The sequence below is a fragment of the Rhizobium moroccans genome, assembly GCF_057559155.1.
On the sequence record NZ_JBHFJG010000003.1, the window covers coordinates 1 to 57,671 of the forward strand.

At 62.9% G+C, this 57,671-nt stretch carries 49 protein-coding genes; 28 read left to right on the forward strand and 21 right to left on the reverse strand.

Features of this window, described 5'->3' with window-relative positions; genetic code table 11:
• The 5 genes from ACE04I_RS02820 to ACE04I_RS02840 all read left to right on the forward strand — a co-directional run.
• Positions 1–538 (forward strand): hypothetical protein (locus ACE04I_RS02820; protein ID WP_487206555.1); only part of this gene is annotated, 538 nt, incomplete at its 5' end.
• The gene (lhpI, locus tag ACE04I_RS02825) at positions 526–1,479 is read left to right on the forward strand and encodes a bifunctional Delta(1)-pyrroline-2-carboxylate/Delta(1)-piperideine-2-carboxylate reductase (RefSeq protein ID WP_487206556.1); all 954 of its coding nucleotides are present in this window, start codon (positions 526–528) and stop codon (positions 1,477–1,479) included. The genes ACE04I_RS02820 and lhpI, both read left to right, overlap by 13 nt.
• Positions 1,479–3,965: an ATP-dependent helicase HrpB gene (gene hrpB, locus ACE04I_RS02830; RefSeq protein ID WP_487206557.1), complete on the forward strand. Its 2,487-nt coding sequence runs from the start codon at positions 1,479–1,481 to the stop codon at positions 3,963–3,965. Before lhpI ends, hrpB begins: the two co-directional genes overlap by 1 nt.
• Positions 3,966–4,049: 84 nt before the next feature.
• The gene (locus ACE04I_RS02835) at positions 4,050–5,375 is read left to right on the forward strand and encodes an ActS/PrrB/RegB family redox-sensitive histidine kinase (RefSeq protein WP_487206618.1); all 1,326 of its coding nucleotides are present in this window, start codon (positions 4,050–4,052) and stop codon (positions 5,373–5,375) included.
• A gap of 69 nt (positions 5,376–5,444) precedes the next feature.
• Positions 5,445–6,017: an ActR/PrrA/RegA family redox response regulator transcription factor gene (locus ACE04I_RS02840; protein WP_487206558.1), complete on the forward strand. Its 573-nt coding sequence runs from the start codon at positions 5,445–5,447 to the stop codon at positions 6,015–6,017.
• A 9-nt stretch (positions 6,018–6,026) separates the two neighbouring features.
• Here the strand turns inward: ACE04I_RS02840 and ACE04I_RS02845 are convergent, their stop codons facing one another.
• The gene (locus tag ACE04I_RS02845; RefSeq protein WP_487206559.1) at positions 6,027–6,515 is read right to left on the reverse strand and encodes an MmcB family DNA repair protein; all 489 of its coding nucleotides are present in this window, start codon (positions 6,513–6,515) and stop codon (positions 6,027–6,029) included.
• Between the two features lie 180 nt (positions 6,516–6,695).
• On the opposite strand from ACE04I_RS02845, the gene ACE04I_RS02850 reads away from it, so the two are divergent.
• A complete protein-coding gene (locus tag ACE04I_RS02850; protein ID WP_046796661.1) occupies positions 6,696–7,373 on the forward strand; it encodes a L,D-transpeptidase in 678 nt (225 codons plus the stop codon).
• 76 nt (positions 7,374–7,449) lie between these two features.
• Here the strand turns inward: ACE04I_RS02850 and ACE04I_RS02855 are convergent, their stop codons facing one another.
• From ACE04I_RS02855 to hslV, 7 genes are all read right to left on the reverse strand, one after another.
• Positions 7,450–9,621, reverse strand: a complete 2,172-nt coding sequence (locus tag ACE04I_RS02855) for a malate synthase G (RefSeq protein WP_487206560.1) — start codon at positions 9,619–9,621, stop codon at positions 7,450–7,452.
• Between the two features lie 103 nt (positions 9,622–9,724).
• Positions 9,725–11,731 (reverse strand): hydantoinase/oxoprolinase N-terminal domain-containing protein, encoded by a 2,007-nt coding sequence (locus ACE04I_RS02860; RefSeq protein ID WP_487206561.1) that lies wholly within the window; start codon positions 11,729–11,731, stop codon positions 9,725–9,727.
• Positions 11,732–11,794: 63 nt separating this feature from the next.
• Positions 11,795–13,213, reverse strand: a complete 1,419-nt coding sequence (locus tag ACE04I_RS02865; protein WP_487206562.1) for a cytochrome P450 — start codon at positions 13,211–13,213, stop codon at positions 11,795–11,797.
• Positions 13,214–13,257: 44 nt separating this feature from the next.
• Positions 13,258–14,199 carry a DUF1402 family protein gene (locus tag ACE04I_RS02870; protein ID WP_487206563.1) on the reverse strand — a complete coding sequence of 314 codons (942 nt, stop codon included), beginning with the start codon at positions 14,197–14,199 and terminating at the stop codon, positions 13,258–13,260.
• A 221-nt stretch (positions 14,200–14,420) separates the two neighbouring features.
• On the reverse strand, positions 14,421–15,728 hold the full coding sequence (gene hslU, locus ACE04I_RS02875; protein ID WP_137326854.1) for an ATP-dependent protease ATPase subunit HslU: 1,308 nt from the start codon (positions 15,726–15,728) through the stop codon (positions 14,421–14,423).
• Positions 15,725–16,267: a GNAT family N-acetyltransferase gene (locus ACE04I_RS02880; protein WP_487206564.1), complete on the reverse strand. Its 543-nt coding sequence runs from the start codon at positions 16,265–16,267 to the stop codon at positions 15,725–15,727. Before ACE04I_RS02880 ends, hslU begins: the two co-directional genes overlap by 4 nt.
• Positions 16,257–16,781 carry an ATP-dependent protease subunit HslV gene (hslV, locus tag ACE04I_RS02885; RefSeq protein WP_046796668.1) on the reverse strand — a complete coding sequence of 175 codons (525 nt, stop codon included), beginning with the start codon at positions 16,779–16,781 and terminating at the stop codon, positions 16,257–16,259. Before hslV ends, ACE04I_RS02880 begins: the two co-directional genes overlap by 11 nt.
• Positions 16,782–16,990: 209 nt before the next feature.
• Here hslV and hisB point away from each other — a divergent pair, with 209 nt between their 5' ends.
• From hisB to coaA, 7 genes are read left to right on the forward strand one after another with little or no spacing between them, the layout of a single operon-like run.
• Positions 16,991–17,599: an imidazoleglycerol-phosphate dehydratase HisB gene (hisB, locus tag ACE04I_RS02890; RefSeq protein ID WP_487206565.1), complete on the forward strand. Its 609-nt coding sequence runs from the start codon at positions 16,991–16,993 to the stop codon at positions 17,597–17,599.
• 19 nt (positions 17,600–17,618) lie between these two features.
• On the forward strand, positions 17,619–18,101 hold the full coding sequence (locus ACE04I_RS02895) for a DUF2628 domain-containing protein (RefSeq protein ID WP_487206566.1): 483 nt from the start codon (positions 17,619–17,621) through the stop codon (positions 18,099–18,101).
• Entirely contained in the window at positions 18,101–18,751 is a 651-nt protein-coding gene (hisH, locus tag ACE04I_RS02900) for an imidazole glycerol phosphate synthase subunit HisH (RefSeq protein WP_487206567.1), read from the forward strand. The genes ACE04I_RS02895 and hisH overlap by 1 nt, the downstream gene beginning before the upstream one ends.
• 25 nt (positions 18,752–18,776) lie before the next feature.
• Positions 18,777–19,520: a 1-(5-phosphoribosyl)-5-[(5-phosphoribosylamino)methylideneamino]imidazole-4-carboxamide isomerase gene (gene hisA, locus ACE04I_RS02905; RefSeq protein WP_487206568.1), complete on the forward strand. Its 744-nt coding sequence runs from the start codon at positions 18,777–18,779 to the stop codon at positions 19,518–19,520.
• On the forward strand, positions 19,517–20,305 hold the full coding sequence (gene hisF, locus ACE04I_RS02910) for an imidazole glycerol phosphate synthase subunit HisF (protein ID WP_487206569.1): 789 nt from the start codon (positions 19,517–19,519) through the stop codon (positions 20,303–20,305). The genes hisA and hisF overlap by 4 nt, the downstream gene beginning before the upstream one ends.
• A gap of 13 nt (positions 20,306–20,318) precedes the next feature.
• Positions 20,319–20,642, forward strand: coding sequence for a phosphoribosyl-ATP diphosphatase (locus ACE04I_RS02915; RefSeq protein ID WP_487206570.1), 324 nt, complete (start codon positions 20,319–20,321; stop codon positions 20,640–20,642).
• Positions 20,639–21,625, forward strand: a complete 987-nt coding sequence (gene coaA / locus ACE04I_RS02920) for a type I pantothenate kinase (protein WP_046796675.1) — start codon at positions 20,639–20,641, stop codon at positions 21,623–21,625. Before ACE04I_RS02915 ends, coaA begins: the two co-directional genes overlap by 4 nt.
• 21 nt (positions 21,626–21,646) lie before the next feature.
• Here coaA and ACE04I_RS02925 read toward each other — a convergent pair whose 3' ends face one another.
• The 3 genes from ACE04I_RS02925 to ACE04I_RS02935 all read right to left on the reverse strand — a co-directional run bounded on the left by ACE04I_RS02925 (position 21,647) and on the right by ACE04I_RS02935 (position 24,434).
• Positions 21,647–22,258, reverse strand: a complete 612-nt coding sequence (locus ACE04I_RS02925; protein ID WP_487206571.1) for an alpha-ketoglutarate-dependent dioxygenase AlkB family protein — start codon at positions 22,256–22,258, stop codon at positions 21,647–21,649.
• A gap of 14 nt (positions 22,259–22,272) precedes the next feature.
• Positions 22,273–22,707, reverse strand: coding sequence for an alternative ribosome rescue aminoacyl-tRNA hydrolase ArfB (gene arfB, locus ACE04I_RS02930; protein WP_487206572.1), 435 nt, complete (start codon positions 22,705–22,707; stop codon positions 22,273–22,275).
• 116 nt (positions 22,708–22,823) lie between these two features.
• On the reverse strand, positions 22,824–24,434 hold the full coding sequence (locus tag ACE04I_RS02935; RefSeq protein ID WP_487206573.1) for a phosphoenolpyruvate carboxykinase: 1,611 nt from the start codon (positions 24,432–24,434) through the stop codon (positions 22,824–22,826).
• Positions 24,435–24,758: 324 nt separating this feature from the next.
• Here ACE04I_RS02935 and ACE04I_RS02940 point away from each other — a divergent pair, with 324 nt between their 5' ends.
• The 12 genes from ACE04I_RS02940 to trxA all read left to right on the forward strand — a co-directional run bounded on the left by ACE04I_RS02940 (position 24,759) and on the right by trxA (position 42,468).
• The gene (locus ACE04I_RS02940) at positions 24,759–25,484 is read left to right on the forward strand and encodes a response regulator transcription factor (RefSeq protein ID WP_487206619.1); all 726 of its coding nucleotides are present in this window, start codon (positions 24,759–24,761) and stop codon (positions 25,482–25,484) included.
• 184 nt (positions 25,485–25,668) lie between these two features.
• Positions 25,669–27,447, forward strand: coding sequence for a stimulus-sensing domain-containing protein (locus tag ACE04I_RS02945; RefSeq protein ID WP_487206620.1), 1,779 nt, complete (start codon positions 25,669–25,671; stop codon positions 27,445–27,447).
• A complete protein-coding gene (locus ACE04I_RS02950) occupies positions 27,444–27,908 on the forward strand; it encodes an HPr kinase/phosphorylase (RefSeq protein WP_487206574.1) in 465 nt (154 codons plus the stop codon). The genes ACE04I_RS02945 and ACE04I_RS02950 overlap by 4 nt, the downstream gene beginning before the upstream one ends.
• A 124-nt stretch (positions 27,909–28,032) precedes the next feature.
• A complete protein-coding gene (locus tag ACE04I_RS02955) occupies positions 28,033–28,434 on the forward strand; it encodes a PTS sugar transporter subunit IIA (RefSeq protein ID WP_046796681.1) in 402 nt (133 codons plus the stop codon).
• 14 nt (positions 28,435–28,448) lie between these two features.
• Positions 28,449–28,724, forward strand: a complete 276-nt coding sequence (locus ACE04I_RS02960) for an HPr family phosphocarrier protein (RefSeq protein WP_046796682.1) — start codon at positions 28,449–28,451, stop codon at positions 28,722–28,724.
• A gap of 182 nt (positions 28,725–28,906) precedes the next feature.
• Positions 28,907–30,307, forward strand: coding sequence for an adenosylhomocysteinase (gene ahcY / locus ACE04I_RS02965; protein WP_046796683.1), 1,401 nt, complete (start codon positions 28,907–28,909; stop codon positions 30,305–30,307).
• A gap of 195 nt (positions 30,308–30,502) precedes the next feature.
• Positions 30,503–33,082 carry a PAS domain-containing sensor histidine kinase gene (locus tag ACE04I_RS02970; RefSeq protein ID WP_487206575.1) on the forward strand — a complete coding sequence of 860 codons (2,580 nt, stop codon included), beginning with the start codon at positions 30,503–30,505 and terminating at the stop codon, positions 33,080–33,082.
• Positions 33,079–34,602, forward strand: a complete 1,524-nt coding sequence (gene tsaE, locus ACE04I_RS02975; RefSeq protein WP_487206576.1) for a tRNA (adenosine(37)-N6)-threonylcarbamoyltransferase complex ATPase subunit type 1 TsaE — start codon at positions 33,079–33,081, stop codon at positions 34,600–34,602. Before ACE04I_RS02970 ends, tsaE begins: the two co-directional genes overlap by 4 nt.
• Before the next feature lie 13 nt (positions 34,603–34,615).
• A complete protein-coding gene (locus ACE04I_RS02980) occupies positions 34,616–35,347 on the forward strand; it encodes a nucleotidyltransferase family protein (protein ID WP_487206577.1) in 732 nt (243 codons plus the stop codon).
• A 3-nt stretch (positions 35,348–35,350) separates the two neighbouring features.
• Positions 35,351–38,539, forward strand: a complete 3,189-nt coding sequence (addB, locus tag ACE04I_RS02985) for a double-strand break repair protein AddB (RefSeq protein ID WP_487206578.1) — start codon at positions 35,351–35,353, stop codon at positions 38,537–38,539.
• Positions 38,532–42,074 (forward strand): double-strand break repair helicase AddA, encoded by a 3,543-nt coding sequence (gene addA / locus ACE04I_RS02990; RefSeq protein ID WP_487206579.1) that lies wholly within the window; start codon positions 38,532–38,534, stop codon positions 42,072–42,074. Before addB ends, addA begins: the two co-directional genes overlap by 8 nt.
• A gap of 73 nt (positions 42,075–42,147) precedes the next feature.
• Positions 42,148–42,468: a thioredoxin gene (trxA, locus tag ACE04I_RS02995; RefSeq protein WP_046796688.1), complete on the forward strand. Its 321-nt coding sequence runs from the start codon at positions 42,148–42,150 to the stop codon at positions 42,466–42,468.
• 84 nt (positions 42,469–42,552) lie between these two features.
• Here trxA and ACE04I_RS03000 read toward each other — a convergent pair whose 3' ends face one another.
• The 7 genes from ACE04I_RS03000 to ACE04I_RS03030 all read right to left on the reverse strand — a co-directional run bounded on the left by ACE04I_RS03000 (position 42,553) and on the right by ACE04I_RS03030 (position 49,620).
• Positions 42,553–43,905, reverse strand: a complete 1,353-nt coding sequence (locus ACE04I_RS03000; RefSeq protein WP_487206580.1) for a bifunctional folylpolyglutamate synthase/dihydrofolate synthase — start codon at positions 43,903–43,905, stop codon at positions 42,553–42,555.
• A 22-nt stretch (positions 43,906–43,927) separates the two neighbouring features.
• Positions 43,928–44,821 (reverse strand): acetyl-CoA carboxylase, carboxyltransferase subunit beta, encoded by an 894-nt coding sequence (gene accD, locus ACE04I_RS03005; RefSeq protein WP_487206581.1) that lies wholly within the window; start codon positions 44,819–44,821, stop codon positions 43,928–43,930.
• A gap of 39 nt (positions 44,822–44,860) precedes the next feature.
• Positions 44,861–45,700 carry a tryptophan synthase subunit alpha gene (gene trpA, locus ACE04I_RS03010; protein ID WP_487206582.1) on the reverse strand — a complete coding sequence of 280 codons (840 nt, stop codon included), beginning with the start codon at positions 45,698–45,700 and terminating at the stop codon, positions 44,861–44,863.
• A gap of 2 nt (positions 45,701–45,702) precedes the next feature.
• The gene (gene trpB / locus ACE04I_RS03015; RefSeq protein WP_487206583.1) at positions 45,703–46,923 is read right to left on the reverse strand and encodes a tryptophan synthase subunit beta; all 1,221 of its coding nucleotides are present in this window, start codon (positions 46,921–46,923) and stop codon (positions 45,703–45,705) included.
• Positions 46,920–47,591: a phosphoribosylanthranilate isomerase gene (locus tag ACE04I_RS03020; RefSeq protein WP_487206584.1), complete on the reverse strand. Its 672-nt coding sequence runs from the start codon at positions 47,589–47,591 to the stop codon at positions 46,920–46,922. The genes trpB and ACE04I_RS03020 overlap by 4 nt, the downstream gene beginning before the upstream one ends.
• A gap of 740 nt (positions 47,592–48,331) precedes the next feature.
• A complete protein-coding gene (locus tag ACE04I_RS03025; protein WP_487206585.1) occupies positions 48,332–49,093 on the reverse strand; it encodes a M48 family metallopeptidase in 762 nt (253 codons plus the stop codon).
• 104 nt (positions 49,094–49,197) lie between these two features.
• Positions 49,198–49,620, reverse strand: a complete 423-nt coding sequence (locus ACE04I_RS03030; RefSeq protein ID WP_046796696.1) for a DUF2852 domain-containing protein — start codon at positions 49,618–49,620, stop codon at positions 49,198–49,200.
• A 597-nt stretch (positions 49,621–50,217) separates the two neighbouring features.
• Between ACE04I_RS03030 and ACE04I_RS03035 the strand changes: the two genes are divergently transcribed.
• The gene (locus ACE04I_RS03035) at positions 50,218–50,949 is read left to right on the forward strand and encodes a delta-class carbonic anhydrase (protein ID WP_487206586.1); all 732 of its coding nucleotides are present in this window, start codon (positions 50,218–50,220) and stop codon (positions 50,947–50,949) included.
• A 56-nt stretch (positions 50,950–51,005) separates the two neighbouring features.
• Here ACE04I_RS03035 and ACE04I_RS03040 read toward each other — a convergent pair whose 3' ends face one another.
• Positions 51,006–52,286 carry a polyhydroxyalkanoate depolymerase gene (locus tag ACE04I_RS03040; RefSeq protein WP_487206621.1) on the reverse strand — a complete coding sequence of 427 codons (1,281 nt, stop codon included), beginning with the start codon at positions 52,284–52,286 and terminating at the stop codon, positions 51,006–51,008.
• Positions 52,287–52,487: 201 nt separating this feature from the next.
• On the reverse strand, positions 52,488–53,330 hold the full coding sequence (locus ACE04I_RS03045; protein WP_487206587.1) for a fumarylacetoacetate hydrolase family protein: 843 nt from the start codon (positions 53,328–53,330) through the stop codon (positions 52,488–52,490).
• 740 nt (positions 53,331–54,070) lie between these two features.
• On the opposite strand from ACE04I_RS03045, the gene ACE04I_RS03050 reads away from it, so the two are divergent.
• Both ACE04I_RS03050 and ACE04I_RS03055 read left to right on the forward strand, forming a co-directional pair.
• A complete protein-coding gene (locus tag ACE04I_RS03050; RefSeq protein ID WP_487206588.1) occupies positions 54,071–54,250 on the forward strand; it encodes a hypothetical protein in 180 nt (59 codons plus the stop codon).
• A 210-nt stretch (positions 54,251–54,460) separates the two neighbouring features.
• The gene (locus ACE04I_RS03055; protein WP_487206589.1) at positions 54,461–55,063 is read left to right on the forward strand and encodes a nitroreductase family protein; all 603 of its coding nucleotides are present in this window, start codon (positions 54,461–54,463) and stop codon (positions 55,061–55,063) included.
• A 61-nt stretch (positions 55,064–55,124) separates the two neighbouring features.
• Here the strand turns inward: ACE04I_RS03055 and gyrB are convergent, their stop codons facing one another.
• Complete coding sequence (gyrB, locus tag ACE04I_RS03060) at positions 55,125–57,560, reverse strand: DNA topoisomerase (ATP-hydrolyzing) subunit B (RefSeq protein WP_046796699.1); 2,436 nt, start codon at positions 57,558–57,560, stop codon at positions 55,125–55,127.
• Between the last annotated feature and the right edge of the window lie 111 nt (positions 57,561–57,671).

Genomic DNA, 57,671 nt, shown 5'->3' on the forward strand with positions numbered 1-57,671 from the left:
GGTTTCAGCTCCCGTCATTCCGCAAGGAATGGCGAAAGGCAGTGAAACCAAAAGAAACAAGGTGTTCTCTTGTCAAAACGTGACCGTCACTTTGTCTTCAATGAGATCCCATAAAGGACCCCGCGAGACGCCGCCGACCACGTTTCTCTTTCTTCTCATATTCAATTGTCAAATAACAGACATCCAGAAAACCAGACGTCACCAAATCCCTAAGCCGAACTCTAAACCCGGCTCCAATCAGCGTCAGCCAATCTCTAGGATTTCTCTAGAACAAAGGACTTCGTCGCCAGCAGCGCCGCCGCCCTCGTTCAGTGAGCGGCGTTATAAGCGGAGCCATCCGATGGTGTCAACGACCTTTTTAAAAAAATGTCATCTTTCTTCTCCGACCAGCCCGAAACGGCGTTTTGCGCGCCAAAATCGGGCAGGAGTTAACGAAAAGGCAGCGCGGCCTCAGCAAAAACCGCTTTCTCGGCGCTATCCGCCGTTGCTAGGGTTGGAGGCATTTCCAAAGGCTGGAGTCGAAGCATGCTGGTACTGAATGAAGAGGAAACGCGGGCGGCACTTCCATGGGCCGAGTTGATCGATGCGGTGGAAGCGATGTTTCGCAGCGATTGCGTGATGCCGGTGCGCCATCATCACGAGATGGACGTGCCCGGAGAAGTGCCCGCGACCATGCTCCTGATGCCGGCCTGGGTGCCGGGCGGCCATATCGGCGTCAAGATACTCAACCTCTTCCCCGACAATCACCTGCGGGCTCTACCGACCATCATCGGCAGCTATCTTCTTTCCTCGGGAAAAACCGGCGAAATGCTTGCGATCGTGGAGGGGGGCGAGCTCACGGCGCGGCGCACGGCAGCCACCTCGGCGCTCGCCGCGAAATATCTGGCCTGCGCCGACGCGGAAGAGATGCTGATGGTTGGCGCCGGGCGGCTATCGCTCAACCTGATGGAGGCGCATGCCGTGACCCGGCCCTTGAAGCGCTTTGCGGTATGGGCACGCAACCGGCGAAAGGCTGAGGAGATCGCCGCCGCGGCCCACAAGCTGGGTCTCGATGCATCCGCCGCGGACGATCTCGAAACTGCAGCCCGTTCGGCTGACATCATTTCCTGCGCGACGCTTTCGAGCGAGCCGCTGATTCGAGGTGAATGGCTGAAGCCTGGGGCGCATCTCGACCTGGTCGGCGCCTTCAAGCCGAGCATGCGGGAGAGCGACGACGAGGCGATCCGCCGCGCGCAGGTCTATGTCGATACCCGTGCAGGCGCGATGAAGGAGGGCGGCGACATCCATCAGCCGCTCTCAAGCGGGGTGCTGAAGGCCGAGGACATTCGCGCAGAGCTCGCGGAGCTCGCCAGCGGCACCAAGGCCGGCCGGGCAAGCGCAGAGGAGATCACCCTCTTCAAATCCGTCGGCGCCGCGCTGGAAGACCTCGCCGGCGCGATCCTCGCTTACCGGAACGCAAGCGCGAAGGCCGGAGGCTGATGTCCCTGGGAAACTGCCGAGGTGCGATCTTGAAGCGCCTGCCGAAGCTGCCGGTCGGCGAAGTTCTGGGCGAGGTCACCACCGCACTCAAGTCCGGCACGCGCGCCGTGCTTTCGGCGCCGCCCGGTGCGGGCAAGACCACGCTGGTGCCGCTCGTTCTTCTCGACGAGCCCTGGTGCACAGATAAGATCATCCTTCTGGAGCCGCGCCGGCTTGCGGCGCGGGCGGCGGCTTCGCGCATGGCCTCGCTCCTCGGCGAAACGGTCGGCGAACGGGTCGGTTACCGGATGCGGCTGGACAACCGCATTTCGGCTAAAACCCGCATCGAGGTGGTGACCGAAGGTGTGTTCGCCCGGATGATCCTCGACGACCCCGAGCTTGCGGGCGTCTCCGCGGTCATCTTCGACGAATTCCACGAGCGGTCGCTGGATGCGGATTTCGGCCTTGCACTGGCGCTCGACGTGCAATCGGGCCTCAGGGAAGACCTTCGTATCCTGGTGATGTCGGCGACACTCGACGTAGGGCGCGTGGCAAGCCTGCTCGGAGAGCCTCCGGTAATCAAGAGCGAAGGCCGCAGCTTCCCGATCGATATCCTCCACAAGGACCGGGCGTCGAACCTTCGCATCGAGGATGCAATGGCCCGCGCCATCTTAGAGGCCCATGCGGAAGAGACGGGCTCGATCCTTGCCTTTCTTCCCGGCCAGGCGGAGATCGGGCGCACGGCCGAGCGGCTTGAGGGGCGTTTCGGGCCGAATACACTGATCGTGCCGCTCTACGGCAATCTTTCCCAGAAGGAGCAGGATCTCGCGATCCGCCCTGCGCCCGCGGGTCAGCGCAAGATCGTGCTGGCAACCTCGATCGCCGAGACCTCGATCACCATAGACGGCGTCCGGATCGTCATCGACAGCGGGTTGCAGCGCCTGCCCGTGTTCGAGCCTTCGACGGGTATCACGCGGCTGGAGACGGTTCGCGTATCGCGCGCCTCTGCCGATCAGCGTGCTGGCCGCGCTGGGCGAACCGAACCGGGGATTGCCGTGCGGCTCTGGCATCCGGGGCAGACGGCTGCGCTTTCCTCGTTCACGCCGCCGCAGATTCTCGCCAGTGATCTTTCCGGGCTTGCGCTGGATCTCGCCCATTGGGGCGTGCAGGACCCGAGTACCCTTTCCTTTCTCGATCCGCCGCCCGGACCGGCGTTCAACGAGGCAAAGGCGCTACTCGCGCAGCTCGGCGCGCTCGATGCGCAGGGCAGATTGACCGAAAAGGGGCGGCTGATGCGGGAGCTTGCACTTCCGCCCCGGCTTTCCGCCATGACGATTTCAGCGGCCGAGGAAGGCTTCGGCAGGCAGGCCTGCCTGCTTGCCGTGCTTTTGACCGAGCAGGGGCTGGGCGGCAGCGATGTAGACCTCGACGAACGTTTACGCCGTTTCCGCAATGAGCGAGGCGAGCGGGCAGAATCGGCCCGGAAGCTTGCCGAGCGGATCGCCTCCAACCTGTCGAAGACGAAGCAGGCAAACGACATCGCGCCCGCCGGCCGGCTGCTGCTGCATGGCTATCCCGATCGGGCCGCCCTGCAGCGCGGCGGCCGCGGGCGCTTCGTGATGGCAAACGGCCGGGGCGCGGAACTGCCGGAGACGGAGCGGCTGGCGGCCGCTTCGATGCTGGTCATCGCCGATCTCACCGGCCGCGCCGCGCAGGCGCGCATCCTGGCGGCGGCGGAAGTGAGCCGCGCGGATGTCGAAGCGGAGCTTTCCGACGCCATCACCCGCAAGGACGAATGCTTCTTCGATCGCGTGAGCCGTCAGGTGCGGGCACGCAAGGTAGTCCGCCTCGGAGCGATCGTCTTCGATGAAAAACCGCTGCCCCGCCCGAGCGGCGAGCAGGCGGCGCAGGCACTTGCCGAAGGCGTGAGCGAACTCGGCCTTGCCGTGCTCTCCTTTTCCAAGGAGGGACTGCAGCTTCGCGACCGCATCGGTTTCCTTCACCGCACGATCGGAGAACCCTGGCCGGATGTGAGCGATGAAGCGCTGCTTGCCCGGCTCGACGAATGGTTCGTGCCCTTCCAGGGGAATGCCTCCGACCTCGATTCGATCGACCCCGGCGGCCTTTCGGAAGGCCTGCGTTCCCTCGTTCCCCATGATGCGGCCAGGGAGCTCAACAGGCTGGCACCAACCCATTTCGAGGCGCCGACCGGCCAGCGCCATCCCATCCGTTACGATGGAGAGGAGCCGGTTCTCGCGATCCGCGTGCAGGAACTCTTCGGGCTCAAGACCCACCCGGCAATCGCCGGGGGCAAGCTGCCGCTGCTGCTCGAACTGACCTCGCCCGCGCATCGGCCGATCCAGACCACCCGCGATCTTCCCGGCTTCTGGGCCGGCTCCTGGAAGGACGTGCGGGCGGAGATGCGCGGCCGCTATCCGCGGCATTCCTGGCCGGAGGATCCGGCGGAGGCCGCCGCCACCACCCGTGCCAAGCCGCGCGGGACGTGACAGAATGCCGCCTGCGACCTGAAGGCGAGCCGGTCTATTGAGGTTTGTCAAAGCACCGCGGAGATTAATATGGTCGGATCGGAGATGACAAACGGCGGCTCGAAAAATCCCGCGGTGAAATATGCGCAATTCGGGCCGTCCAGCCGGCGCATCCGGCTGCAGACCCTCGTGCGCCTGCGCTGGCTGGCCGTGGCCGGCCAGACTTTGACGGTCATGATCGTCGCTTTCGTGTTGCAGTTTGCGTTTCCGCTGGTGGAAGCGGCGGTCCTGATCGCGGCACTGGCCTTCGCCAATCTCGCGCTTTCGGCCTGGTTCCCCCCGACGCACCGTCTCGGGCCGAAATCGGCTCTGGCGCTGCTCGGGTTCGATCTCCTCCAGATGGCGGCTCTCCTTTATATTACCGGCGGGCTTGCCAATCCCTTCGCGCCGCTGATCTGCGTGCCCGTCATCATCTCGTTCGCCTCGCAGCCGCTCCGTCATTCCGTTGCGCTGATCGTCTTTGCGCTCGTCTGCACTACGGTGCTCGCCCTCTCGCCCCACGACCTTCCCTGGTACGAAGGCGAGAGCCTGCGCATCCAGCCCGTCCTGCAGGTGGCCGTGTGGTGCTCGATCGCCTCCATGATGCTGTTCGCCGCGTTCTATGCCTATCGAGTCTCCCATGAGGCGACCCTGCTTTCCGATGCGCTTGCCGCCACCGAACTCGTGCTCGAGCGGGAAAAGCATCTTTCGCAGCTCGACGGCCTTGCCGCCGCGGCCGCCCATGAACTCGGCACGCCGCTCGCCACCATCAGCGTCGTCGCCAAGGAAATGGAACGCGAGCTTATCGACGACGAACGTTTCCGGGAGGACGTGCAGCTTCTTCGCAGCCAGAGCGAACGGTGCCGGGACATCCTGCGCCGGCTCACCTCGCTTTCGGCGGACAGCGAGGAACATATGCGCCGGCTGCCGCTCTCCTCCATGATCGAGGAGGTGCTCGCGCCGCACCGGCAGTTCGGCATCCGGATAGACGTTGTGGAACGGAACGATCGCGCGACCGAACCCGTCGGCAACCGCAATGCCGGCATTCTCTATGGCCTCGGCAATCTCATCGAAAACGCCGTCGACTATGCCCGAAGCAGGGTCATCGTCACGGTAGAGCACGATGCCCAGCGCGTCGCGATCACCATCGAGGATGACGGGCAGGGTTATTCGCCGGATATTCTCTCGCGCATCGGCGAACCCTATATGACGAAGAGATCGAAGGAGGTCGAACGCGCCGGCGGTCTCGGGCTCGGGCTTTTCATCGCAAAGACGCTCCTCGAACGGTCGGGCGCGACGCTTCGATTCGAGAATCGCGGCGCTTCCGGACCGGGAGCGCGCATCCACATAGAATGGCCTCGCTCCGTGATGGAAGAGCCCCGGCCCAAATGACTTGGCCAATCGGCCGGAAAGAACGATAATCCCGTGGAATGGCGGGACCAAAGCCCGCGGAGAAGAAGAATGGAAACTCAATTGGAAAAAGCCGCAGCGCAGGATATGGACCTCGGTCCCGACGCGTCGCTGCTCATCGTGGATGACGACGGCCCATTTCTCCGCCGATTGGCGCGCGCGATGGAGAGCCGCGGCTTCTCGGTCGATACGGCGGAGTCGGTTGCCGAAGGCGTCGCCAAATCGAAGGCGCGTCCGCCCAAATATGCGGTCGTCGACCTGAGGCTTGGCGATGGCAACGGCCTCGACGTGATCGAGGCGATCCGCCAGGCGCGCGAGGACACCAAGGTGATCGTGCTGACAGGCTACGGCAATATCGCGACAGCCGTGACCGCCGTAAAGCTCGGAGCGCTCGACTATCTCGCCAAGCCCGCCGACGCCGACGACGTCTTCAACGCGCTGACGCAGCGTCCGGGGGAAAAGGCGGATGTGCCGGAGAACCCCATGTCTGCGGATCGGGTGCGCTGGGAGCATATTCAGCGCGTCTACGAGATGTGCGAGCGCAATGTTTCGGAGACCGCCCGCCGGCTCAACATGCACCGGCGCACGCTGCAGCGGATTCTCGCCAAGCGCGCTCCGAAATAATAGCCGGCGCTACATCTCGTCGAAGCTCTTGCCGCTTGCCCATTCGGCCAGCATGAGCCGCTGGGCGGCGGCACGGGAAAAATTCAGCGTGACGGACTTGCGGGTGGCCGGCGGCAACTTGTGCTCGGGCGCATCGCGCAGCAGGTGTCCACCATAGCCGTCCGAAAGGAAGAGGCCGCAATCCTCCGGAAAAATGTCGAGCGGCACATCCTTATGCGTCGCGAAGAAAAGCCGATCGCAATAGGCGCGGTATTCCGGCCACTTGCGATCGACGCGGAAATCCTCGATCGAGGTCTTGATCTCGATGATCCAGATCTCGCCCTTTTCAGTAATCGTCATCAGATCGGCCCGCCGACCGCTCGACAGAACAAGTTCGGGCAGAATGGCGTGGCGCATGTCGTGCAGCAGGATCTGCACGCCGCGGCGCACCATCATGGCACGCGCCGATTGGCGTCCGTCGATCAGCGGGTTATTGCCGGCTATATTAAGAATCACCATGGATTTTCAGGGGGCCAAGTCAACAAAATGTTGCAAAAAGGCCATGTTGTTTTCATTTCTGCGGCGAATGGCCTTCGACGCTGCGCAGCGCCTTGCCAAGCTAAATCTAATCGAAAATAACCCGTCTTCAAAGATGGTCTCCACCTCTTTAAATCGATTCGTCATTCCCAAGAGATTTCCATGCGCATCCGCTCCAGCATGATCGCATTCGGCCTGGCGGCTCTCGCCCTGGCCGGCTGCTCCACCACGTCCGAAACCAAGACCTCAGCGGTAAAGGCGGAGGCTCCGGTCCGCATCGAGACCGCCAAGATCTCCACCGACTACGGCCCGATGACCGATGCCGGCTATGCGCTGCCGGCCGTTCCGATCAATCGGGTCGACAAGAAATATCATCGTCAGGTCGTAGACTATTCCAGCAAGGAAAAGCCGGGCACGGTCATCGTCAACACGCGCGAACGCTTCCTCTACTACATCCTGCCGAACGGCAAGGCGGTGCGCTACGGCATCGGCGTCGGCAAGCAGGGCTTCTCCTGGTCGGGCGAGGCCTATGTCGCCTGGAAGCAGGCTTGGCCGACCTGGCATCCTCCGAAGGAGATGGCTGTGCGCCGCCCGGAACTCACCCGCTATGTCGAGGAAGGGATGGGTCCCGGCCTCAACAATCCGCTCGGCGCGCGCGCCATGTATCTCTTCAACGAGAAGGGCCAGGATACGCTGTTCCGCCTGCATGGCACGCCGGAATGGGCTTCCATCGGCACGGCTGCTTCCTCCGGCTGCATCCGCCTGATGAACCAGGATGTGATCGATCTCTACAACCGCGTTCGCCCCGGCCGCGGCACAAAGGTCGTCGTCATCCAGTAAGCTCCGGCTTCAGAACAAACGAAAGGCCGCCTGGATCGCTCCGGCGGCCTTTTCTGTTTCCGAAACTAAACTGAACTCAGCTCGCAAGCTTGGCCTTGAGCTCCAGGCGGCGGCGATGCAGGACCGGCTCGGTATAGCCGCTCGGCTGCTCGCGGCCTTTCAGCACCAGGTCGCACGCCGCCTGGAATGCGATGGAGCCCTCGAAATCCTTGGCCATCGGCGTGTAGAGCGGATCGCCGGCATTCTGGCCGTCAACGACCGCCGCCATTCGCTTCATGGTCTCGACGACCTGCTCCTCGCTCACCAGCTTGTGGTGCAGCCAGTTGGCCATGTGCTGGGCGGAGATGCGAAGCGTTGCGCGATCCTCCATCAGCCCGATATCGTTGATATCCGGCACCTTGGAGCAGCCGACGCCCTGATCGATCCAGCGCACCACATAGCCGAGAATGCCTTGGGCATTGTTGTCGAGCTCGCGCTGGATTTCCTCCGCGGTCCAGTTGGGCCGCGGCGCGACGGGCACGGAGAGAATGTCCGAAAGCTTTGCGCGGGCACGGCTCTTGAGGCTCGCCTGAACGGCCGCGACATCCACCTTGTGATAATGCGTGGCGTGCAGCGTCGCCGCCGTGGGGGACGGCACCCAGGCGGTATTGGCGCCGGCCTTCGGATGGGCGATCTTCTGCTCCAGCATCGCCGCCATCAGATCCGGCATGGCCCACATGCCCTTGCCGATCTGCGCATGGCCGGAAAGGCCGCATTCAAGCCCGATATCGACGTTCCAGTTTTCATAAGCCGCGATCCAGGCGGCCTGCTTCATGTCGCCCTTGCGGATCATCGGACCCGCTTCCATCGAGGTGTGGATCTCGTCGCCCGTGCGGTCGAGGAAGCCGGTATTGATGAAGACCACCCGCTCCCGCGCCTGACGGATGCATTCCTTGAGGTTGACCGTCGTGCGGCGCTCCTCGTCCATGATGCCCATCTTGATGGTATTTGTAGGAAGCCCCAGCGCCTCCTCAACGCGCGTGAAGATTTCGCAGGCGAAGGCGACCTCCTCCGGCCCATGCATCTTAGGTTTCACCACATACATGGAGCCTGAACGGGAGTTCTTGCGGCGGCCGTTCGGGCCGATATCGTAAAGTGCAATCAGCGCCGTCACCATGGCGTCCATGATGCCTTCCGGCACTTCCGCGCCGTCCTGGTCGAGGATCGCTGGATTTGTCATCAGGTGGCCGACATTGCGCACCAGCATCAGGGAGCGGCATTTCACCTCGAAGGTGAAGCCATCCGGGGCCTTGTACTCGAGGTCCGGATTGAGCTTGCGGATGAAGCTCTTGCCGCCCTTGGTCACCTCTTCCTGAAGATCGCCCTTCATGAGGCCGAGCCAGTTGCGATAGACCAGAACCTTGTCCTCCGCATCGACGGCCGCGACTGAATCCTCACAGTCCATGATGGTGGTGATGGCCGATTCCAGCCGGACATCGGAAATGCCGGCGGGATCGCCCTTGCCGATTTCGGTCGTCCGATCAATCAGGATTTCGACATGCAGGCCGTTCTTCTTCAGGAGGATTTGGCTCGGCTCGGAGGGCTCGCCGAGATAGCCGGCGAACTGAGTCGGATCGGTCAGACCAATTGCCCGTCCATCCTGGAGGGCCGCGGCCAGCTTGCCGGCGGAGACCGTAAGGGAGGCGACATCCGTCCAGCTTGCGCCGACAAGCGGCACGGACTGATCCAGGAAATCTCGCGCCCAGGCGATGACCCTGGCGCCCCGGACAGGATTGTAGGCCTTGCTCTTCTCGGCACCATCCGTCTCCGGAACGGCGTCCGTGCCGTAGAGCGCATCATAAAGCGAACCCCAGCGGGCATTGGCGGCATTCAGCGCGTAACGGGCATTCATCACCGGCACGACGAGCTGGGGTCCGGCAATCTCGGCGATCTCCGGATCGACATTCGAGGTCGAAACGGTGAAATCGGGCCCTTCGGGCAGGAGATAGCCTATCTCCCGCAGGAAGGCCTCATAGGCCGCCATGTCGGTCGGAGCACCATTCTTGCGGTACCAGCCGTCGAGCTTTTCCTGCAGGTCGTCGCGCTTGGCCAGCAGCGCCCGGTTCTTCGGAGCGAGGTCGTGAACGATACGGGCGAACTCCGAAAAGAAACGCTCGGCATCCACGCCGGTGCCGGGCAGCGCCTCCTGCACCAGGAAATCATAAAGCTTTCCGTCGATCGCCAGTCCGCTCTTCTGAATACGACCCATTATTGAACTCCCAACTCAGTCCTGAAATTAAACGCCGCCACTTTGCCCGCGTCGGACCGGCTGTCAATGCGACAAAGGCCGGAAAACGTTTCAACAGCCCTCTTCAGCCGATGGCCGCCATGCGGGGCCGCCCGGTAGCAATGGCGGTCACGCGCGCTTCCACCAGCCGGCGCGAACCCTCGACCTGCGGCGCGTCGATCTCTTCCGCGATCGTGACGACCGCATCCTGCGCGCCCTCTATCCCGGCTCGCTCCAGGGCCGCCGCCGAAGCGCGATCGCGCGCCGCCGACAGCGCCTCCGCCTCCCCCGCGATGCGCAGGCTTTCTCCGCCGCCGGAAAGCACGAAGCAGCCCTCTTCCGGCGAGGTGACGACCACGGTCACGCTTGCCCGCACCTGCCCCACCACGGCGCCGAGCGCATTGGCCACATCCGCATGTTCGGGGATCACCGGCTCGGCTCCCAGCATCTTGGCAACCGCAGGATAATAGACGGACGCGGACGCGCCGAGGCCAACCAGCGGCCGGTCGAGCGAGATGGAGAAGCGGGTGATGCCGGGCGTTCTTCTTAGCGCCCTATCCACCGCCATGGATACAGCCGGATCGATCGCTTCCGCGCCGTCCTCCGCCAGGCAGGCGGCGAGCACGGCTTCGCAGGACTGGCGCGACAGCCGGCTCACGATCTTTTGCGCCAGCTCTTCCGCCGAGCCCGCGATCGGTTTTCCCGCGCCATCCCTGCGGCGGGCGGCAAGTTCGAGACCGAGTCTAGCGGCATCCGCTTTCCACTGGTTCTGCCGGCCAAGCACATGCAAGGCGTCGGAAGGTGTGATGCCGACCAGATGAACGAGGCCCCGCGCCACAAGACGATCCAGCACCGCCTTCTGCGAGGCGGCGGTCAACAGCTCGTTGAGCGGCACCGACTCGCCGCCGATACGGGCATAGAGCGCCTGCTCCTGCGGCTGCAGGCCCTGTGCCATGGCGTCCGGCAAGCCTGTGCGCAGCGCCAACCGCCCGTCATGCCGGCCAGCGTGGCTGGCGCGAAGCTGCTTCTCAAGCGCCGTCAGTACGCCCGCGCCATGGCGCATGGCGGCAAGACTCAGGGGCAGAATACGGCGCGGACCCAGCGTGAAACGGGCATTGAGGCCGCGATCGTCGATATGCACTTCCGAATCGCCGCCGAGACCATAGGTGCGCAGCGCCACCGCCTCCACCATGGTGCGGTGGCCGCCCACGACCGCGCCCTCTTCCGCAAGCCGGGGCTGCCCGCCCTCGAGCACCGCCACATCCGTCGTCGTGCCGCCGATATCGGAAACGACCGCCCGGTCGAGCCCGGTCAGATAACGGGCGCCGACAAGGCTTGCCGCCGGCCCCGACAGAATGGTCTCGATGGGGCGAAGCCGCGCCTCTGCAGACGAAATCAGCGCACCGTCTCCGCGAACCACCATCATCGGCGCGGCGATACCTCGTCTTCCCAGGAAATCCTCGCAGGATCCGATCAACCGATCGATGATCGAAACCAATCGGGCGTTCAGAAGCGTCGTCAGGGCACGGCGCGGCCCACCAAGCTTCGAGGAAAGCTCATGGCTGCATGTAACCGGCAGATGGGTCGCCGCCCGGATGCGATCGCGCACGCGGACCTCGTGAGCCGGATTCCGCACGGCGAAATAGCCGGCGACGGCGAAGGAGGACACCGAACCCGCAAGCGTCGGCAGCACTTCTTCCAAAGCCGCAAGATCGAGCGGTGTTTCGTTGCCGTGCACGTCATGGCCGCCGGGTAGGAAGATGACCGGGTCATTGCCGAGCGCGCCGGCAAGCCCGTCTCGGGCGAGGTCCTGCGGGCCGAAGCCGATCATCACCAGCGCCGCGCGGCCGCCCTGTCCTTCCACCAGCGCATTGGTGGCAAGCGTGGTGGATAACGAGACGAGCCCGATCTCCGAAACCGCTATGCCACTCCTGGCCAGCACGGCGTCCGCCGCACCGGCGATGCCTTCGGACAGGTCGTGCCGGGTAGTCAGCGATTTGGCCTTGGCGCAGACACCTTCTCCTTCGCGGAAAAGCACGGCATCCGTATAGGTGCCGCCGGTATCGATGCCGAGGAGATAGGGAGAGTTCACGCAAGGCGCCCTTGGGACAGAAGAGAAGATTTCCTGCGATCAATACCCCAAGGCCGGCAAAGATCAATTCGGCCCGATCGACGTTCCGTGTCGCAGGCTGACCCGCATCGGCATTCCGTCGCGCGGCTGAGTCGTCAATTTCTGCACCGGCCAGATTTTCGTGCCGGGCGTCGCATCGAAGCGATAGCGCTTCATGAGCACCGCAAGCGCGATCACCGCCTCCTGCATGGCGAAGGTGGCCCCGATGCAGATGCGCGGCCCCGCGCCGAACGGCAGATACTGGAAGCGGCCAATCTTGGCCCGGTTCTCCGGCAGGAAGCGTTCCGGCATGAAGGCGCGCGGCTTTTCCCAATGAAGCTCGTGCCGATGCAAGGTCCACGGCATGATGAGAACCGTCACCCCGGCGGCGATCCTCACCGTCTCACCCGCGGGACTGGTCCAGCGATCGTCGGCGATCGCAGCCCGGTTGATCGAAGGCGCCGGCGGATAGAGGCGCATCGCCTCCTCGAAGGCCGCCCGTACCCAGGGCATGAGGTCCAGCCATTCGACCGGGTCCGCGCCGCTTGCGAGAACCTGGTCGATCTCGGCTTCCATGTTTTGCCGGACATGTGGGGAATGCGCCACGCAGTAAAGCGTCCAGGCGAGCGCGCGCGCCGTCGTCTCATGCCCGGCGCCGATGAAGGTGAGGATATTGTCCTCGATCTCGTCCATCGTGAGCCCATCCGGCCTTGCCAGGTCGAGAAGCAGAGTGAGGAAATCCTCCGGCGTATCCGCCCGGTTCTCCCGCATCCGCTTCCGGCGCAGCGCCATGGTATCGGCGACCACGCCGCGGAACTTGTCGAGCACGCGCTGGCCGCCGATCCGTGTCAGGCGCGGGACCCAGGAAGGGGCGCGCAGAAGGTCCATAGGATCGACGCGCCCCATGCGGTGCAGAAGCCGGTCGACATCGTCGGAAAAATTCTCGCTCTTCGTGACGATCTCCCCGGAAAAGAGGGTTTCCGAGAGGATCGCGAAGGTAAGCTCGGTCATATCGTTGGAAATGTCGAAGACCTTTCCCTCCGATCCGACGCCTGCATATTTTTCCGCATATTCCTCGGATTTGCGCAGCATCTGCCCGGCAAAGCCCCTGGCATGTTTCGGCGTGAAGACGGGCGCCATGGCTTTGCGCGACCGTTTCCAGATATCGCCCTCGGCGGTCAGAAGGCCGTCGCGCAGGATCGGTCGAAGGATGAGCTGGCGGATTTCCGACATCTCGTAATTCGCCGCGTTATCCACCAGCACATGACGGATGAGGCCGGGATCGTTGACGATGAGCGTTCGTTCCCGGAAGAATTTCGTCTCGATCCAGGGAAGCGTGTAGGAGGGCTTCCCCCAGAGCTCCAGGGGGTTGCGAAGCACCGTGCGAATGATCTCGAGCCGCGATGGGGGAACCGTGCGGGGTTCCGGTGCCGGCGGAACGAAAGGTTCGGGGCGCATCTCCATGGACAGCCCTCCTGATTATTCCTGTCGGTGAGGAGTATCGGCTCTCAGAGGAGCGATTTCAACTCGGCGAGTCTGTCGTTGACCAGCCAGCCGTAGTAATTCTCCTCCGGCAGGGCGCCGCCTCCTCGGGCTGCCAGCGCCGCGGCGCGGTTCGCCGAGCCGCCGGTATTGTAGAGGGTCGCCGTGATGCCCGGATTGCGGGAGATATCGACGCCGGCGATCGTCTTGTAGTCATCGATCGAGCGCCGGATGCCGGCCGCGATATAGGCAAGCGACTTGTCCGGGTCCATGATCGCCTCATAGACTCCCGCCGCATCACTCTCGTCGAGCCTCGGATAGCCGGAGGTCTTCGCCACCGTATCCGACAGCATAAGCGCAGTCAGCGGATTGAGCTGGCCGAGCCCGAAGGTCTGGCCGGCGAAGAAAGGCTGGAAGAAGACGGCGCTGAACCGGTTGTTCGGGAAGGCCGTGCCGCCGACCTTGCGGCCGCGGAAACTTTCTTCCCAGACATTTTCCCGACAGGTCCACAGCCGATAGGAATCGGAGAGCCGCTCGCATTTTGCGAATTCAGGCCGGGTCAGAAACTCACTGATCGTCTCGCTGTCGAAGCCGAAACGAAACCTGTTGCCGGCATAGGCGGCGGCCTTGATGTAGTAGGACTGTAGCCGGTCATAGGCATCGACGTTATAGGTATGCTCGCCGACGATCGCACCGACGATATGGATCGGATCGATGCCGTAATCACCGGCCGTCGACTTGATCTTGGCGATCAACGCCCTGTCATTGGCAAGGAGATCACGGATCTTCTCGTATTTGTCGTCGAAGGTGGTCCGGCCGGCACGCGTCCGGCGCACCGAGGCGCCCGGCACCTTCGGCTGTTCCGCATGGCGGTTGCCTTCCGGCACCAGCAGAAGGCCCCCCGCCTCGGCACCCGAAGGTACCGTCCAGGCGGCCACAAGAAGCAATGCCAGCAGAAAACGTCTCAATATCCGTGTCCCAGGATTTTGTTCGGAAGCCCGCATTTCGCGGACACGCACGAAAGAACGGGCCTGTCTCAAATCCGATGCGCAGCCAAATGCAGCCAAATCATGAAAACGCGCCTCCCTTTACGTGAAAGAGAGGCGCGATGTCGAGATTGCCACGGTCAAAATCCCGTCAGCGGGAGCCAAGTCGCAGCCGGACGTTGCCCGGCTGCCACGTTTCGCGCTTAGAGAATGTATCTCGAAAGATCGGTATCGGCCGCCAGATCGCCCACATGCTTGCGCACATATTCGGAATCGATGGTGATCTCGTTGCCGGGCCGGTCCGGCGCGTTGAACGAGATCTCGTCCAGAACGCGTTCCATCACCGTCTGAAGACGCCGCGCGCCGATATTCTCGACCGAGGCGTTGAGGTGCACCGCCACATCGGCGAGCGCATCGATGGCATCCTCGGTAAAGTCGAGTGTAAAGGTTTCCGTCGCCATCAGCGCCTTGTACTGGCGGATGAGGCTTGCCTCGGTCTCCGTCAGAATGCGGCGGAAATCCTCCTTGGTCAGCGCCTTCAACTCGACGCGGATCGGCAGGCGGCCCTGAAGCTCCGGCAGCAGGTCGGAGGGCTTGGCCACATGGAAGGCGCCCGAAGCGATGAAGAGGATGTGATCCGTCTTCACGGGACCGTATTTGGTCGAAACCGTCGTGCCCTCCACCAGCGGCAGGAGGTCGCGCTGCACGCCCTCGCGGGACACGCCCGCACCGAGTCCGCCGTCACGGGCAGCGATCTTGTCGATCTCATCCAGGAAGACGATGCCGTCGTTTTCGACCGCACGCACCGCTTCGCGCTGGATGACCTCGCTGTCGATCAGCTTGTCGGATTCGTCGCGGACCAGTTCGCCATAGGATTTTTCGACCGTGGTGCGGACCTTCTTGGTGCGGCCGCCCATGGCCTTGCCGAACATTTCGGAAAGATTGAGGACGCCGATATTGGCGCCCGGCATTCCGGGAATCTCGAAGCCGGGCATGCCGGAGCCGGTGTCCGCCACCTCGATTTCGATCTCCTTGTCGTCGAGCTCGCCGCTCCTGAGCTTCTTGCGGAAAGTCTCGCGGGTTGCGGGCGAGGCGGTCGAACCGACCAGAGCGTCCAGCACCCGCTCTTCCGCGCTCATATGGGCCTTCGCCTGCACTTCGGCGCGCTTCTTCTCGCGCACAAGGCCGATGCCGACTTCCACGAGATCGCGGATGATCTGCTCCACGTCGCGGCCGACATAGCCGACCTCGGTGAACTTGGTCGCCTCGACCTTGATGAAGGGGGCGCCGGCGAGCTTGGCGAGACGGCGGGAAATCTCCGTCTTGCCGACGCCGGTCGGGCCGATCATCAGGATATTCTTCGGCATGACCTCGTCGCGCAGGCTCTCGTCGAGCTGCTGACGGCGCCAGCGGTTCCTGAGCGCGATCGCGACCGCGCGCTTGGCGTCGTGCTGGCCGATGATATGGCGGTCCAGTTCGGACACGATTTCTCGGGGGGAAAAGTTGGTCATGATATCTCGTTCGCTTTCGGGTCGTATTGCATGATCAGCACGTCATTGCCGGTTCGGCCTTCCAGCGCCGGAACCGGCCGAAAGCCGGCCTTGGAATAAGCGCGGACCGCCCGGACATTGGCGGGATCGGGGTCTATGATGATGGTCTCGTGGCCAAGCCTGCGCAGCATGCCGACAAAGGCGGTCAAGGCCGCGGAGCCAATCCCTAGGGAGAGCTTGCCGGGCTCGCCGATCGAAAGATCGACGCCGACTGCCCCGGACGGCAGTTCGAGCAGCCACGGATGGTCCTTCGTCCACTCCTCGTTCTGGTGATGGCCAAGAAACCAGTATTGTATATAGCCGATCGGCTCCGCATCGAGGGTCAGGATGAATGGACGCGTCGTGTCCCTTCCTTCCACCATGTCTCTGATGAAGCCAAGCTCCTCGTCCGGATTGCCCCACCATTCCAGCACATGCGGCTCGTTCAACCACTGACGAAGCAGCGGGTAGTGAGCCGGATCCGCCGGCAGGAAGCCAATTCGGGCGGGATCAATCAGCATCCAGCGTTTCCACCACGAGATTGTGGTTGGTGTAGACGCAGATATCGGCGGCGATATCGAGCGCGGTTCGGGCGATCTCCTCGGCCGACTTGTCGCTGTCGACCAGCGCACGGGCCGCCGCGAGCGCGAAATTGCCGCCGGAGCCGATCGCCATCACACCGTGTTCGGGCTCCAGCACGTCGCCGTTGCCGGTCACAGCCAGCGTGATCGACTTGTCGGCCACCAGCATCATCGCTTCGAGATTGCGCAGGTATTTGTCCGTGCGCCAGTCCTTGGCGAGTTCGACGGCAGCGCGCATCAACTGGCCCGGATATTGTTCGAGCTTCTTCTCGAGCCGGTCGAGCAGCGTGAAGGCGTCGGCCGTGGCGCCGGCGAAACCGGCGATGACCTCGCCCTTGCCGATGCGGCGCACCTTGCGCGCATTGCCTTTCATAACGGTCTGGCCGAGGCTCACCTGGCCATCGCCGGCAATGATGACCTTTCCAGCCTTCCGGACTGTGATAATCGTTGTCATGAAGCACCCTGTTGGCCCAAGTCGGGCATTGACCGGGGGCACGGAGCGGCCCCGTTGAGCTCTATGTAAGCGGTGCCGGCGCGATTGCAATCTTGGCCATGGCGACGTGTCCCCGCGCTGCAGCAAGCGAGGCTGATCCAAGGGTGCTTTTGCTGGATATTTGTCATCTCGCCTGATAAGGAGCGCAGATCGATCGCATGGAGTGACCAATGGGCGAGACCGCAACCGGACGCGTGGGCGCCGTTTCCCGCAAGACCAACGAAACTTCCGTCTCCGTCTCCGTCAATCTCGACGGCACCGGGACCTCGAAGATTTCCACGGGCGTCGGCTTCTTCGACCATATGCTGGACCAGCTTTCCCGCCATTCGCTGATCGATATGGAGATTGACGTGAAGGGCGACCTGCACATCGATGATCACCACACGGTGGAGGATACCGGCATCGCGCTCGGCCAGGCGGTCGCCAAGGCCCTCGGCGACCGGCGCGGCATCACCCGCTATGCCTCGATCGATCTTGCCATGGACGAAACCATGACGAAAGCGGCCGTCGATCTTTCCGGCCGGCCCTTCCTCGTCTGGAACGTCGCCTTCAGCGCGACGAAGATCGGCACTTTCGATACGGAGCTGGTGCGCGAATTCTTCCAGGCCTTCGCGCAGAACGCCGGGATCACCCTGCATGTGCTGAACCATTACGGCGCCAACAACCACCATATCGCGGAAACCTGCTTCAAGGCCGTGGCGCGCGCACTCCGCACCGCCACCGAAATCGATCCGCGCCAGGCAAACCGCGTTCCCTCGACGAAGGGAACGCTGGTCTGACCGGCCGAAGGAGGTCGTCTTGACAAGCTATCTCGTTCTGACCCCGCCTGGAGGCCCGGAGAGGGACCACCGCTCGACCATCGTGCTTCCCGACCGGTTCTCCTGGCTGGCGCTTCTCTTTCCGTGGATCTGGCTTCTCGCCAAGCGCCTCTGGCTTGCGGCCGTTGCGATCTTCGTCCTTCAACTGGGCACGGGATGGCTGATGCAGTTTCCGGGCCTCGAGACCGCCGGCTGGCTCGCAGGTCTGGCAATCAACCTGCTGGTCGCATTCGAAGGAAGGCATTATTATTCGGAACACCTGATCCGCCGCGGCTGGAGCCTCGACGCGGTGATCTCGGCCGACAGCCGGGCCGGCGCCGAAGACATCTATTTCACCACGCTGAGGCGGGCGGAGGATAAGTCGCTGCCGCCCTCGGCTGAATGGGCGGTGCAAGCCCCCACCGCGGCGCCCACCGGCTGGCGTCCGGCCCTCGGGCTCTTCGATCATGAAGGAGGACGCTGATGCGCGTCGCGATCATCGATTACGGATCGGGCAATCTGCGCTCGGCCACCAAGGCTTTCGAACGCGCCGCCGAGGAAGCCGGCATCGAGGCCAAGATCGACCTTACCGACAAGGCGGAAGCCGTCGCGACCGCCGACCGCATCGTGCTGCCGGGCGTCGGCGCCTATGCCGATTGCCGCGCAGGGCTCGATGCCGTTCCCGGCATGCGGGACGCGATCATCGACGTGGTGGAGCATAAGGGCCGCCCCTTCCTGGGCATCTGCGTCGGCATGCAGCTCATGTCCTCCCGAGGCCTCGAGAAGACGACCACGGAGGGTTTCGGCTGGATTGAGGGCGATGTCGTGGAGATGACGCCCAACGACCCGAACCTGAAGATCCCCCAGATTGGCTGGAACACGCTAGACATTCACCACGAGCACCCGCTCTTCGAAGGCATTCCGACTGGGCCGGACGGCCTGCACGCCTATTTCGTGCATTCCTATCATCTTGCGGCGAAACACCGGCACGACGTGATCGCGACAGCCGATTATGGCGGTGCGGTCACCGCCTTCGTGGCGCGCGACAACATCGCGGGCTCGCAGTTCCATCCGGAAAAGAGCCAGGCGCTCGGCCTTGCCCTCATTGCCAATTTCCTGCGCTGGAAGCCTTGAGGCTCGCGCAGCAGAAGGAAGAAACATGATCCTTTTCCCCGCTATCGACCTCAAGGACGGCCAATGCGTTCGCCTGAAGCTCGGCGACATGGAGCAGGCGACCGTCTACAATCCCGATCCTGCCGCGCAGGCCAAGGCCTTCGAAGATCAAGGTTTCGAGTGGCTGCATGTGGTGGACCTCAACGGCGCCTTCGCGGGAACGAGCGTCAACGGGGCGGCCGTCGACGCCATCCTGAAGGCTACCAAAAACCCGGTGCAGCTCGGCGGCGGCATTCGCACGCTCGATCATATCGAAGCCTGGCTTTCGCGTGGGCTTGCCCGCGTCATCCTCGGCACGGTGGCAGTGCGCGATCCGGCGCTGGTCATCGAAGCGTGCAATCGTTTCCCCGGCCAGGTCGCCGTCGGCATCGACGCCAAGGGCGGCAAGGTCGCCGTCGAAGGCTGGGCGGAAGCCTCCGAACTCGGCGTCATCGAACTTGCGAAGAAATTCGAGGGGGCCGGCGTCGCTGCGATCATCTACACCGATATCGACCGGGACGGCATTCTGGCCGGCATCAACTGGGCTTCCACGCTGGAACTCGCGAACGCCGTCTCCATCCCGGTGATCGCGTCGGGCGGGCTTGCCTCGCTCGACGACATCCGCCGCATGCTGGAGCCGGACGCAGCCAAGCTCGAAGGTGCGATTTCCGGCCGCGCGCTCTATGATGGCCGCATCGACCCCGCCGAAGCGCTCTCCCTTATCCGCTCCTCACAAGGACGTGCCGCATGACCCTGAAGGCTCGCGTAATCCCCTGCCTCGATGTCAAGGATGGCCGCGTCGTCAAAGGCGTCAACTTCGTCGACCTCGTTGATGCCGGCGATCCGGTGGAGGCTGCCAAGGCCTATGACGCCGCGGGCGCCGACGAACTCTGCTTCCTCGACATCACCGCCTCGTCCGACAACCGCGAGACGATCTTCGATGTCGTGGCGCGCACGGCCGATCACTGCTTCATGCCGCTGACCGTCGGCGGCGGCGTGCGTTCAATCGCCGACATCCGCAAGCTGCTGCTTGCCGGGGCCGACAAGGTTTCCATCAATTCGGCAGCCGTCAACAACCCGGATTTCGTCGCGGAAGCAGCCGACAAGTTCGGCAACCAGTGCATCGTCGTCTCGATCGATGCAAAGCGCCGGCTGACGCAATCGGTCGGCGGCGACAATCGCAGCGAATGGGAGATCTATACGCATGGCGGCCGTAACGCGACCGGCATCGATGCCGTGGAATTCGCCGAGAGAATGGTCGAACGCGGCGCCGGCGAATTGCTCGTGACTTCCATGGATCGAGACGGCACGAAGATCGGCTACGATCTTGAGCTGACGCGCGCGATCGCCGACAGCGTGCGGGCGCCGGTGATTGCGTCGGGCGGCGTCGGCTCGCTGGACGATCTGGTGGCCGGCGTGAAGCAAGGCCATGCCACGGCGGTGCTCGCCGCTTCGATCTTCCACTTCGGCACCTATTCCGTCGGCGAGGCCAAGCACTATATGGCCCAAAACGGCATCGCGATGCGGCTCGATTGAGAAAGGCCCGGTCATGAGCGGATTTTCCCTCAAGGATCTCGAAAGGATCGTCGGCGAACGCGCGAAAGCCTCGCCACAGGAATCCTGGACGGCGAAGCTCGTTGCCGCGGGGCAGCCGAAGGCCGCCAAGAAGCTCGGCGAGGAGGCGGTGGAGACGGTCATCGCCGCGGTCGCCCAGGGGCGCGAGGAGCTGACCGCCGAAAGCGCCGATCTCCTCTATCATCTTTTAGTCGTCTTGCGCATCGCCGGCATCCCGTTGCAGGATGTCCTCGACGAGCTGGAAAAAAGGACCGGACAGTCCGGCCTTCAGGAAAAGGCTAACCGGCAGACATCATGACGACCGCCACAAAAACTGCCGAGATGCCGGACCCCTCCCCGTCTGCGACCTATTCGCCCTATCATCAGTTCACTTCGGAAGAATGGGCGAAGTTCAGGGCGGATACTCCGCTGACGCTGAAGGCCGACGAGGTCGCCAGGCTTCGCTCGCTCGACGATCCGATCGATCTCGACGAGGTCCGCCGCATCTACCTTTCGCTGTCGCGCCTGCTTTCCTCGCATGTGGAAGCATCGCAACTGCTTTTCCGGCAGCGGAACCGGTTCTTGAGCCTCTCGGATGTCGCCAAGACGCCCTTCATCATCGGTATCGCCGGATCGGTCGCGGTCGGCAAATCCACCACGGCGCGTATCCTGAAGGAACTGCTGGCCCGCTGGCCGTCGAGCCCGAAGGTCGACCTCATCACCACCGACGGTTTCCTCTATCCGAACGCGGTTCTCCAGCGCGAGAACCTGATGGACAGGAAGGGTTTCCCGGAAAGCTACGACATCGGCTCCGTCCTGCGCTTCCTTTCCGCCATCAAGGCCGGCGAGCCGAACGTGAAGGCGCCGCGCTATTCGCACCTCACCTATGACGTGCTGCCGAGCGAGTTCACCCTGGTCGACCGGCCGGATATCCTGATCTTCGAGGGCATCAACGTGCTGCAGGCGCGCGCCTTGCCGGCGGACGGCAAGATCGTGCCGATCGTTTCCGATTTCTTCGATTTCTCGATCTATATCGATGCCGACGAGGCGCTGATCCACAACTGGTATGTCGCCCGCTTCATGAAGCTTCGCGAGACCGCCTTCCGCGATCCCAGTTCCTATTTCAACCGCTATGCGACGATCGACGAGGATGCCGCCCGCGCCGTGGCCGAGGGCCTTTGGGAAAACATCAACCTGAAGAACCTGCGCCAGAACATTCTGCCGACCAGGCCGCGCGCCGATCTCATCCTTCGCAAGGGCAAGAACCACCTGATCGAGACCGTGGCGCTGCGCAAGCTGTAGCCAATCGATAACCAGCTATTTTCAGGGGTTCACGCGTCGCAGCGTGAGATTGATGCGTCCGCCGTTCTTCAGCAGCGTGGAAGTGCCCGGATAGATGCGGTCCACACCGTGGAAGGCGAGCCGCCCTTCGCCGCCGAGAACCACGACATCGCCGCTCGAAAGCCGGAAGGAGCCGGTCGGATCTTTCCGGGAAAGGCCGCCGACCCGGAAGAGGCAGGTATTGCCGAGCGAGACCGAAACCACCGGCGCTTCCAGATCGGTTTCGTCCTTGTCCTGGTGCAGCCCCATTTTCGCGTCGTCGGAATAGAAATTGACGAGGCAGGCCTCCGGCGGCTTCGAATAGCCCGACAGCTCCTCCCACAAATCCAGCAGTTCTCCCGGAATGGGCGGCCAGGGATTTCCGGTGCCCGGATGCGTGGACTGGTAGCGATAGCCTCGCTCCTTGTCGGTCACCCAGCCGAGCGAGCCGCAATTGGTCATCCTGACCGACATGGGCTTGCCGGTGCCGGGCATTTCCGGAACGTAAAGCGGGGCCTCGGCCACCACCCCTCGGACGAGTTCCACCAGATGCTCCTGCGCGGCGCGATCGAGATATCCCGGCAGATGGCGTATGCCGTTCGCAAAGCTTGCCATGGCTCGCTTTCCTTTCAGTCCCTCACAGGCCGGCCACGCATTTTCTTGATCTCGGAACGTCCGGACTTTTCCTTCAGCCGCCGCTCCACCGAGCCCTTCGTCGGCTTGGTTGCCTTGCGTGGCGGCGGAGGCGGCTTTGCCGCTTCGAGGATCAGCTCCTTCAGCCGCTCACGCGCCTCCTCGCGATTGCGTTCCTGACTGCGGGACCGGCTCGCCTCTATCATCAGAACGCCCTCTTTCGACACCCGTTTTCCGGCGAGCTTGATGGCGTTCTGCTTCACCCGGTCCGGCAGCGAAGGCGAATTGGTAATGTCGAAGAAGAGCTGGACGGCGGTCGAGACCTTGTTGACGTTTTGGCCGCCCGGCCCGCCGGCAAGCACGAACTGCTCGGTGAGCTCCCATCCGGCGATGGTGATGCGGCTATTGATGATAAGAGGATTGCTGGCCATTGTTCTATCTCCGGGCGCATCCTTTCCATAAACGGCGGCAAAAGAAAACCGCCGGCCTCTATGGAGACCGGCGGTCGAATGTTCCACGTGAATCCAGTCGCTTATAAGCTATTTACTTATTGGGCGGCCGCGAGCAGCCCCGGGGCGGCGTCCCTTACCTTGCTGTCCACATGATCCTCGAACTTCTCGAAGTTCTTGATGAACATGGAGACGAGCTTTGCCGCCTGCGCGTCATAGGCCGGGCCATCGGACCAGGTCGAGCGCGGGTCGAGAATAGAGACATCCACGCCTTCCACAGAAACCGGAACGGCAAAGCCGAAATTCGGATCGGTGCGGAATTCCGCGTTCTTGAGGCTGCCGGTGAGTGCCGCCGTCAGAAGCGTGCGGGTCGCCTTGATCGGCATGCGGTGGCCGGTGCCGTAGGCGCCGCCCGTCCAGCCGGTGTTGACCAGCCAGCAATCCACGCCATGCCGATCGATGAGATCGCGCAGCAGGTTGCCGTATTCCGCCGGATGGCGCGGCATGAAGGGCGCGCCGAAGCAGGTCGAGAAGGTCGCTTCCGGCTCGGTCACGCCCTTTTCCGTGCCCGCCACCTTGGCGGTGTAACCGGAGAGGAAGTGATACATGGCCTGTTCCGGCGTCAGCCTGGCGATCGGGGGCATCACGCCGAAGGCATCCGCCGTCAGCATGATGATCGTCTTCGGATGTGGCGCCAGGCCCGTTTCCGAAGCATTCGGAATGAAATGCAGCGGATAGGCGCTGCGGGTGTTCTCCGTCAGCGAATTGTCGTTGAAATCCGGCACGCGGTTTTCGTCGAGCACCACGTTTTCCAGCACGGTGCCGAAACGCCGGGTTGCCGCATAGATTTCCGGCTCGGCTTCGGCGGAAAGCTTGATGGCCTTGGCGTAGCAGCCGCCTTCGAAGTTGAAGATGCCGTTTTCGCCCCAGCCGTGCTCGTCGTCGCCGATCAGCGTGCGGGCCGGATCGGCCGAAAGCGTCGTCTTGCCGGTGCCGGACAGGCCGAAGAAGACGGCCGAATCGCCGGCCGGGCCGACATTGGCCGAGCAATGCATGGGCATAACGCCCTTGGCCGGCAGGAGGTAGTTCAGCACCGTGAAGACGGATTTCTTGTTCTCGCCGGCATAGGAGGTGCCGCCGATCAGCACGAGGCCATTCGCCAGGTCGCAGGCGATCACGGTCTCCGAACGGCAGCCGTGACGGGCGGGATCGGCCCGGAAGCTCGGCAGATTGATGATCGTCAGCTTCTGCTGGAAACCCGACAAGGTCTCCCGCTTCGGCCGGATCAGCAGATTGCGGATGAAAAGCGCGTGCCAGGCATATTCCGTGACGACGCGGGTCGGCAGGGCATATTCGGCATCGGCGCCGCCGATCAGGTCCTGGACGAACAGCGTCTTGCCTGCCGCGTGCGCCAGCATGTCCCGGCGCAGCACTTCGAAATGCTCCGGCGAGATGGGCTTGTTGTTGTCCCACCAGATCTGGTTTTCCGTGCTGGAATCGCGGACGACGAACTTGTCCTTCGGCGAGCGGCCGGTGTGTTGGCCGGTCACGGCTCGCAGCGCTCCATCGATAGTGAGTTCGGCTTCGCCGCGGCGCAGAGCCTCTTCATAGAGTTCGACCTCGGAAAAATTGTAATTGACGCGGGATGCGTCGCCGAGACCGAGTGCCGCCAGACCGTTTGACGGGTTGTGAAGTCCTAACTCCTCCATACGCGCCTTCCTTTATTTTGCCGTTGGATAACGGGGAAAGTAGTGGGAGTTTAAAGAAAGGGCAAGAGTCCATTCAAAATAATGCAATGATATCAAATAATTAATCGATTTAAAAAATTTTATTTCCATTTAAATCGGTTTAAGCGATATTTTGGTTTTGCTGCTGAAAACTTGTCGGACAGCCTGAAAAGCCTGCGACCGTAAGCCGCCCCTTTATCTTTGCCACAATTTGTTCCACCTTTATACTCACAAGGCGCATCGGCGGGTTGCCACCGGCGGGGGTGATTCAGGAGACGCGCAATAATGGTGACGGAGACGGAGAGCATGCAGACAATCGCGCTCGTTGACGACGACCGCAACATTCTAACCTCGGTGTCGATCGCGCTCGAGGCAGAAGGTTACAAGGTCGAAACTTACACGGACGGCGCTTCCGCGCTCGATGGCCTGATCGCCCGTCCACCGCAATTGGCGATATTCGACATCAAGATGCCGCGCATGGACGGCATGGAGCTTCTGCGGCGACTTCGCCAGAAGTCCGACGTTCCGGTGATCTTCCTCACCTCCAAGGATGAGGAGATTGACGAGCTGTTCGGGCTGAAGATGGGTGCCGACGACTTCATCACCAAACCTTTCTCCCAGCGCCTGCTGGTCGAACGGGTGAAGGCGATCCTGAGGCGCGCCAGCAATCGCGAAGCCCTGGTTGGCTCCGGCGCAAAGCCGGCGGCCGACCAGCAGCAGCAGTCGCGCACGCTCGAGCGCGGCCAGCTCCTCATGGACCAGGAGCGCCATACATGCACCTGGAAGGGCGAGCCGGTAACGCTTACGGTCACCGAATTCCTCATCCTGCATTCGCTTGCCCAGCGTCCCGGCGTGGTGAAAAGCCGTGACGCGCTGATGGATGCTGCCTATGATGAGCAGGTCTACGTCGACGACCGCACCATCGACAGCCACATCAAGCGGCTGCGCAAGAAATTCAAGATGGTCGACGGCGACTTCGACATGATCGAGACGCTCTATGGCGTGGGTTACCGCTTCCGCGAGGCCGCCTGAGATCAGGCACCTTGCGAAAGCTTAACTTGAGGCCGCGCCCGGATCGGCATAGAGCGTTCCCTCGACCGGATGGAACGGTCCGATCGGCTAGGCCTGCGGGCGGGCCGATCATCCGACCGGACCATTCTGTTCGGCCTTGAACCGCCCCAGGGGCTCGGCGGAAGGACTGCAGGTGGCAGATCAGCTGCTCGACAGAGACATCGTGGGAACGACCGAAACCGAGACGCGGCGCGTGCCGCGGCGGCTTTGGTCGCATCCTTTCACGCTGATACGCCGGGTTTTCGGCCACGCGGTGTTCTCGAGCCTCACCCGCCGCATCCTGTTCTTCAACATCGCCGCCACCGTCGTCCTGGTGGGCGGCATCCTCTACCTCAACCAGTTCCGCGAGGGCCTGATCGATGCACGGGTCGAGAGCCTGCTGACCCAAGGCGAAATCATCGCCGGCGCGATCTCGGCATCGGCATCGGTTGATACGAACTCGATCACCATCGATCCGGAAAAACTGCTCGAACTGCAGGCAGGCCAGAGCATCACCCCGGTGCCGAACGACGAGGATCTCGACTTCCCGATCGATCCGGAACGCGTGGCCCCGGTGCTGCGCCGCCTGATCTCGCCGACAAGGACCCGCGCGCGCCTCTTCGATGCCGATGCCAATCTGCTGCTCGATTCCCGGCATCTCTATTCGCGCGGCCAAGTGCTCCGCTTTGATCTGCCGCCGGTGGAGAACGAATCCACGAGCTGGAGCGACTGGTTCGCGAGCCTCTTCAACAGGCTGCTGCAGCCCGGCAATCTGCCCTCCTACAAGGAGGCGCCGGGCGGCGACGGCTCGATCTATCCGGAAGTGATGAACGCGCTGACCGGCGTGCGCGGCGCGGTCGTGCGCGTCACCGACCGCGGCGAGCTGATCGTCTCGGTCGCCGTTCCCGTCCAGCGATTCAGGGCGGTCCTCGGCGTCCTCCTGCTCTCCACCCAGGCGGGCGACATCGACAAGATCGTGCATGCCGAACGTCTTGCCATCATGCGCGTCTTCGGGGTGGCCACTCTCGTCAACATCCTGCTTTCGCTCCTGCTTTCGTCGACGATCGCCAATCCGCTGCGCCGTCTTTCGGCTGCCGCCATCCGCGTCCGCCGTGGCGCCAAGCAGCGCGAGGAAATCCCCGACTTCGCCTATCGCCAGGATGAGATCGGCAATCTTTCCATCGCGCTTCGCGAAATGACGACGGCGCTCTACGACCGCATCGATGCGATCGAGAGCTTCGCCGCCGATGTCAGCCATGAGCTTAAGAACCCGCTGACTTCGCTCCGCAGCGCGGTCGAGACGCTGCCGCTTGCCAAGACAGAGGAATCCAAGCAACGGCTCACCGAGATCATCTTCCACGACGTACGCCGTCTCGACCGCCTCATCAGCGACATTTCCGACGCCTCCCGGCTCGATGCGGAGCTCGCCCGTTCTGATTCCACCCCGGTCGACATGGAAAGCCTGCTCAACAACCTGGTTGACATTTCGCGGCAGATCCGCACCGACCGGAAACCGGTCGAGATCGACCTGTCGATCGACAGCAAGGCCGGCAACAAAGCCGCCTTCGTCGTCAACGGACACGATCTGAGGCTGGGCCAGATCACAACCAATCTCATCGAGAACGCCCGCTCCTTCGTACCGGAAAAGGGCGGCCGGATCACAATCCGCCTTTCCCATGGCAAGGGCAAGGTGACCGTCACCATGGAGGACAACGGTCCCGGCATCCAGGCCGAGGATATCGACCGCATCTTCGAGCGCTTCTATACCGACCGTCCGGAAGGAGAAAGTTTCGGGCAGAATTCCGGCCTCGGCCTCTCCATCAGCCGGCAGATCGCCGAGGCACATGGCGGCACGCTGAGGGCCGAGAACATTCAGGACCCCAAGACGGGAGCAACGGTCGGCGCCCGCTTCATCCTGTCGCTGCCGGCCGGCGAGCCCTCATGACGCCCACGCCGGTCAATATTCATGCGACCGCTATCGTGATCGGCGAAAGCGGTATCGTCTTCGCCGGCCCATCGGGCAGCGGCAAATCCCTGACCGCCCTCACCTGCATGGCGGCCGCCCGCAGGCAGGGCCTCTTTTCCGCGCTGGTGGCCGATGACCGCGTTCTCGTTTCGCGCGAGGGCGACCGGCTGATCGCCTCCTGCCCCGCCTCGATCGCCGGTCTCATCGAGATACGCGGCAGCGGCATCACGCGCATCGAAAGCGTCCCCTCGGCTACGCTTCATCTTGCCGTCTCGCTCGTCTCTCTGCCGGAAGCAGAACGCCTGCCGCCGGAAAACGAGGTTTTTTCCATCCCCGGCGCGGGCACGCTGCCGCTCCTCAGAATCTGGTGGAACGCACCGGATCCACTTGCCGTTCTGGCCGCCTTCGCTCCCCGTTTCGGCCTGGAAATACCTTTTTGAGCTTTCCACCCGCAGATTTTTGACTTGCACTTCATTTCTACTTGGCGAAGATGCCTTCCCACCGCTGGACGGCCTTGTTGCGATGCGATATGGGCCGCGAGTTCTGTAGCAGGGGGCAGTTTTCATGATCGGACTTGTGCTTGTCACACATGGCAAGCTGGCTGAGGAGTTTCGTCATGCGGTGGAGCATGTCGTAGGTCCACAGAAGTTTATCGAGACAGTATCGATCGGCCCTGAAGACGACATGGACCAGCGGCGTCAGGACATCGTGGATGCGGTCGCCCGCGCCGATGACGGTCACGGCGTGATCATCCTCACCGACATGTTCGGCGGAACCCCGTCCAATCTTTCCATTTCCGTCATGGACAGCGGCAAGACGGAAGTGATCGCCGGCGTCAACCTTCCCATGCTGATCAAGCTCGCCGGCGTGCGCAGCGACAACAACATGGAAAGAGCGCTGGTCGAGGCCTCCGATGCGGGCCGCAAATACATCAACGTCGCCAGCCGCGTGCTCAGCGGGAAATGAGAACAGCCACCTCCATGCCGCCCCTTTCCCGCGAACTCCTGATCGTCAACAAACGCGGGCTGCATGCGCGCGCTTCCGCGAAATTCGTGCAGATGGTCGAGAGCTTCGACGCCGAGATAACCGTCTCGAAAGACGGCACCACCGTCGGCGGGACCTCCATCATGGGCCTGATGATGCTGGCGGCCAGCCCCGGCTGCAGCGTAGAGGTGAGCGCCAGCGGCCGCCAGGCCGAAGAAGCGCTCGACGCGCTCGAGCGGCTGGTTGCCGACAAGTTCGGCGAGGAAGCCTGACCTTCCCGAATAGCTCCACTCTCGGGACATAAAGACATAAAGACTTCTTTATGTCCCGTTGCCTCCAGCGACGAAGCCTGATACATCCCGATGCCAGCACCCGCCCTCTCCCGAGGCGGGCGAAGTCCTGTCGCGTGCCGCGACTTTCGCCGGCGCGTGGCCAATCTGAGCTGGAGAGCTTCATGAGCACTGACAAGGATTACATCGTCGCCGATATCGGTCTTGCCGCTTTCGGCCGCAAGGAACTCGATATTGCCGAAACGGAAATGCCGGGCCTGATGTCCTGCCGCGCCGAATTCGGTGAACAGAAGCCGCTGAAGGGCGCCCGCATTTCCGGCTCGCTGCACATGACGATCCAGACCGGCGTGCTGATCGAGACGCTGACGGCGCTCGGCGCCGAGGTCCGCTGGGCCTCCTGCAACATCTTCTCCACCCAGGATCATGCCGCAGCCGCGATCGCCGCCGCCGGCATTCCGGTCTTCGCCGTCAAGGGCGAGTCGCTCGAGGAATACTGGCAGTACACCGACAAGATCTTCCAGTGGACCGATGGCGGCCTCTCCAACATGATCCTCGACGACGGCGGTGACGCCACCATGTACATCCTGCTCGGCGCCCGCGCCGAAGCGGGCGAGGACGTGCTTTCCAATCCGGGCTCGGAAGAAGAGGAAATCCTCTTCGCGCAGATCAAGAAGCGCCTCCAGGCATCGCCGGGCTGGTTCACCAAACAGCGCGATGCCATCAAGGGCGTCACGGAAGAAACCACCACGGGCGTTCACCGCCTCTATGAGCTCTCCAAGAAGGGCCTGCTGCCTTTCCCGGCGATCAACGTCAACGACTCGGTCACCAAGTCCAAGTTCGACAACAAGTACGGCTGCAAGGAATCGCTGGTCGACGGCATCCGCCGCGGCACGGACGTGATGATGGCCGGCAAGGTCGCGGTCGTCTGCGGCTATGGCGACGTCGGCAAGGGTTCCGCCGCATCGCTCGCCGGCGCCGGCGCACGCGTCAAGATCACCGAAGCCGATCCGATCTGCGCGCTGCAGGCCGCCATGGATGGCTTCGAAGTCGTCCTGCTCGAGGACGTCGTCTCGACCGCCGATATCTTCATCACCACCACCGGCAACAAGGACGTCATCCGCATCGACCACATGCGCGCCATGAAGGACATGGCGATCGTCGGCAACATCGGCCACTTCGACAACGAGATCCAGGTCGCCGCTCTCCGGAACCTCAAGTGGACCAACGTCAAGCCGCAGGTCGATATGATCGAGTTCCCGAAGGGCAACCGCATCATCCTGCTTTCGGAAGGCCGGCTGCTCAACCTCGGCAACGCCACCGGCCACCCTTCCTTCGTCATGTCGGCCTCGTTCACCAACCAGACGCTGGCGCAGATCGAGCTCTTCACAAAGCAGGGCCAGTACAAGAACGAGGTCTATATCCTGCCCAAACAGCTCGATGAGAAGGTCGCCCGGCTGCATCTCGACAAGCTCGGCGTGAAGCTGACGGAACTCTCCGAGGAACAGGCCGCCTATATCGGCGTCTCGCCCAAGGGCCCGTTCAAGCCGGAACACTACAGGTACTGATACCTACCCATCCAATCCACAAGATATGGTAGCCGCGGCCCTTGACAAAAGCCGCGGCTTCTTTTTTGAGGCTGTCCCTTCCCGGCGATTCCCCAAGAAGGTATTGTTTTAACGATTGATTCGCACCGGCTCGAGGCAAGGTGCGGAATGGTATGTCTTGTCGATGAGCGGCAACTAGACGGAGACAGACCGGGTATGTCGGTAAAGGAAGAGTGCCTGTCCAGGCAGGCCGATCGTCATGACGTCGGCGCAAGAACGCCAGGCGTATGGCGCTGCCGCGGATTTTTCCGCGGCGATCTGGTCAGCAGGAAACTGGGCAAGCTGGCGCGCTTCTGCAGCGTGCTGCTCGGCGGTGCGTCGCTATCGGTGCTCGCCGGAACGGCCGCCGCTCAAGAAGCCGGTGCCGCGGGCTCACGGCTTTTCTCCTCGATGGAAGTCATCGTCTCCTCCGTGGCGCTCGGCGCGCTCGGTGCCGTTCTTCTCTCGGCCGTCTGGCTGGTCCGCCAGCGCGGCAATATGGAAGCCGAAAGCCAGGAGATGCGCAGCGCCCTTTCGGACGCGCAGCAGCGGATCTCGAAATATGAGGCGCTGATCGCCGACAAGAACCGGCGCATCGTGGTGTGGGACGGCCCCGGCTCCCGCCCGGAATTCCTGGGCCAGCTTCCGGCCGAAACCGGCGCGCCCGCGCAGGATCCGGATTTTCTCGCCTTCGGACGCTGGCTTCGCGCCACGTCGGCGGGCGAGCTCGAAAAGGCGATCGACCAGCTTCGCAGCGGCGCCCGCAGCTTCGACATGGTGGTGGAGACCCAGCGGGACGAAATTCTCGAGGTGCAGGGCCGGGTTTCCGGAAGCAAGGCCTTCGTTCGGTTCATCGCGCTCAACAATCTGCGCGCCGAACTCGCCGAGTTGAAGATCGAGCGGGAGAGGCTCACCGGTTCCATCGCGCTCTTCCAGTCCCTGCTCGATGCGATCGAGCAGCCGGTCTGGCGCCGCGATGTCGAGGGTCGGATCACCTGGGTGAACCAGGCCTATGGAGAGGCGGTCGAAGCCGGCAGCCCGGCCCAGGCAGTCGAAGAGACGCGGGAACTGCTCGGCACCATCACCCGCGAAAAGATCCGCGCGACGGCCACCGTCACGTCTCCCTTCCACGAGCGGCTTTCGACGGTCGTGCACGGCAACCGCAGCGTTTTCGAGGTCGTCGACGTGGTGGCGCCCACCGGGTCGGCCGGCATGGCGATCGACGTCTCCGAGGCGGAAGCCGTGCGGGAAGAGCTGAAACGGACACTGCGCAGCCATGCCGAAACGCTTGATCATCTGGCGACGCCCGTTGCCATCTTCGATCGCGACAGGCGGCTGCAATTCTATAACCAGGCCTTCGCGCAGCTCTGGGGCCTGAGCCTGCCCTTCCTCGAATCCCGCCCGGACAACAGCGAGCTCCTCGACAAGCTGCGCAGCGACAGCAAGCTGCCGGAGCAGTTGAGCTGGCGGAGCTGGAAGGAGTCGGCGCTCTCCGTCTACCAGTCCACCGAAACGCAAACCAATCTGTGGCACCTGCCGAACGGCCAGACGCTGCGCGTGATCGCCACGGCCCATCCGCAGGGCGGAGCCACCTGGGTTTTCGAGAACCTGACGGAGCAGGTCGATCTGGAGACCCGCTACAACACGCTCGTGAAGGTCCAGGGCGAGACGATCGACCACCTTGCCGAAGCGGTCGCGGTATTCGGGCCGGACGGACGCATGCGGCTTTCCAATCCCGCCTTCCGGGCGCTATGGGGCATCACCGCGGAAGAAGCCAAACCCGGCACGCATATCCGCGACATCGACGCAGCCTGCGCCGCCTCCTATGACAAGCCGGACGGCTGGCGCCGGTTCGGCCAGATGCTGACCAATTTCGACGACGAACGTCCCTCGCTGCAGGGAACGCTGGAGCTCTATTCCGGCCTGATCCTCGATTATGCGGTGACGCCGCTGCCGAACGCACAGACCATGTTCACGTTCGTCGACATGACGGCGAGCGCGCGGGCCGAACGGGCGCTCAAGGAGAAGAACGAGGCGCTGCGCAGGGCCGACGAGATCAAGAACGATTTCGTCCAGCACGTTTCCTACGAGCTGCGTTCGCCGCTCACCAACATCATCGGCTTCACCGATCTCTTGAAGACGCCGGGCCTCGGGCCGCTCAACGAGCGGCAGGCCGAATATGTCGACCATATCTCGACCTCGTCCTCCGTGCTGCTGACGATCGTCAACGACATCCTGGATCTCGCCACCCTCGATGCCGGCATCATGCAGCTGCATTACTCGGAAGCGAGCATAGACGATCTGCTGGACGACGTGGCCATGCAGATCGCCGACCGCCTGCAGGAAAACAGCGTGACGCTGGCGATCACCGCGCCGGCCGGTCTCGGGACCGTCGTCGCCGACCAGCAGCGGCTGAAGCAGATTCTTCTCAAGCTTCTGACCAATGCCGCCAATTTCGCGCCCGAGGGCTCCGAGATAGCGCTTACCTGCTGGAAAGAGAGCGGCGACGTATACTTCTCCGTCTCCGATCGGGGACCGGGCATTCCGCAGGATATGCTGAAGACGGTCTTCGACCGCTTCTCCTCCAGCGCGAAGGGCGGCAAGCGCAGCGGCGCGGGCCTCGGCCTTTCCATCGTCGAGAGCTTCGTCACCCTGCACAAGGGCGAAGTCTCGATCGACAGCCGTCCCGGCCAGGGCACGACCGTGACCTGCCGGATACCGAGCGGCACCACATTCCATTCCGTCGCCGCCGAATGAACGGCCGGACCGTCATCACCCTGGATCTTCCCGGCGAAGCCGAAACCATGCGGCTCGGCGAGGACCTGGCCCTTGCCCTGAAGGTCGGGGATTGTCTCGCGCTTTCCGGCGATCTCGGCGCCGGCAAATCGACACTTGCGAGAGCGCTGCTGCGAGCCCTTGCCGATGATGACGATCTGGAAGTGCCGAGCCCGACCTTCACGCTGGTCCAGAGTTACGACCTGAGAATTCCCGTCGCGCATTTCGATCTCTACCGGCTTGGGGACGCTTCCGAGCTCGACGAACTCGGCTTCGACGAGGCGCTTTCGAACGGCATCTGCATCGTCGAATGGCCGGAGATCGCCGAAGACCTGTTGCCCGACAGCCGCATCACGCTGAAACTGGAGCACCGCGGCTCCGGCCGTGTCGCCACCATCACCGCGCCGGAAGAGCGGATGAAGCGCATCCGCCGCGTGCTGACGATCCGCGACGCGCTCAACGGCTGGGGCTATGCCGGCGCCCGTCGCCGGTATCTCACCGGCGACGCTTCCGTACGCGCCTACGAGACGCTGAGGACGGCAGACGGCAGAGACTTCATCCTGATGGATTGGCCTCGCCAGCCGGAAGGTCCTCCCGTGCTCGACGGAAAGCCCTATCCCAAGGTGGCGCACATCGCCGAGGATGCCTACCCCTTCGTGGCGATCGCCGGCTATCTGCGGGAAATCGGGCTTGCGGCACCGCAGGTTTTCAACGCCGACTATGAGCAGGGCATTCTCGTCATCGAGGATCTCGGCCGCGAGGGCGTCCTCCACGAGACCGGCCGGCCGATCTCGGATCGCTACCGCGAAAGCGTCGCCTGCCTCGCTTTTCTGCATGGTCATCAGGTGAGCCAGGACATTCCGGTCACCGATACCCATGTTCACCACATCCCGGATTTCGATCCGACGGCGATGAAGATGGAGGCCCGGCTTCTCCTCGACTGGCATCTGCCCTGGAAGCGCGGCGCACAGCCGAGCGAGGAGGAGCGGCAGGATTATCTTGCGATCTGGGACGGGCTGATCCACGAACTGGAAGGCTCGGAAAGAAACCTTCTTCTTCGCGATTTCCATTCCCCGAACATCATCTGGCGCCCGCACGAATCCGGCGTGCGCCGAATCGGCATCATCGATTTCCAGGATGCGATGATCGGTCCGACGGCCTATGACCTCGCCGCGATCGTGCAGGATGCGCGGGTCGATATCCCGGAACCTCTCGCCGAGCAGATGATGGTGGACTATGTGACGCTGCGCCGCTCGCTTAGCTCTCCCTCGAGCCCCTTCGACGAACCGGCCTTCCTGAAGGCATTTTCGATCATGGCGGCACAGCGCAATTGCAAGCTTGCCGGCCTGTGGGTAAGGCTGAAGGAGCGTGACGGCAAGCCCGGCTACATGAAGCATATGCCGCGCACGCTTCGCTATCTTGCGGCCGCGCTCCGGCACGAAGCGCTCGCCCCCTTGCGCGATTGGTGCCATAAGGCTGGAATAGACCTGCCCGAATCATAGAATACGGTTCCACATGACCATCACACAGGCCATGGTGCTCGCCGCGGGGCTCGGCACCCGCATGCGCCCGATCACCGATACGATGCCGAAGCCGCTGGTGCCGGTCGCCGGCAGGCCGATGATCGACTACGCGCTGGATGTGCTGGCCGATGCGGGCGTCACCCGCGCCGCAGTCAATGTGCATCACTTCGCCGAGCGGATGGAGGCGCATCTCAGGGCCTATCCCCGCATGGATATCCTGGTCTCTGACGAGCGCGGCCGTCTCATGAATTCCGGCGGCGGGCTTGCAAAGGGCCTGCGGCTGCTGGAGCCGGGCCTGCTTTATGTGATGAATGCCGATCTCTTCTGGGTCGGTGAAATACCGGGCAGGAAGACCAATCTGCAGCGGCTTGCGGAATTCTTCGACCCGGCAACCATGGACATGGCGCTTCTCTGCGTACCGCTCGAACGCACCACCGGCCATAACGGCAAGAAGGATTTCCAGCTCGATCCGGACGGCAGACTTTCCCGTTACCGGGAAGGCGGCGACAATCCGGTCGTCTATGCAGGCGCGATTGTGATGCATTCCTCGCTTTTCGACGATGCGCCGGAGGATGCCTTCAATCTCAACATCTATTTCGACCGCGCGATCGTGAACGGCCGGCTCCACGGCCTCGTCATGGAAGGGCACTGGATTACCGTCGGCACCCCCGAGGCGCTCCCGCAAGCGGAGGCGGTGATCGCCCGGCTGCCGGTGGAGGTTTAAGCCTTGGGCGCGGCCCGACAGAAGCGGGTTCTGACCATCCCGCCGGCTGCGCCCTTTCTCAAGACGGTGGCCGCCGCGCTGCTTGCCGGGCGCCTCACGGATGGTTTCCGCTACGATCCGGGCGATCCGCTTTCGCTGGCGGGCATTACCATATTCGTGCCGACCCGCCGCGCAGCCCGCGTGCTACGCTCCGAATTCGTCGATCTCCTCGGCGGCCGCTCCGCGATCCTGCCGATCATCCGGCCGCTCGGCGAAACGGATGACGACAGCGGCTTTTTCGATCTCGTCGCGCCGGAGGAGATGGACCTCGCATTGCCGATTGGCGGCACGGCGCGGCTTCTCGAGCTCGGCCGGCTGATCCTTGCCTGGCGAAACCAGCTCCCGAAAGCCGTGGTCGACGTGCATCAGCAATCGCCGCTGATCGCACCGGCAAGCCCGGCGGACGCCATCTGGCTTGCCCGCGCGCTTGCCGAGCTCATCGATTCCATCGAGACCGAGGAGCGCGACTGGGCGGACCTCAAGAAACTCGACACGGGCGAACACGCCCTCTGGTGGCAGCTGACCGCCGAGTTCCTGTCGATCGCCAGCGCCTTCTGGCCGATGCGGTTGGAGGAGCTGCGCCGTTCCTCTCCCGCAAGGCATCGAGCGGCGCTCTTGAAGGGCGAGACCAGGCGCATCTCGGAGCGTGGCCCCGAGGGCCCGGTGATCGTCGCCGGCTCGACCGGATCGGTTCCGGCGGCGGCCGAACTGATTTCCGCGATCGCCGCGCTGCCGAACGGTGCCGTGATCCTGCCCGGCCTCGACCTTGCCATGTCCGACGAGGAATGGTCGATGATCGGCGAGGACCGGAGCGACGGCAGGGCCGATCCCACGGGCCGCAGCCATCCGCAATTCGGGCTTTCGCGCCTGCTCAAGAAGATGCAGGTGGAGCGCGGCGAGGTCGAGACGCTGGGCGAGGTTTCCGCCGCGCTCGATTTCCGGGCCGCCGCACTTTCGCGGGCAATGGCGCCGGCAAAAGCGACCGATCGGTGGAGCGAGTGGCGGAACGAGGCCGATCCCGGCCTGCTCGAACGTGCTTTCGCGGAGGTTTCGCTGATCGAAGCGGCCAACGAGCGCGAGGAAGCCGTCGCAATCGCGATCGCGCTGAGGCTGGCGCTCGAACAGCCGGGCAGGAACGGCGACTTCTCCCAAGCCTCCCTCATCACGCCGGACCGGGCGCTTGCCCGCCGCGTCACCGCCGAGCTTTCCCGGTTCGGCATCATCGCCGACGATTCGGCCGGCACCCCGCTTTCCGGCACGCCGCAGGGCACGCTGACCCAGCTCGTGCTGGAAGCAGCGCTCAGACCCGGCGACCCGGTGGCGATCGCCGCCCTCCTCAAGCATCCGCTGCTCAGGCTCGGCCTCGATGCCCGCCTCGTTCGGGAAGCCGCCGAAGCGCTGGAGCTTCTGGGCCTGCGCGGCGGCACCGGAGAGCTCGACATCTCGGCGCTGGAACCGGTCCTCGAAGAACAATTGGCGCGTCAGGCCGAGGACGGCCGTACCCCGCGCTGGCGGCTGTCGCTGCCGGAAGGATCGGCGGACAGGGCGCGGGATCTCGCCAAACGCCTTTCGACTGCCGTCGAGCCGCTCGCCTCGGCCTTTGCCCGGCGCTGGCCGGATGGGCTCGGCCTCACCAACAGGCTCGCGCTTGCCGATTGGGCGGCAAGAACCGGCCGCGTGCTGGAAGCACTTGCGGTGGACGAGCGCGGCGACCTCTCTCCCCTCTGGTCGGGAGAAGCGGGGGAGCGGCTCTCCGCGCTGTTTGCGGAGGTCATCGAGACCGAGGGCCAGATGGAGGCGGACGGTCCGCAATGGATCGATATCGTCATGGCGTTGACGACCGGCGAGGCGGTCAAGCCCCGTTCGCTCGCCCATCCGCGCGTTTTCATCTTCGGCACGCTGGAAGCACGGCTGCAAAGCGTCGATACAATGATCCTCGGCGGGCTGAACGAAGGTTCCTGGCCCGGCCAGACGATCAACAATCCCTTCCTCTCCCGCACCATGAAGACGGAAATGGGTCTCGAGCCGCCGGAACGGCGGATCGGCCAGCTCGCCCATGATTTCGCGATGGCGAGCGGTACAAGGCATCTCATCTATTCCCGCTCGCTCAGGCAGGGCTCGACGCCGACCGTTGCTTCACGCTGGCTGCAGAGGCTTCTGGCGCTCGGTGGCGAAGAGTTCGCCAGGGCGCTGAAGGCGCGCGGCGACCTTTACCGGGAATGGGCAACGGCGATCGATGCCGGCGAGAACCAGCCTCCTGCGAGGCGTCCGGCGCCACGGCCGCCGGCCGGGCTGCAGCCGAAGAAATACTCCTTCAGCGAAGTAGGCCGGCTCAGGCGCGATCCCTATTCCATCTATGCCAGGCGCATCCTGAAGCTCGACCCGCTCGACCCCTTCAATCGCGATCCCGGTGCATCCGAGCGCGGCACGCTCTATCACGCGATCATCGACCGCTATACGCGGGAAGGTCACGTTCCCGGTTCGCCAGCCTCGCGGGAGGCGATGGCGAGGATCATCGCGGAACTCTTCGACGCAGAGCAGCTTGCGCCGCATATCGACCGTGTCTGGCGGCCGCGCTTTGCCGCCGTCGCGGAGGAATTCCTCCGCTGGGAGGCTGGGCGCGCGCCGGATATCCGCCGGACCTACACGGAGGTGGCGGCCGGCTGGGAAATCGAAGCGGCCGGCATACGGCTCACCGGCATCGCGGACCGGATCGACATCAAGGGTTCCGGACTTGCCGACATCGTCGACTACAAGACCGGCTCCAGCCCCTCGGCTCCCCAAGCTCGTTCGCTCCTCGATCCGCAGCTCGCGCTGGAGGCCGCGGCCCTGATGGCCGGCGGCTTCCGGGAACTCGGCGCCCAGCGGCCCGACGACCTGCTTTACGTCCGGCTCAAGCCGGGAGATCGCTTTAAGCTCGACAAGGTGAACAACGAGGGAGCCAAGACGAATCCCAAATCCGCAATGGAACTTGCCCAGGAATCCGTCGATCAGCTCACCCGCTTCGTCACCACGCTTCAAACCGGAGAGAAGGGCTTCGCCTCCCGCCTTATCCCGGTGAAGCAGGGCGATTTCGGCGGCGAATACGATCATCTCGCCCGCGTGGCGGAATGGTCCACCGCCGACGATGAGGAGGCCGAAGCGGATGAATAACATGCATCCGGAAGACGACGATCCCGGCAAATGGATCGACTGGACGACGGTGCAGCAATCGCTCGCCTCCGATCCGGTGAGCTCCGCCTGGGTTTCGGCCAATGCGGGTTCCGGCAAGACGCATGTGCTCACGCAACGAGTCATCCGGCTTCTGCTGTCCGGCTGCCGTCCTTCCTCCATCCTCTGCCTCACCTACACGAAGGCCGCGGCCTCGGAAATGTCGAACCGCGTGTTCCAACGGCTTGCCGAATGGGCAGTTCTTTCCGATGAGGAGCTGCGCCGAAGGATCGCCGCCATCGAAGGTCATGAGCCGGATTCGCTGAAACTTGCGGAAGCGCGCCGCCTGTTCGCCAAGGCGCTGGAAACGCCGGGCGGACTGAAGATCCAGACCATCCACGCCTTCTGCGAGGCGCTGCTGCACCAGTTTCCGTTGGAGGCTAATGTCGCGGGCCACTTTTCCGTACTCGACGACCGGGCGGCATCCGCCCTGCTCGCCGAAGCCCGGCGGTCTCTGTTGACCGCCACTTCGGCGGAGGATGACCCCGATCTCGCCGAAGCCTTCGCGCATGTGCTCGATCTCGGCGACGAGTTCGGCCTGGAGACCCTGCTCAGCGATATCATCTCCAACCGGAGCGCCATCCAGCGGTTCATAGCCTATGCGGAGCGGCATGGCGGCGTGGAGGCTGAACTCCGGCGCGCCTTCGGGCTCGCAGCCGGCGAGACGGAGGAGACGATCGCAGCCGGTTACTGGCCGCTCCCCAGCCTCTTCGGAGCCACGCTCGACCTCTATCTCGTGCTTGCCGACCAGAATGGCGGGCAGAGGGTCACCGAGGTCGCCTACGGCTTGCGGATGGTCGCGAGGGAGGCGGATGCCTTCAAGCGGGCGCAATATCTGGAACAGATATTCCTGACCAGGGAGGGCAAGCCGAAGGCGGATTCCATGCTGATCGCCAAGGCGATCACGAATGCCGCGCCCGATCTTGCCGAAGCGGTAGCCGCCGCCCGCGCGCATGTTGCCGCCTCCCGCGAGCGGCTTCGCCTGCTGCGGATGTTTTCCGCCACCAGGGCGGCGCTGGTCCTGGCGGAGCGGCTGAACGGCGATTACGAGGATCTCAAGAAGCAGCGCAGCCTGCTCGATTTCGAGGACCTGATCGCCCGAACCGCCGAACTCCTGACTCGCGAAGGGGTCGGCGCCTGGGTGCATTACAAGCTCGACCAGGGTATCGACCATATCCTCGTCGACGAGGCTCAGGATACGAGCCCGGTACAGTGGACGGTCATCAAATCGCTCGCCGAGGATTTCTATTCGGGCAACAGTTCCCGCGAGGCGCGCCGCACCATCTTCGCCGTCGGCGACGAGAAGCAGTCGATCTATTCCTTTCAGGGCGCGCGGCCGGAGCGTTTCGCCGAAGAGCGCAGCGAAACGGAAAAGCGGGTGCGCGCCAGCGGCCAAAGCTTCAATCCGGTGCGGCTGCCGCTTTCCTTCCGGTCCACCGCCAACGTGCTCGCAGCCGTCGATCAGGTGTTTTCTCTTGCCGAGAACGCAAGGGGCTTGAGCGCTACCGGAGAACCGGTGCAGCATCGCTCGAACCGCATCGGCCATCCCGGTACCGTCGATCTTTGGAACATGGTGGCTCCGGAAGTTTCCGAAACGGACGAGGACTGGACCGCTCCCTTCGATGCGACGCCCGACAAGGCGCCCTCCGCGATCCTGGCCGCCCGCATCGCCCATGCGATCGGCGAAATGATCGGCAAGGAAACCATCATCGAAAAGGGCGCCGAACGGCCGATCGAGCCGGGCGACATTCTCGTTCTGGTGCGTAAGCGCGACGCCTTCGTCAACGCACTCACCCGAGCACTGAAGCGCCGCGACAATATCCCCGTTGCCGGCGCCGACCGCCTGCGGCTGACCAGCCATATCGCTGTGCAGGACCTGCTCGCCCTCGGACGTTTCCTGGTGCTGCCGCAGGACGACCTTTCGCTCGCCGCCCTTTTGAAGAGCCCGCTCTTCAACCTTTCGGAAGAAGACGTCTTTGAAGTCGCGGCACTTCGGCCGGAAAGTTCGAGCGCCTGGAACCAGCTCCTCGCCCTTTCCGAGGAACAGCCGCTGCGCTTCCGGGATGCCGCGGAACGGCTGAGCCATCTTTTCGACCTGTCGCGGCAGCTCAGTCCGCATGATCTCTTTGCCCGGATTCTGGGGCCCCTCGGAGGCCGCCGAAAGTTCCTCGGCCGGCTCGGGACCGAGGCCGGCGACATTCTCGACGAGTTTCTGACCTTCGCGCTCGACCATGAGACCAAGGGCCTGCCCGGCCTGCAAAGCTTCGTGGCTACACTCGAAATCGAGTCACCGGAAATCAAGCGCGAGCAGGATAGCGGCCGCAACGAGGTGCGGATCATGACCGTTCATGCCTCCAAGGGTCTGGAAGCGCCGGTGGTGTTCCTGGTCGATGGCGGGTCCAAGGCCTTCATCTCCTCGCATGTGCCGAAATTCCGCCTGCTCAGGATCGACGGCGAGGAAGTGCCTGCCTGGGTTCCGGGAAAGATGCTTTCCAATCCCTTCACGGTGGCGGATGACGAGCGGATCAGGACCGCCACGGAAGAAGAATATCGCCGGCTGCTCTATGTCGGCATGACGCGGGCGGCCGACCGGCTGATCGTCTGCGGCTATCGCGGCGCCCGCGAAAATCCCGATACCTGGCATTCGATGATCGCTTCGGCGCTGGCCGCCCATGAGAGCCATTGCTCCCCCGCCACCTTCACCGGGCCGGATGGTGAATGGGAGGGTCTGCGCTGGCGATTGCCGGCCGTTGCCGGCCGTATCGCGCAGGGAAGAGCGAAAGGCGGAGCGCATTCGGAAAAATTGCCGCTGCCTGAAGCTCTCCGGCGACCGCTTCCGCCGCAGAAAATCCTGCCGCGGCCGCTCAGCCCGTCCGGCGCCGGCACGATGGTGGAGGACGAGACGGACGATCTCATCGTCACCTCCCCGCTCTTCGGCGAAAAGCACCTGCCCGGCATTGCCTTGCAGAAGGGCCGCCTCGTTCATCGCATGTTGCAGACGCTGCCGGACTTCCCCGAGGCCGAGCGGGAAGCCGCCGCGCGACGCTATGCCGAACGGGCTGCTCGTTACTGGCCTTCCGAGGAACGCGAAGGGCTCGTCCGCCGCGTGCTCGCCGTGCTTTCGCATCCCGTGCTCGAAACTGTCTTCTCCGCCCATGCTCGAGCAGAAGTCTCCGTCATGGGGACGCTGACGCTGGAGGGCAAGGATCATGCGATCTCCGGCCGTATCGACCGGTTGGCGGTCACCGACGCCAGGGTCACCATTCTCGACTACAAGACGAACCGCGTGCCACCGGATGGGCCGCAGGAAGTTCCTCTCGCCTATAGGGCGCAGCTTGCCATCTATCGCGAGATTCTGAAGCCGCTTTATCCCAGCCGAATCTTCGACTGCGTGCTCGTCTATACCGAAAACGCCAGCGTCATTCCGCTGCCCGACGAGCTGCTTTCACGCTCGCTTGCGGAGATCAAGACAAAGTGAGATAGCCACCATTGAAACTTGCCTTTTTCGGCATCACATTTGTTTCAACATAAAGACCCGGAAGGAGTGCCTCATGGCCACCGTGAAAGTCGACAACAGCAATTTCCAGACCGAAGTCCTGGACTCCGCCGAGCCGGTAGTCGTGGACTTCTGGGCCGAATGGTGCGGCCCGTGCAAGATGATCGCCCCGAGCCTCGAGGAAATCTCCACCGAGCTTGCCGGCAAGGTGAAGGTCGCCAAGCTGAACATCGATGAAAACCCGGAACTTGCTGCCCAGTTCGGCGTGCGCTCGATCCCGACGCTCGCCATCTTCAAGGGCGGTGAAGTGGCCGACATCAAGGTCGGCGCTGCTCCGAAGACCGCCCTTTCCTCCTGGATTTCCGGCGCCGCATAACCTCTCCAGCATGCCAGAATGAAAAGCCCGGCCTATTCCCTGCGGCCGGGCTTTTTCTTTGCCTATCGTCGATGTGTTTTAGAGCTACTTCGGCGGCGTGCCGTTGTCCGCCAGCACATTGCCGGCGAAATAGAGCGAGCCGCCGATCAGGATGCGCGGCGCGGGCCGGCCCGGCACCTGCCGGCGGGCGATCTCTTGCAGAGCCTCCGCCACGGAGCCGGCAGGCTCAGCCACCAGCCCCGCATCGAAGGCGGATTGCGCAAGCGCCACCGGATCGAGGCCCGATTCGCTATCGCGGATTCCAACCGTGAAGACATGCTCGGCGATATCGGCAAAGGCCCGGAAATAACCGACCGGGTCCTTGGTGTTGATCATGCCGGCTATGATGTAGAGCGGGCGCGGCTGGCGCTCCTCGAAGGCCGCCATGGCCTCGGCGATCACCTCGCCGGCACCGGGATTGTGCCCGCCATCCAGCCAGATCTCGGAACCTTCCGGAGCATATTGCAGGAGCTTGCCTTCGGTCAGCGCCTGGAGCCGTGCCGGCCACTCGACGCTTGCCATGGCCTTTTCCATCATCGTTTCCGTGACGGCGAAACCCGCTGCCTTGACGGCCCGAATGGCAGCGGCGGCATTGGCCTGCTGATGCCGGCCCGGCAGGCGCGGCAGCGGCAGATCGGCAAGGCCGAATTCGTCCTGATAGATCAGCCGGCCGAACTCTTCATGGCCTGAAAAATCCTGCCCATAGACCGCCAGCGGGCAGCCGAGCCGTTCGGCTGTGGCGACCAGAACCTCGCGCGCCGCATCGAATTCCTGCTCACCGACCACCACCGGGCGACCGCGCTTCATGATGCCGGCCTTTTCCGCCGCGATCAGTTCCACCCGATCGCCGAGATAGGCCTGATGATCGAGCGAGATCGGCATGATAACCGAAACGGCCGGATCGGCGATGACATTGGTGGCGTCGAAACGCCCCCCTAAGCCGACCTCGAGGATCACCGCATCGGCGGGCTGTTCGGAGAAGAGCAGGAAAGTCACCGCGGTCAGGATTTCGAAGACCGTGATCGTCTGGCCATCATTGGCGGCGGCGACGCGGCGCAAGGCATCGGCAAGCAAGGCATCGTCGACCAGCTTGCCGCGACCGCCCTTGACGCCGATCCGATAGCGCTCATGCCAATTGACGAGGTGGGGCGAGATATGGACGTGGACCGCATAGCCGCCCGCCTCGAGAAGCGCGCGGCAGAAGGCCGTCGCCGAACCCTTGCCGTTGGTGCCGGCGATATGAATGACCGGCGGCAGCTTGAGATGCGGATTGCCGAGCACTTCCAGGAGCCGGGAAATGCGCTCGAGCGAGAGGTCGAAGCCCTTCGGATGAAGGGCCATCAGTTTCTCGATCTCGCGTTCGGCCTCGCTCACGACGGACTGGTCCATGGCGTTCATCCCGCCGCTTCGGCTTTAAGGTTCAGGCGCTGGCGGCCAGAGGCGCAGCGATCATTCCCGTTTCGGCCGGCTGTTTCATCAACATTCTCAGAACCCTCGCCAGCGTGGTGGGGATATCGTGGCGCTTCACCACCATATCGACCATGCCGTGCTCCAGCAGGTATTCCGAAGTCTGGAAACCCTCGGGAAGCTTTTCGCGGAGCGTCTGCTCGATGACGCGCTTGCCGGCGAAGCCGATTTCGGCACCGGGCTCGGCGATATGGACATCGCCCAGCATGGCATAGGAGGCCGTCACGCCGCCGGTGGTCGGATTGGTCAGCACGACGATATAGGGAAGCCCCGCTTCCTTCACCATGTCGACCGCGACCGTTGTGCGCGGAAGCTGCATCAAGGACAGGATGCCCTCCTGCATGCGCGCGCCGCCTGAAGCCGGGAAGATGATCAGCGGGCACTTTTCCGCAACCGCCCTTTCGGCCGCCTTCACGATCGCCTCGCCGGCCGCCAGGCCCAGCGAGCCGCCGATGAAGTTGAACTCGTGCACGACGGCGACCAGCTTGACGCCCTGCACCTTGCCGAGGCCGGCGAGGATCGTATCCTCCTGCTCGGTCTTGGTGCGGCTGTCCTTCAAGCGATCCACGTATTTCTTGGAATCGCGGAACTTCAGCGGATCCTGCGCGACCTTCGGCTGCGGCAGCGATTCATAGACGCCGCCGTCGAAGAGATCGGTAAGTCTCGCCTTGGCCGGCATCTTCATGTGGAAGCCGGAGGCCGGAATGACCCACTTGTTCTCTTCCAGGTCCTTGTGGAAGACCATCTCGCCCGTTTCCGGGCATTTGATCCAAAGATTTTCAGGGACTTCCCTGCGGCCGAGCATGGAATTGATCCGCGGCCGAACGTAATTGGTGATCCAGTTCAAAGGCGTGGCTCCTTCCTGACTGCAATCAATGTGGGGAATTTATTCGGCGGCAACAAGGCGGGCCGAACGCACGCCCGAGGCAAGGCCCCGGACGAGGGTCGCGACGGAGGCGACGGTATCGGGCCCAGCCTGGCCGTCCTTGGTGAGACTGCCGGCAATCTGTGCAACGATCGCGGTACCGACGACGACACCATCGGCCGCCGCGCCGATCGCGCGGGCATGGTCGGCGGTCTTGACGCCGAAGCCGACGCAGACCGGCAGTTCCGTGTGGCCCTTGATGCGCTCAACAGCGCTCGAGATCAACGAAGGATCGGGCAGAGCCGAACCGGTAATGCCGTTCATGGATACGTAGTAGACGAAGCCGGATGTGTTCTTCAACACGGTCGGCAGGCGCTTGTCATCGGTGGTGGGGGTCGCCAGCCGGATGAAGTTTATGCCTTTTTCCAGCGCCGGGGTGCAGAGTTCGTCATCCATTTCCGGCGGCAGGTCGACGATGATTAGCCCATCGATGCCGGCTTCCAGCGCATCGTCCAGAAATTTTTCGACGCCGTAGATATAGATGGGGTTGTAGTAACCCATCATGACGATCGGCGTGTCATTGTCGCCCTCGCGGAAGCGGCGGGCGAGCTCCAGGGTCTTGGCGAGCGTCTGGCCGCCCTTCAAGGCGCGCTGGCCGGCTAACTGGATCGCCGGGCCATCGGCCATCGGATCGGAGAACGGCATGCCGAGTTCGATAATATCGGCGCCGGCGCCGGGAAGCGCCTTCATGATGCCGAGCGAGGTTTCGAAATCGGGATCGCCGCCCATGAAATAGGTGATGAGCGCGGGGCGCCCTTCCGTCTTCAGGCTTGCGAAACGTTTGTCCATGCGAGCGGTCATGATCACATCCCCATCCCGAGAATCTTGCCGACGGTGAAGATGTCCTTGTCGCCGCGGCCCGAGAGGTTCATCAGGATGATCTCGTCCTTGCCCATCTTCGGCGCCCGCTTGATGACCTCTGCCAGCGCGTGGCTGGGCTCCAGAGCCGGAATGATGCCTTCGAGGCGGGTGAGCATCTGGAAGGCTTCCAGCGCCTCGTGGTCCATGATCGGAACGTATTCGGCACGGCCGATATCGTTGAGCCAGCTATGTTCCGGGCCGATGCCGGGATAATCGAGGCCGGCCGAAATCGAATGGCCTTCCTTGATCTGACCGTCGCCATCCTGCAGCAGGTAGGTGCGGTTGCCATGCAGAACGCCCGGCGAGCCGGCAGTAATCGAGGCGCAGTGCTCATCGCCCTGAAGGCCCTTGCCGCCCGCCTCGACGCCGACGATCTTCACCCCGTCGTCATCCAGGAACGGGTGGAAGATGCCGATCGCGTTGGAACCTCCGCCGACGGCGGCAATCACCATATCCGGCAGGCGGCCTTCGGCGGCGAGCATCTGCTCGCGGGCTTCCGCGCCGATCACGGCCTGAAAATCGCGGACCATTTCCGGATAGGGGTGCGGGCCGGCGGCCGTGCCGATCAGGTAATAGGTGCTGTCGACATTGGTGACCCAGTCGCGCAGCGCCTCGTTCATGGCGTCCTTCAGCGTGCCGTGGCCTGCGGTGACCGGAATGACTTCGGCGCCGAGGAGCTTCATGCGGAAGACGTTCGGCGCCTGGCGCTCGACATCGGTGGCGCCCATGTAGACGACGCAGGGAAGGCCGAAGCGGGCGGCAACCGTTGCCGAGGCGACACCGTGCTGGCCGGCGCCGGTTTCGGCGATGATGCGGGTCTTGCCCATACGCTTGGCGAGCAGGATCTGGCCGATGCAGTTGTTGATCTTGTGGGAGCCGGTGTGGTTCAACTCCTCGCGCTTGAAGTAGATCTTCGCGCCGCCGAGTTCGGCCGTCAGCCGCTCGGCGAAATAGAGCGGGCTCGGCCGGCCGATGTAATGGGCGCCGAGATGCTTGAGTTCCGCCTGGAAAGCCGGATCGTTCTTCGCCTTTTCCCACTCGCCCTGCAGGTCGAGGATCAGCGGCATCAGGGTTTCGGCGACAAAGCGCCCGCCATAGATGCCGAAACGGCCATCCTCATCGGGGCCGGCGCGAAACGAATTGGGTCTTGGCGTCTGGTTCACTCTTTGCTCCCTGCAGCCTTTCGCGGCTCGGCTCCGGCGATCGCCTCGAAAAAGGCGTCGATCATCCCGAGATCCTTCACGCCCGGCGCGCTTTCCACTCCGGAAGAAACATCTACGCCGCCGGCCCGCGTGGTGGCGAGCGCGAGACCGACATTCTCTTTGTTCAGCCCCCCGGAAAGCATGTAATCGATGCCTTCGTCAAGGGAAGCCATAAGGCTCCAATCGAAGGAAACGCCGTTGCCGCCCGGAAGTTCTGATCCCGCCGGCGCCTTGGCGTCGAACATGAAGCGGTCCGCCACGCCGATATAGGAATCGATGCGGTCGAGATCGGCGGCTTCGCGGACGGAAAAGACCTTCATGACCGGGAGGCCGTAAAGCGCCTTCAGATGCAGGATGCGCTCCGGACTTTCATGGCCGTGAAGCTGCAGGATATCCGGCTTTACGAGGTGGACGATATCGTCCATCGTCTCGTCATCCGCATCCACCGTCACGGCCACGATCTTGACGCGGCCGCGCGCGCGGTCGGCAAGCTCGGCTGCTGCATCCGGCTCCATGTTGCGCGGGCTTTTCGGAAAAAAGATAAAGCCGATATGGGTCGCTCCGCGTGCGATCGCCCGATCGACCGCTTCCGCCGTCTTCAGCCCGCAGATCTTGATATCCGGTTTCATGGGGGCGGAGTGACATGAAATGCGCCAAGAGTCGAGTTAAATCCTCGGGTCTCACTGCGTTCGCCCGAGGATGACGAGGGTCCTCGGGTCAAGCCCGAGGATGACGACTCACGTTGTGAGATTGCTTCCTCGAAGCAGGTGGGAGCTCGAGGAAGACGAGTAGGCAGACTCATCCCTTGGTGCCTGTGGCTGTTCATTTTCGGCCGGGACACGTCGAGTGCCTCGTATTTGTATTTTATGGTGACACGCGACGTGTCCCGTTCGGTGTGTTTTTCCGCGCAACTCCGGTCCCTCTGCGGCGGCCCATATGTTGTTGATTATTAGCCGGGCCGGGTTGTGTGCGACACACGCACGCCCCGCCGTTTCTCAGGCGAGAGGGGGACCATTTTCTGCGCAGCCCCTCACAACCCGCCTGCATCAACGGCGGATCGAAAGGGCACCGGCCCCATCTCGCCGGCGATGCTGGACCGGTGCAGCCGAAACAGGACCGGGAGATTATGGAGTGGATTTGGAGAGCGGGGATGGAGAAATGGGTAAGTTATTGAGATCGTTCAGGAGATGCTTTGAATCGTCCCCATCTGACGGAGATGACGGCTTGTTTGTGCGGTAGATCCTCGGGACATCCTCGGGTTTAACCCGAGGATGGGGACAGGAATGACGGGAGTGTGCGTTACCTTTCCTCGCCAAGCGAAGCATAGGCAAAGTGAAGAGCCACTTCTGTTCAAATCAGGATGCGAATATCACTCAAAATCAATGGCATGGAGCTGCGATCCATGCTGCTTCAGCCACTTGCGCGCCTCTTCCATGCGGGGGCAGAGCTCACGGCAGAGCGTCCAGAATTGCGGGCCGTGGTTCATTTCCCGAAGATGGGCGACCTCGTGGGCGGCGAGATAGTCGATCACCAGCGGCGGCGCCATGACGATGCGCCAGGAAAAGCTCAGGTTTCCATCCCACGAGCAAGAGCCCCAGCGGCTGCGGGTATCCTTCATGGTGATCGATTTCACCGGCTTGCGGATCGCTGCCGCATGAACGGCGACGAGAGCCTCCAGATCGCGACACGCCTCTTTCTTGAGAAAGGCGGAAATCCGCCGGCCCATATGATCTTCGAGCCCGCTGACCTTCAGCACCGGCTTGCCCTCGACGATCAGAGCTTCGGTCACCCCGCGAAGACTGCCGGTGTGCTCGATACCGTGCGGCACTCCCCGCAGCGACAGTTTTCCACCATGCCGAATGGGGTTTTCGAGCGTGAACTTGGCGAGCTTCGTCAGCAGCCAGCCCTGGTGCCGATCGAGGAAATCATCGATTTCGCTTTTCCTCAAGCCGAGCGGCACCGTGAGGTTGAGCGCCCGGCCGCCCGGTTCGATGCGCAGCGTGATGCGGGTGGCCCGGTTGTTCTCGCGGATCGTCAGCGGCATCGCCCGGTTGCCGACCTCGAGCGTACGCCTGACCATTTCCGGCGCCTTGCGCGGCGTTCTGACAGGCTTTTTGAGAAGGGCGAACATGAAGGTCCTTTTAGCCGATTCGCAAGGCCGGCTCATACAAAAAAGCCGGCGCCGCAAGGCGCCGACCCATCAAACGTTTCACGTGAATCCATCCCGATCCGCTATCAGAGATCGACGACCGGATTCTGCCCGGAGGAACGATTGTTCCGCTCGCGCATGAAGCGATCGAATTCTTCCTGATCCTTCGCGCGGCGCAGCTCGCGGACATAATTGTCGAATTCCTCGCGCATCTCATCGAGCTTGCGGCGCTCTTCTTCCAGGCGGTCGAGTTCCGCCTTGCGCCAATCGTCGAATGCGACATTGCCGGTGTTGAAATGCGTCTGGTAGCGCGCTTTGGCGCGGCGGCAGCCGGCGAACATGCCATCCGCCTTGCGGTTCGCATCGCGCTTGAAGCCCTGGAGCCGCTCACCGAACAGGATATAGGCGAGCATGGCAAGGCCAAGCGGCCAGAAGACGACGAAACCGAGCACCATCAATGCAATGGTGGCCGGAGTCCAATCCGGACGGATCAATGCTGACTGGTTCATTGGTGACACCCTTCGTTTCTGCGGGCGGCCGCATGCCAGCCCGTCGAATTCGATTTGGGAAGTTCTCAATCGCCCTTCAAGACGGCGAAACAAGGAATCCAAGAAGATGCTGAAATACCAGCGGGAAATCATCTTACTCGGCGATTGAAGAGTCTTGTAGCCCACCATTCGCCTCCGCCGGTTTGCGACAGGCCGCAAATCGAGCCGTTACCTCAGAATGGAAATACTTTTTCCGGCAATTGCAGCCGGTTGGCCGCCTCTCCTAGTGCTGGCCAGCTCTTTACATCCTCTCCGGGCCTTTCTTCGCAAGACCTCAGAGCTTGTTTGCTCTATCAGCGCACCGGTTTCCGCGAAGACTAGAAGCAGACGATGCATCGTCCAACTCTGAGCCAGCACCCGCTGCGACCCACAGCGGGTTTCAGTTGTACACACTTATAGCAACAGGATTCATAAATGAGACTAGAACCGGCTCTTGGCGCCCTTGCCGCCGTTTCGCTTTTGGCCCTCGGCTCGCCGTCTGCGGCAGACACGGCTGATCATGCGCCCGCATCCGTGACTGAGGAAGTCATCGCAGTTCAGCGAGGCAAACTTGCGGAAATGACCGCAGATGCGGGCTTCGGACCCCAGTCGCCTCGCGATATCGATTCCATTGAAGGGAGCAACGAGCATAGGTTTGCCTTCGCGCCACCCTATTCGCAAATGAACTTGTGCAACATCCACCTTCACAAGAATGCCGAGCACAAGGGAGGCGAGTTCACAACGTTTGCCGGGAACGGCGACGGTCATGGCTACGGGACGGGATACAGGTTCAACGGCGAATTGACTGCGAAGGAATTGGCACCGCTCGATGTGAAGATCGGCGCATCCAGCCATGGGGAACTCCTGCCGGGCGACACGATCGAAGTTCATTTCGTTTATTCGACGGCGAATGTTTCTCCCGGCGCAACGCTGGGGGCCTGCATGAATGATGCAGTTATCAACCCTCAGCTGCGCGTGGAAACGCAAGTCGCGGTGCTGGTGAACGATCTACGCGCTCTCGACTTCGTAGAGCTGACGGAAATCCAGAAGGTGGATGGTTTCTATCAGGCGCTCCATATGCCGACGGACATGGGAAAGCCTGTCCAGTATGCAGGTTCGACTACCGGTCCGGATTACAATGAGAAGGGGTCGCCGTTTCAGGTCAGCTGGGGAGTCCGGCCCAAGGTTGCCAAGGTCAATATCGCAAGCGTAGGCCGCTGGTTCGCAAACAATCCTTTCGACGAGGACCACGCGCACGGAGTTCGAAACCTCGTGGTTAACCCTGACCTTCTTTCGGCAATCGGCGAATAAGTCCAAGCCATCAAGAAACCGCCATGCGGATGCCCCGGGGAAATCAGATGCGGGCATCAGCCGGCCTTGCCACCCTTGATGACGCGCTTGACCGGCGCCTTGCGGCCGGTTCTTGCGTGCTTCTGCGCGAAGGCCAGGATGCGCGGCGCGATCTCGCGGCGGAAGCGCGAGCCGTTGAAGACGCCGTAATGGCCGACATCCGGCTGCATGTAATGCATGCGGAGGCTTTCCGGAATATTGGGACAGATGGTATGCGCGGCCCTGGTCTGGCCGAGACCTGAAATATCGTCGTTCTCGCCTTCGATGGTGAGAAGAGCGACACGGCGGATCGCGGTCGTATCGACCGGTTCGCCGCGATGGGTCATCTCGCCCTTCGGCAGCGCATGCCGGATGAAGACCGTATCGACCGTCTGGAGATAGAATTCCTCCGTCAGGTCCATCACCGCCAGATATTCATCGTAGAAATCGCGGTGCTTTTCGGCGGACTCGCCATCGTTCTTCACCAAGTGTTCGAAGAACTCCTTATGGGCGATCAGATGGCGGTCGAGGTTCATCGACATGAAGCCGGAAAGCTGTAGGAAGCCCGGATAGACGGCGCGCGCGAAACCTGGCTGCGGCCAGGGCACGTGCATGATGACGTTATCGCGGAACCATTCGAGCGTGTGGTTCTGCGCCAATTCATTGACGGCGGTGGGATTGATGCGGGTATCGATCGGCCCGCCCATCAGCACCATGGAGGCGGGGACAAGCGGGTCTTCCGCCGCTTCCATGACCGCCACGGCGGCGAGCACCGGCACCGAGGGCTGGCAGACCGCCACGACATGCGCGCCGGCGCCAATCTCATGCAGCATCTCGATGACGTAATCGATGTAATCGTCGAGATCGAAGCTGCCATCCGAGAGCGGCACCATGCGGGCATCGACCCAATCGGTGATGTAGATTTCCGCATGCGGCAGAAGCGCTTCCACCGTGCCGCGCAGCAATGTGGCATAATGGCCGGACATGGGCGCGACCAGCAGGATCTTCTGATCCGGCGCGCGATCGGCCGGCAGATCGCGCCGGAAATGCAGGAGATTGCAGAAGGGCTTTGCCCAGACGATCTCCTCCATGACGGCGACCGTCTCGCCATCGACCACGGTCGAATGGAGGCCGAAGGAAGGCTTGGCATAACGGCGCGTCATGCGCTCGAAAACCTCGAGCCCCGCCGCGACGGCGCGGCCCATCGTCGTCTGTGAATAGGGATTGAGCGGGTTCTCGTAAGCCAGACGCATGGCATCCGCCGCCGCACGGACCGGCGCCATGGCGGCATGGTTCAGTTCATAGAGCTGGTAGAACATCGAATTGCCACCCTTCATCACATCCGAAAGCATTTTCGACGATTTCGTCATATCCCTCGGTACAGCAGCAAGCGTTCAATAAACTATCAGTTTTCTATTGCGGCGCAACATCAAGAACGCCGCCGGGCTATATGGGGCTCGCGAGAGAGAGTGGAGATCCCCACCCCTACTCGCTGAGCCTCATATAGCGGCAAGCATCGCTCAGGCGTCGGCGACGAAAGTCTGCTTCTGGGTGCCGAGGCCTTCGATGCCGAGTTCGACGACATCACCGGCCTTCAGGAAGCGCGGCGGCTTCATGCCGAGGCCGACGCCGGGAGGGGTGCCGGTGGAGATGACATCGCCCGGATGCAGCGACATGAACTGGCTGAGATAGGAGACCAGGAAGGCGACGCCATAGACCATGGTCTTGGAAGAGCCGTTCTGCATGGTCTCGCCGTTGACCTTCAGCCACATGCCGAGGTTCTGCGGATCGGCGACCTCGTCCTTGGTGACGAGCCAGGGGCCGATCGGACCGAAGGTGTCGCAGGACTTGCCCTTGGTCCACTGGCCGGAACGCTCCTGCTGGAAGGCGCGCTCGGAAACGTCATGCGAGACGCAATAGCCGGCGACGTAATCCATCGCCTCTGCCTCGGAAACATATTTCGCCTTCTTGCCGATGACGACGCCGAGCTCGACTTCCCAGTCTGTCTTTTCCGAGCCGCGCGGGATCAGCACTTCGTCATTCGGGCCGCAGATGGCGGAGGTCGCCTTCATGAAGATGACCGGCTCCGGCGGCACGGTGGCACCGGTTTCGGCGGCATGGTCGGAGAAATTGAGCCCGATGCAGATAAACTTGCCGGTGCCGGCGACGCAGGCGCCGACGCGGCTTGCCGGAAGCTCCGGCAGGCTCTTCGGATCGAGCGCGGCGATCCTTGCGAGGCCTTCCGGCGAAATCGCCTCGCCGGCAATATCGGCGACATGGCCGGACAGGTCGCGGATCTTGCCATCATTGTCGAGAAGTGCCGGCTTTTCCTGGCCCGGCTGGCCAATGCGCATCAGTTTCAAAGGGAAACTCCTCCGATTGTCAGACAGGTGGCGTTATGGACGATCCTTTTTGGCTTGTCACGACCAATTGCGGGCGTAACCGTTCCCCTTCCGGCGGGATTCCACCTGCGGAGACAGGCGCACCGCGGAGAAATCATTTCCAATCCGGAAGGAAATCCGGCGAGCTTTCTCAAGGAGATAGAGGAGATACGCTCCACAAATGATCAAAGTCATTCCAGATTGGGAATGATCCCTGGTGAAGTTTCCGCGGTTTGCCTGCATATGGCGCGGGTTTTCGAGCAAAGCCCCTCAAATCAGGGCGCCAGAGCTTCTGCCCGACTGTTTCAGCTTTCCGGGCAGCAAGCGGCCGGAAGGGTGACTGCCCGCCAGTCGTCACCCTTCCGTTCCGCAACTCCCCATCATTAGGCAGCCGACATTCCCCCAACGGACCCTGGATACCGCAGCTTCGGCGGTTCCCGGATATCTCACCGATTCTCGGTCATAAGGTCTGTCGGACATCGGCCGGTCGATCGGCTGGGAAAAATCGCTTCCGATCCGGGAGCTTTTCTCCTTTATTTTTCCGATAGATAGGACGCGTCGCCAGACCGGCAGCCCAAACCCCACCGAAACGGAACCAATTCGGCGTGATTTATTCCCCTTCCGGCGGCATCTAGGGGCTGCCGGACCGATGCGAACTCAACTTGTCGCGACCGGCGCAGCCTCATCTAGAGATGCCCAAGGGCAGAAAGGCAGGTGCGGTCATGTCCATCGCGGAACTTAGCAAGACTTCTCGAGCACGCCCGAACCACCGGATGGCGATCGAGGACACGCGGATCGAAAGATACCCCCTGCACATTTTCGTGCCGGTGTGGATCGGCATGATCACGGCTTGCCTGGTATTCTGGGTCTTCGTCCTGAAGCTGATCGCCAACGCTTTCTGAGACGACATTAGCCGGATTCAGGCGCAACCTTCTGCGCCTGCTGTCGGCTCAGCACTCCTCCAGCGCGCAAGAGACTGCCCGGACGCACCCGGTTCCCGTGCTTATCAAAGGCACCCGATGCGGCAGCATCGACAATCTCTGTTCGATTTTTCTCCCGCCTGGCTTATCCTGCCGCTCTCCACAATAGTGTTCGAGCTTGCAAGGAAACTCATGACCAGCGCCAACAGCCGCCAATCCGAATATCCGATCGATGCCTTTTTCCTGAAGCGCTGGTCGCCCCGCGCCTTTACCGGCGAGCCGATAACCAAAGAGACGATGCTGACCATTCTGGATGCGGCCCACTGGGCTCCCTCTTCCGGCAACGGCCAGCCATGGCGCTTTGTCTATGCGCTCAAGGGGACGCCGGATTTCGACGTGCTTCTCGATATCCTCGTCGAAAGCAACCAGCGCTGGGCGAAGAACGCGTCCGCCCTCATCATCCTGATCTCCAAGACCTACCGCGTCTCCTCCACGGGCGAGCGGCGACACGCCCATACCCACGCCTTCGACACCGGGGCGGCATGGTTCTCGCTCGCCGCGCAGACGATGAAGCTCGGCCTCTACGCCCATGGCATGGAGGGCATGAGCCGCGAAAAGGCGATGGAAGTGCTCGGCGTTCCGGATGGCTACCGGGTGGAGGCCGCAGCCGCGATAGGCCATCTCGCCGACAAGGACACGCTGCCGGAGGATATTCGCGAACGCGAGGTTCCGAGCAAGCGCAAGCCGCTTGCCGAAGTGGCCTTCGAGGGAAGGTTCATGGGCGCCGCCGATTGAGCGGAGCGCACCGTTTCACGTGAATCCTCCGATCGGCGGATTCACGTGAAACCCGACTCGATTAGATATCGAGGTTTGCGACGCTCAGCGCGTTGTCCTGGATGAACTCACGGCGGGGCTCCACTTCGTCGCCCATCAGGCGGGAGAAGAGGCCATCGGCATCGGTGGCATCGTTCACCTTCACCTGCAGGAGAGAACGGACGTTCGGATCGAGCGTCGTTTCCCAGAGCTGTTCGGCGTTCATCTCGCCAAGCCCCTTGTAGCGCTGCATGGACAGACCCTTGCGCCCGGATGCGAAGATGGCTTCCAGAAGAGCGATAGGGCCGGAAATTTCCTGCTCGCCTTCCTTCCGGGCAAGAACGGGCGGCTTCGCATAGATTTCCTGCAGGCGGCGGGTCATCTGGTCGATATGGCGCGCATCGGCCGAGCCGATGAGGGCGACATCAAGAACCGCAACTTCCTTGACCCCGCGCACCATGCGCTCGAAGCGGAGGCCGCCTTCGCTGGTGACGTGACCCGACCAGCCGCGCTCGGTCTCCTCGGCAATCAGGTCCAGACGACGGGCTACTTCATCTGCCGTCTGCTGGGCGCGTTCGCGATTGTCGGTGAGCTCCGGGTTGAGTGCGCCGGAAATGGCCGCCTGCTCGATGATCGAGCGGCTGTAGCGGGAATGCAGGCCGCTCAGCAGCGTGCGGAGGCGAAGCGCATCCTGGATTACTTCTCGCAGATCTTGACCGACCCGGACCTCACCGGAACCGAGCGTCAGGCGCGCTTCATCTATACCGGCGCTGATCAGATATTCCTCCAGCGCCTTCTCGTCCTTCAGGTACTGGACGGACTTGCCACGGCTGACCTTGTAGAGAGGCGGCTGGGCGATGAAGAGGTGGCCGCGCTCGATCAGCTCCGGCATCTGGCGGAAGAAGAAGGTGAGCAGCAGCGTGCGGATGTGGGCGCCATCGACGTCAGCGTCCGTCATGATGATGATCTTGTGGTAGCGCAGCTTGTCGGCGTTGAATTCGTCCTTGCCGATCGAGGTGCCGAGCGCGGTGATCAGCGTGCCGATCTCCTGGCTGGACAGCATCTTGTCGAAGCGGGCGCGCTCGACATTGAGGATCTTGCCGCGCAGCGGCAGAATGGCCTGGCTCTCGCGCGAGCGGCCCTGCTTTGCCGAGCCGCCGGCGGAATCGCCCTCCACGAGGAAAAGCTCGGATTTGGCGGGGTCGCGTTCCGAACAATCGGCGAGCTTGCCGGGAAGCGAGGCGATATCGAGAGCGCCCTTGCGGCGGGTGAGCTCACGGGCCTTGCGAGCGGCCTCGCGGGCGACGGCGGCTTCAACCACCTTGCCGACCAGGATCTTGGCTTCCGCCGGATGCTCCTCGAACCAGGTGCTCAGCGCCTCGTTGACCAGGCTTTCGACCACCGGGCGGACTTCGGAGGAGACGAGCTTGTCCTTCGTCTGCGACGAGAACTTCGGGTCCGGCACCTTGACGGAAAGAACGGCCGTCAGGCCTTCACGGCAGTCTTCGCCCTGCAGCGTCACCTTTTCCTTCTTGGTGATCCCCGAACTATCCGCATAGGACGTGACCTGGCGGGTCAAGGCACCGCGGAAGCCGGCCATATGGGTACCGCCATCGCGCTGCGGGATATTGTTGGTGAAGCAGAGCACGTTCTCGTGGTAGCTGTCGTTCCACCAGAGCGCGACTTCGACGGTAATGCCGTCCTTCTCGCCCTTGATCGCCACCGGCTTATCGACCAGGGATTTCTTGGCGCGATCGAGATAACGGACGAAAGCCTCCAGGCCACCGTCATAGAGCAGTTCCTCCTGCCTGACATCCGACTTGCGCTTATCGGTGAGCAGAATGCGCACACCCGAATTCAGGAACGCGAGTTCGCGCAGGCGATGTTCGAGCGTGCCGTAGTCGAATTCCACCATGGAAAAGGTGCCTGAACTCGGCAGGAAGGTAACCTCGGTGCCGGAACGGCCCTCGTACTGCCCGACCACTTTGAGGGGGGCATCCGCCACGCCATGGGTGAAGCTCATTTCGTGGATCTCGCCGCTGCGCCGGATGCGCAGCTTCAACCAGACCGAAAGCGCGTTGACGACCGAGACGCCGACGCCATGCAGGCCGCCCGAGACCTTGTAGGAATTCTGGTCGAACTTTCCGCCGGCATGAAGCTGCGTCATGATGACTTCCGCAGCCGACACGCCCTCGCCGCTATGGATAGCCGTCGGGATGCCGCGACCGTTGTCGGTCACAGTTACCGAGCCGTCCGGATTGAGAGTGACGGTGACGATGTCCGCATGGCCGGCCAAAGCTTCGTCGATCGCATTGTCCACCACTTCATAGACCATGTGGTGCAGGCCCGAACCATCATCGGTATCGCCGATATACATGCCCGGACGCTTGCGGACGGCATCGAGGCCCTTCAGGACCTTGATCGAATCGGCGCCGTATTCTGTGCTCGCGTCGTTCAGGCTCGCGGGTGTATCGGTCATCAAAGAACTTTCCATCTGATCGAGAGCGGGGCGATCGCCGCAAGCGAATCACCAGCCTTTTTCACTCTCGAATATAGGGAATCCAAGGCGATTTCTAAAGGTTAAGACCAG

What these genes read in the sequence shown, in the direction of transcription:
- lhpI (WP_487206556.1), top strand. Translation starts at nt 526, where the DNA reads ATGCTGGTACTGAATGAAGAGGAAACGCGGGCGGCACTTCCATGGGCC.
- hrpB (WP_487206557.1), top strand. Translation starts at nt 1,479, where the DNA reads ATGTCCCTGGGAAACTGCCGAGGTGCGATCTTGAAGCGCCTGCCGAAG.
- ACE04I_RS02835 (WP_487206618.1), top strand. Translation starts at nt 4,050, where the DNA reads ATGACAAACGGCGGCTCGAAAAATCCCGCGGTGAAATATGCGCAATTC.
- ACE04I_RS02840 (WP_487206558.1), top strand. Translation starts at nt 5,445, where the DNA reads ATGGAAACTCAATTGGAAAAAGCCGCAGCGCAGGATATGGACCTCGGT.
- ACE04I_RS02845 (WP_487206559.1), bottom strand. Translation starts at nt 6,515, where the DNA reads ATGGTGATTCTTAATATAGCCGGCAATAACCCGCTGATCGACGGACGC.
- ACE04I_RS02850 (WP_046796661.1), top strand. Translation starts at nt 6,696, where the DNA reads ATGCGCATCCGCTCCAGCATGATCGCATTCGGCCTGGCGGCTCTCGCC.
- ACE04I_RS02855 (WP_487206560.1), bottom strand. Translation starts at nt 9,621, where the DNA reads ATGGGTCGTATTCAGAAGAGCGGACTGGCGATCGACGGAAAGCTTTAT.
- ACE04I_RS02865 (WP_487206562.1), bottom strand. Translation starts at nt 13,213, where the DNA reads ATGGAGATGCGCCCCGAACCTTTCGTTCCGCCGGCACCGGAACCCCGC.
- hslU (WP_137326854.1), bottom strand. Translation starts at nt 15,728, where the DNA reads ATGACCAACTTTTCCCCCCGAGAAATCGTGTCCGAACTGGACCGCCAT.
- ACE04I_RS02880 (WP_487206564.1), bottom strand. Translation starts at nt 16,267, where the DNA reads ATGCTGATTGATCCCGCCCGAATTGGCTTCCTGCCGGCGGATCCGGCT.
- hslV (WP_046796668.1), bottom strand. Translation starts at nt 16,781, where the DNA reads ATGACAACGATTATCACAGTCCGGAAGGCTGGAAAGGTCATCATTGCC.
- hisB (WP_487206565.1), top strand. Translation starts at nt 16,991, where the DNA reads ATGGGCGAGACCGCAACCGGACGCGTGGGCGCCGTTTCCCGCAAGACC.
- hisH (WP_487206567.1), top strand. Translation starts at nt 18,101, where the DNA reads ATGCGCGTCGCGATCATCGATTACGGATCGGGCAATCTGCGCTCGGCC.
- hisA (WP_487206568.1), top strand. Translation starts at nt 18,777, where the DNA reads ATGATCCTTTTCCCCGCTATCGACCTCAAGGACGGCCAATGCGTTCGC.
- hisF (WP_487206569.1), top strand. Translation starts at nt 19,517, where the DNA reads ATGACCCTGAAGGCTCGCGTAATCCCCTGCCTCGATGTCAAGGATGGC.
- ACE04I_RS02915 (WP_487206570.1), top strand. Translation starts at nt 20,319, where the DNA reads ATGAGCGGATTTTCCCTCAAGGATCTCGAAAGGATCGTCGGCGAACGC.
- coaA (WP_046796675.1), top strand. Translation starts at nt 20,639, where the DNA reads ATGACGACCGCCACAAAAACTGCCGAGATGCCGGACCCCTCCCCGTCT.
- ACE04I_RS02925 (WP_487206571.1), bottom strand. Translation starts at nt 22,258, where the DNA reads ATGGCAAGCTTTGCGAACGGCATACGCCATCTGCCGGGATATCTCGAT.
- arfB (WP_487206572.1), bottom strand. Translation starts at nt 22,707, where the DNA reads ATGGCCAGCAATCCTCTTATCATCAATAGCCGCATCACCATCGCCGGA.
- ACE04I_RS02935 (WP_487206573.1), bottom strand. Translation starts at nt 24,434, where the DNA reads ATGGAGGAGTTAGGACTTCACAACCCGTCAAACGGTCTGGCGGCACTC.
- ACE04I_RS02940 (WP_487206619.1), top strand. Translation starts at nt 24,759, where the DNA reads ATGCAGACAATCGCGCTCGTTGACGACGACCGCAACATTCTAACCTCG.
- ACE04I_RS02950 (WP_487206574.1), top strand. Translation starts at nt 27,444, where the DNA reads ATGACGCCCACGCCGGTCAATATTCATGCGACCGCTATCGTGATCGGC.
- ACE04I_RS02955 (WP_046796681.1), top strand. Translation starts at nt 28,033, where the DNA reads ATGATCGGACTTGTGCTTGTCACACATGGCAAGCTGGCTGAGGAGTTT.
- ACE04I_RS02960 (WP_046796682.1), top strand. Translation starts at nt 28,449, where the DNA reads ATGCCGCCCCTTTCCCGCGAACTCCTGATCGTCAACAAACGCGGGCTG.
- ahcY (WP_046796683.1), top strand. Translation starts at nt 28,907, where the DNA reads ATGAGCACTGACAAGGATTACATCGTCGCCGATATCGGTCTTGCCGCT.
- ACE04I_RS02970 (WP_487206575.1), top strand. Translation starts at nt 30,503, where the DNA reads ATGTCGGTAAAGGAAGAGTGCCTGTCCAGGCAGGCCGATCGTCATGAC.
- tsaE (WP_487206576.1), top strand. Translation starts at nt 33,079, where the DNA reads ATGAACGGCCGGACCGTCATCACCCTGGATCTTCCCGGCGAAGCCGAA.
- ACE04I_RS02980 (WP_487206577.1), top strand. Translation starts at nt 34,616, where the DNA reads ATGACCATCACACAGGCCATGGTGCTCGCCGCGGGGCTCGGCACCCGC.
- addA (WP_487206579.1), top strand. Translation starts at nt 38,532, where the DNA reads ATGAATAACATGCATCCGGAAGACGACGATCCCGGCAAATGGATCGAC.
- trxA (WP_046796688.1), top strand. Translation starts at nt 42,148, where the DNA reads ATGGCCACCGTGAAAGTCGACAACAGCAATTTCCAGACCGAAGTCCTG.
- ACE04I_RS03000 (WP_487206580.1), bottom strand. Translation starts at nt 43,905, where the DNA reads ATGAACGCCATGGACCAGTCCGTCGTGAGCGAGGCCGAACGCGAGATC.
- trpA (WP_487206582.1), bottom strand. Translation starts at nt 45,700, where the DNA reads ATGACCGCTCGCATGGACAAACGTTTCGCAAGCCTGAAGACGGAAGGG.
- ACE04I_RS03020 (WP_487206584.1), bottom strand. Translation starts at nt 47,591, where the DNA reads ATGAAACCGGATATCAAGATCTGCGGGCTGAAGACGGCGGAAGCGGTC.
- ACE04I_RS03025 (WP_487206585.1), bottom strand. Translation starts at nt 49,093, where the DNA reads ATGTTCGCCCTTCTCAAAAAGCCTGTCAGAACGCCGCGCAAGGCGCCG.
- ACE04I_RS03030 (WP_046796696.1), bottom strand. Translation starts at nt 49,620, where the DNA reads ATGAACCAGTCAGCATTGATCCGTCCGGATTGGACTCCGGCCACCATT.
- ACE04I_RS03035 (WP_487206586.1), top strand. Translation starts at nt 50,218, where the DNA reads ATGACCGCAGATGCGGGCTTCGGACCCCAGTCGCCTCGCGATATCGAT.
- ACE04I_RS03040 (WP_487206621.1), bottom strand. Translation starts at nt 52,286, where the DNA reads ATGTTCTACCAGCTCTATGAACTGAACCATGCCGCCATGGCGCCGGTC.
- ACE04I_RS03050 (WP_487206588.1), top strand. Translation starts at nt 54,071, where the DNA reads ATGTCCATCGCGGAACTTAGCAAGACTTCTCGAGCACGCCCGAACCAC.
- ACE04I_RS03055 (WP_487206589.1), top strand. Translation starts at nt 54,461, where the DNA reads ATGACCAGCGCCAACAGCCGCCAATCCGAATATCCGATCGATGCCTTT.
- gyrB (WP_046796699.1), bottom strand. Translation starts at nt 57,560, where the DNA reads ATGACCGATACACCCGCGAGCCTGAACGACGCGAGCACAGAATACGGC.